This window comes from Aquitalea sp. (assembly GCF_030150775.1).
GTDB classification, from domain to species: Bacteria; Pseudomonadota; Gammaproteobacteria; order Burkholderiales; family Chromobacteriaceae; genus Aquitalea; species Aquitalea denitrificans.
This window is the reverse complement of the sequence record NZ_JASLFG010000011.1, coordinates 1-57,671: the sequence shown is the minus strand read 5'-3', so window position 1 is coordinate 57,671 and position 57,671 is coordinate 1. Positions and strand designations below refer to the sequence as shown.

The window sequence follows — 57,671 nt, the reverse complement described above, 5'->3', positions numbered from 1 at the left end:
GACATGCGCACCACGCTCTCGAAGGCCTTGAAATCAAAGCTGGGCTTGGCACCAAACGGCTGACGCACGTATTTGGTGAGATTGACCGAACCCAGGTCGCAGCAGCCGTAATCCGGCAGCGGTTGTTCGCCGCAGGGGTTGGTGGATTCAATCACCTCGCAATAGGACAGGTTGTTGTCCTGGTTGATCTTGGACATGAACAGCACGCCCGGCTCGGCGTGGTCATAGGTGGATGCCATGATCTGTTGCCACAGATCGCGCGCCGGGATGGTGCGGTATACCCACAGGCCGTCGGCACGCTGGTAGTGGCCGGGGAAGGCGTCGGTGGCCGGCTCCACACTGTGGGTCAGTTCCCACTCGGCATCAGCTTCCACCGCACGCATGAAGTCATCGGACACACCAACCGAAATATTGAAGTTGCGCAGGTCGCCCTTGTCCTTGGCGTGGATGAAGTCTTCCACGTCCGGATGGCTGACATCCAGCACACCCATTTGCGCACCACGGCGGGCACCGGCCGATTCCACTGTTTCGCAGCTGCGGTCGAACACCCGCATATACGATACCGGCCCGGAAGCGCGGCTATTGGTGCCTTTTACCCGTGCGCCCTTGGGACGGATACGCGAGAAGTTGTAGCCCACGCCACCGCCACGACGCATGGTTTCGGCGGCTTGCAACAGGGCTTCGTAAATGCCGGCCTTGCCGTTGGAAGGTTCGGAGACGGAGTCGCCCACCGGCTGGACAAAGCAGTTGATCAAGGTGGCGCGCAACTCGGTGCCCGCAGCGGAATTGATGCGACCGCCGGGAATGAAACCATTGTCCAATGCCTGAAAGAACAGCGGCTCGAAACGGGCCGGGTCCTGCTCCAGTGCCGCCAGCGCGCGCGCAACACGCTGTCTGACTTCACTGACGCTCTGTTCATTACCTTTGGCATACTTTTCCAGCAATACCTCGCGCGAGATATCCTGCTCCAGCATGACGGCACTGTTTTCACGCTTCATTCCGGCCCCTCGATTTCCTGAAATTTTTGAGAATTTTCCTGACTTCTGCAGCCTTGCCATTTCGGCAATCCATGCACTCTACGCCTGTTCGCCAGGCAATGCACACCTTGACACGCTCTGGTGAGCGTGTATCAAGCAAGCCGGCCAAGCCACAACATCTGGCAAAAGAAAACGGCGTATTACACTATATGTAGTTACGCCGTTTATTGATGGACATCAAGCCATTTCAGGAACTATTTGCTGGATAGCTTGATCCCCAGTGCCACACCGTCCCGTTCGGCGCGGGTTTTAACCGGCTCGCCCACAGTGAGGCGATCGGCCAGAGTGTTGTCAATTCGCATCATCACCTTGCGGGCATTTTCCGCCCGCTGCCGCGCCAGCAGGTGCAAGGCGGCATCGTCCACTTTCTGGGCAGCAATCAGCTCACCACGCAGCAGCTTGGCCAACGCGGCACCGGATGGTCCACTCGGATTCAGGGTACGGGACATCAGCTTGAGTCGGCCCAGATCATGCGCATAAACCGTCTTGATGGCATCCAGCATGGCCGGGTCTGCCATATCCGGCACCGGCAGCGGTTCACCTGGCAGCAGACTGCGTCCGGCTGCTTGCAGAATGGCGCTGTCGATACGCGCCCGTGCCAGCTCCTTGCTGTCCACATCCGGATCGTAGCTGCCGGCTATCTGCAGCTGCATCTTGGGCCGCTTGGCCATGACGCCGGCCACCTTTTCCAGCTTCTCGCGCTCCGGTGGTGCCACGCTGGCTTCGCCCGGAATGAAGTACACGCTGTCAAAGCCTTCGCCGCCCAGCAGGGCACCCAGCGCCCGGAACGGCGCAGTTACCACCTTGGTCACCACATTCACCAGCGCCTTCCACACAATCTGGCCATAGCTGAACTGCGGGTCGTCCAGGCTGCCGGATACCGGCAGGTCCAGGTCAATCTTGCCGTCGCTATCCTCCAGCAAGGCCACCGCCAGTCGCAGCGGCAGGTGGGTTCCCTTGTAGTCCGGTACCTCGTCGCCCAGCTGGATGGTGTTGATCACCACCCGGTTCTGCCCCTTCATCTGGCGATGTTCCAGCAGGTAATGCAGATCTACCGTCAAGCGCCCATCGTTAATGCGCCAGCCGGCAAAGGTGGTGGCATAGGGGTTGAGGTTGTTGAGCGGAATATTACGGAATGACATGGTGATGTCGGTATTGTCGGTTACCGCCATCGGTGCCAGCGCACCACGAACCCGCACATCGCCGTACTGATCCACATCACCATCCAGTGTCACGGTGCCGGTACGCCCCGGACGGGTGGACAGGCCCTGAATCGAACCGCGCAGATGGTGCATCTGGGTGGCAAAGTTGGGGTTCATGCTCTGGTCGGCAAACTGTACCCTGCTGCGGTTCAGGTGGATGCTGCGGATATCCACCGGCGGTATGGCCGCGGCAGTGGCTGTTTTGGCCGGCGCTGCCGGCGGTGTAGCCGCCGCAGGCTTGGCGGCAAAAATGCGCTGCCAGTTGAGCTGACGCTTGGCATCCAGAATCAGCCGCGCTGACAAGGCTTCCAGCCGGATATCCTGCACCGCCACGCTGAGCGGCACTGCCGGGGTGCTCTGGGCCTTGATGCCATTCACCTTCAGATTGTCCCAGCCCAGCAGCGGCAGCTTTTCGCCCGGCTCCATGATGGCCAGTTTGCTGATACCGGCAGTGCCGGCCACTTTCCAGCCCTTACTGGCCGATTCCACATCCAGCGCCGCATTCAGTTGGCCGCCGCGCATGTGCAGCGGGGTGGTAGACAGGCCGTAAGGCGCAAACGGTACCAGCGGCAGGCCATCGGCCTTGATCTGTCCCTTCAGCGCCGCCGTAGCCGGGTCCAGCTGCAGCGCGGCCTGCAACTGGCCGTTCTCCAGCTTGCCATCCAGCGTGACGGCCAATTGTTGCGCATCGAGACTCTCCACCCGGGCATTGAGCGCCCGCAAGCTGGCCGTTACCGGACGCGACAGGGTGTAATCGTTCCAGCTGATTTCACCATCACTCAGGGTGAGTGTGGGGTAATGCAGCTGCCAGCCCGGCTTGTCCTGCTGCGCGGCTGGTTTGGCGGCTGCAGCCGCCGTCTTGCCACGGGCAAACAGCTGGGCCAGATTCAACTGCCCTTGCTTGTTGCGCTCCACCGCCACCCGCAAGCCTTGCAGTTCCACGGCACCAGGTTCAAGCAATTGTCCCTGCTGCACGATGCGCGAGGGCTGCACACTAAGCTTGGCCAGCGTGATTTTCTCTGACTGCGTGGCATTGCCCAGCTTGATGTCAGCCAGTTCGCCAGCCAGCTTGTCCACCGCAAAACCACGTTTCGGGTCGAGTTCAAAGCGGGCATGCAATAGCGGCAGGCGTGCCGCCACTTGCAGCGGGGTGGCAAAACCGGCATCGCCAAAGCGGTATTGCCAGTTGGCCAGCTTGATGTCTTCCACCTTCACCTGCCATGGCGAAGGGGCTGCTTTGCTGTTTTCGGTCGATGCCGCACCGGCTGCCTTGCTGGCAGGCAGGGCTGCCAGCCAGTCCAGACTACCGTCTGCCATGCGCTGTGCTTCCAGGCTGCCGCCATCCAGCGCGATCTGTTGCAGGCTCAACTGACTATGTTGCAGGTCAAAACGCCCCCCTTTCAGCTGCAAGGAAGGCAGGACAAAGCGATGCTGCGTACCGGGAGCCTGCATCTGCAAGCCCTTGAGCTCGGCACTGAAAGGGCTGATCTGCAACTGCGGCTGCTTGCCTTTCAGGTCGAACTGGTAGCTGGCCTGTGCCGACAGCGTGCCTTGCGGCTTGGCAATATTGAAATGCGGTTTAACGTATTCCCAGATGCTGGCCAGGGTAAAACCACGAATGCTGGCGGTGCCACTCGATTGCAAGGGCTGCAATTGCAGGCTGCCTTTCCAGTCCAGTTGCGTACCGTCGCCCAGGGCCGCATGCAGGCGATAGCCACCGGCTTCGGGCAAGGTGGTGAGATCGGTCAGCGCCAGATTCAGCGGCGAAACCTTGAAGCTGTCAGTACCGGCCAGTTGGTCCTGGAACATGACCTGGCCATTGCGGATGTTCAATGCCTGGAGCAGGAATTTGGTCGGCGAACCATCGTCTTTTTTAGGCTGGGCCGGGCCGCTGGCATCACTGATGAAGCGCGCCCAGTTCCACTGGCCTTGGGCGTTACGCTGTACCCATACCTTCGGGACATCAACGCTGAATTCCGACAATTGCCAACGCCCCAGCAGCAAGGCTGAGGGGTCCAGATTCACATACACCCGATCCGCGGCAAACAGCGGCGCACCCTGGCCTTCGGTCAGCTGTAACTGACGCACTTCCACGGCCATGCGCCAGGGATTGATGGATACCTCTCCCAACGTCAGCTTGCGGCCGATACCGGCTGCCCATTTAGCCGCCTGGCTCTGGACAATGCCCGGCGCGATACCAGCCAGAAACCCCCACAGCAACAGCAGGATGGCGGCAATGCCGGCCAGCCAGCGCCGCCAGCGTGCAGGTCGGCGAGAGGAAGTAGGTTTCCCGGTACTCTGATCAGTTGCGCTCATGACAATCTTCTTTTTGACAGCAGTTTTTCATTTTAACTGCTTTATCAAACAGTGTTAGTTACATGTTGTTAGCAATGTTGTCATCGTCGCCAGCAGCCATCATCTGCCGGAAGCCAACCCGGCAAGCAGCATGGCCGCGTGCTATGCTGCGCCAGCCTCCCTTAACCCTGCATGCCATGCCACATTCCAAACCGTTAAGCTGGGATATTTTCTGCACCGTCATCGACAACTACGGTGATATCGGCGTCGCCTGGCGACTGGCGCGCCGGCTGACGCACGATTTTGACCACGCGGTGCGCCTGTGGGTGGATGATCTGGCCAGCTTTGCCCGTATTGCCCCCGTGCTTGACCCATCCTGTCCCAGACAGGAGCTGGATGGCATCACCATCTGCCAGTGGCAGCCGGATGCCACCTTTACCGACTACAATCCCGCGCAGGTAGTCATTGAGGCCTTTGGTTGCCGCCTGCCTGATGCGGTAGCGCTGGCAATGGCCAAAGCAGCGGTCACACCGGTATGGATCAATCTGGAATACCTGTCGGCCGAAGACTGGGTGGAAGGATGTCACGGCATGGCCTCGCCCCACCCGCGCCTGCCCCTGACCAAATACTTTTTCTTTCCCGGCTTCACCGAGCACACCGGCGGCCTGCTGTGCGAGGACGGGCTGATCACCACCCGGCAGCGCTGGCAGCAGGACAGCCTGGCACAGCGCGCCTTCTGGCAGATGTTCGATATACCGGAGAAACAGCCGGAAGAATGGCGCGTCAGCCTGTTTGCCTACGAAAATCCCGCCGCGCGCGAACTGCTGGATTACTGGACGCACAGTTCCATGCCGGTGCACTGCATGGTGCCGGAAGGCAAGGTGCTGGCCGATGTGGAGGCGGTGATGGGCCAGCGGCTACAGGCCGGCCAGCATATCAGCCGTGGTGCACTGACCGTGCATGTGTTGCCGATGACCGATCAGGACAGTTACGACCTCACCCTGTGGTCGTGCGATATCAACTTTGTACGCGGCGAAGACAGTTTCGTGCGTGCGCAATGGGCAGGCAGGCCTTTCATCTGGCACATCTACCCGCAGGACGACGCAGCGCACATGGTGAAGCTTGATGCCTTTTTGTCACACTACTGTCGAGGTATTGACGCAGCAACCGCCAGCACGCTAAAGGCAGCCAGCCATGCCTGGAACCATGGCCAGGGTATGCTGCCCGCCTGGCAGGCATTGGAAAAGTATCTGCCGCAGTGGCACCAGCTCAGCCGCAGCTGGCCGGACAAACTGCTGCACGCGGGAGACTTGGGGATGCGGCTGGTGCAATTCATACAAAACCGGCTAAAATAGCCCGTTTTTCGGAAACCGTTTTCCGAGTTCAATCAAGAGTTTGGGACTTTACACGTAATGAAAACCGCACAAGAACTCCGCGCTGGCAACGTATTCATGGTAGGCAACGACCCGATGGTCGTGCAAAAAGCTGAATTCAGCAAATCCGGCCGTAACGCTTCCGTCGTGAAGATGAAGATGAAGAACCTGCTGAGCGGCGCCGGCTCCGAAGCCGTTTACCGCGCTGACGACAAGTTCGATGTCGTGGTTCTGGACCGCAAGGATTGTACCTACTCCTACTTTGCTGACCCGATGTATGTGTTCATGGACAGCGAATTCAACCAGTACGAAGTAGAAGCCGACAACCTGGGCGACACCATCAACTACATCGTTGACGGCATGGAAGACGTTTGCCAGGTTACCTTCTACGATGGCAAGGCCATCTCCGTTGAACTGCCGACCACCGTGGTTCGCGAAGTGGAATACACCGAGCCGGCCGTACGTGGCGATACCTCGGGCAAGGTTCTGAAGCCGGCCAAGCTGGTTGGTACCACCTTCGAAGTACAGGTTCCGGCCTTCGTGGTTACCGGCGAAAAGATCGAAATCGACAGCCGCACCGGCGAATTCAAGAAGCGCGCCTGATCGCCTTCCTGATGCTGTAGAAAAAGCGACCCACGGGTCGCTTTTGTTTTGCCTGTCATTCGGACAAGTGCTGCGTTATCGTGCTGTTTTCCGGAGGGGATCATGGACCGACTCGAACAGCTTGCGCTGCAAGCCAGCTACAACCAATGGATGAATGACAAGCTTTACCAGACAGCAGCCCGCTTGCCAGAAGCCGCGCTGCAGCGTGGAATGGGAGCCTTCTTTGGCTCGGTATTCGGTACGCTCAATCACATTGTGGTGGGCGATACCCTGTGGCTGCAGCGCTATCGTCAGCACCCGGCTGGCTTTCCGGCCTTGCACGCATTACAGGACATCACGCAGCCGGCTTCGCTTAACGGCTTGCTGTTTGATAATCTGGCTGCGCTCAACACGCGCCGCCAGCTGCTGGACCAGGTCATCATCCAGCTGTGTGCCCAGCTACAGGACCGCGATCTTGATCAGCCGCTGGCCTATCACAACACCCGCGGCGTGGCGCAATGCAAGAACTTCCACGCCCTGCTGCTGCACCTGTTCAATCACCAGACCCACCATCGCGGTCAGGCTACGACCCTGCTATCGCAGCTGGGCGAGGATGTGGGTATCACCGACCTGATTGCACTGATCGACGACATTCCGCCAGCCTGACACAGCAAAGGCCAGACAAAGTCTGGCCGTAGACGGAGCATGCTGGCTCAGATCACCACGCCTGGCGGCGGCTGGTCGTGCGTCTGGCCCGCACTCTGGTGCGGCAGTTCCAGATAACTCTTGGATTGCATCTCGGTCAGGCGGCTGGCGGTACGGAAAAACTCGCTGGCCTGCACGCCGTCGGTATAGATGTCATCGATTTCCACGACAGCAGAGGCAATCAGCTTGACGCGGTTGTCGTAAAACACATCCACCAGCCAGGTAAAGCGGCGGGCAATGGAGGCATCCTTGGCCGCCAGTTTAGGGATGCCGCTGATGAACACGGTATGGAATTCGGTGGCAATTTCCAGATAGTCAGTCTGCGCCCGCGGGCCATCGCAAATGGCGAAAAAATCGAACCAGATGATGCCCGGTGCCAGTTTCTTTACCGGAATCTGCCGCCCCAGCACTTCGATTTCCTGCTTGGCAATCAACTCTTCGCTGCTCAGGCGGGTAAACATACCTTCCATGCGCGCCTGGGCAGCAGTGTCGTCCGGCACCATGAACAAGGGCTCGCGCGTCAGTTCGCGCAGGCGGTAATCATTGCCGCCATCCACGTTCAGCACATCCAGCTCACGCTTGATCAGTTCGATGGTGGGCAGGAAGTTCTGCCGTTGCAGGCCATTGGGATACAGACCGTCAGGCGGATAGTTGGAGGTGGTAACCAACACCACGCCACGCTCGAACAAGGCACTGAGCAATCGACCCAGCATCATGGCATCGGCAATGTCGCTGACATGGAATTCGTCAAAGCACAGCAGGCGGGTTTCACGGGCAATCTTGTCGGCATAGGCCAGCAAAGGGTCTTTGCTACCGGCCAGTTGGCGTAGCTCGCGGTGCACCTCAGCCATGAAATTGTGGAAATGGATACGGCGCTTGCGGCGGTACGGCACGCAGGCATAGAAGGCGTCCATCAGGAAGCTCTTGCCACGACCGACACCACCCCAGAAATACAAGCCGCGCGGCACATCCGGACTGCGCAGGCTGCGTCCCAGAAAGCGGTTGCGTTTATCCTTGAACTCCAGCAGCTGATGCCACAATGCGTCCAGGTGTTCGATCGCGGCAGCCTGGGCCGCGTCATGAATGAAACCGGGCTTTTCACTGGCGGCCTGATACCAAGCTTTGGGACTGGTCAGGGCGTTGTCATCCGGGGAAAAGGTATGCTGGGACATGATATGTGCTGTTCTGTTGTTGGTTTTGGCGCAGGCTGGCACCGGCGCAATGAAGCCATACCGCGAACCCTGCCCGACCGGCGATTAATAGCGCATGATAACCCGAATCGACACGTTGCCGGTCAAGTGAAAAACAGGGCCGGACATGCAACTGCAATCCCTCATACCTGACAATTAGACCAGTCACCACGATCTGGCTGTGAGCAGCCTCGCCAGACATCCTTTACGGGCTGTCGCCCGTAGCCATGGCGGCATGCAATCCAGCAACGTAGACACCCTTACAGGTACGGCCATGAATATCGAACAGATTCGTCGGCAAGCCTTTGCCATGCCACTTACCAGCCCGGCCTTTCCACCCGGCCCCTACCGCTTTTACCAGCGGGAATTCTTCATCATCAGTTATCGCACCGACCCGGACAAACTGCGTGCAGTGATTCCTGAGCCACTGCAAATGACCGAGCCGGTGGTCAATTTCGAATTCATCCGCATGCCGGATTCCACCGGTTTTGGCGACTACACCGAAAGCGGCCAGGTGATTCCGGTTTCCTATCAGGGCAAGCCGGGCAACTACACCCATGCCATGTACCTGAACGACCATCCGCCAACCGCCGGCGGCCGCGAGTTGTGGGGTTTTCCCAAAAAGATGGCCAGCCCCCGTCTGCAAGTGCATACCGACACCCTGGTGGGCGAGCTGAACTACGGCCCGGTACGCGTGGCCACCGGCACCATGGGTTACAAACACCGGGAACTGGACGGGCAGGCCATTGCCGAAAGCCTGCGTACCACCCCGAACTACCTGCTGAAAATCATCCCCCATGTTGATGGAACGGCGCGCATCTGCGAGCTGGTGAGCTTTCCCATGCTGGATGTCACCGTACATGGAGCCTGGAGCGGCCCGGCCGCGCTGTCATTGTTTGCCCATGCGCTGGCTCCGGTAGCCGAGCTGCCGGTGCTGGAAGTATTGGGTGCCAAACATTATGTTGCCGATCTGACCCTGGGTCTGGGCAAGGTCGAGTTTGATTATCTGGTCTGAAACAGGAGAAGCCTCATGAAGCTGCAAGGAAAAGTTGCCCTGATTACCGGTGCCGCCAGCGGCATTGGCCGTGCCATTGCCGAAACCTATGCCCGAGAAGGGGCAGCAGTAGCCATCGCCGACATCAATCTGGCAGCGGCCCAAGCCACGGCCAGCGCAATCGAAGCCGCCGGTGGCAAGGCCATGGGTGTGGCGATGGATGTCACCAACGAGGAAGCCGTCATCGCCGGCACCCAGGCAGTAGTGGACGCCTTTGGCCAGCTGGATATTCTCATTTCCAATGCCGGCATCCAGATCATCAGCCCGCTGGTGGATTTCAGCTTTGCCGACTGGAAAAAAATGCAGGCCATCCATGTCGATGGTGCCTTCCTCACCACGCGCGCCGCCCTGCCCCATATGTACAAGGACAAGCGCGGTGGTACCGTCATCTACATGGGTTCGGTACATTCGCATGAGGGATCAAAGCTGAAATCCGCCTATGTCGCCGCCAAGCACGCGCTGCTAGGGCTGAGTAAGGTACTGGCCAAGGAAGGGGCAGAATACAATGTGCGCTCGCACGTCATCTGCCCCGGCTTTGTCCGTACCCCTCTGGTGGAAAAACAGATCCCGGAACAAGCCAAAACGTTGGGTATCAGCGAAGACGAAGTCATCAAGCATGTAATGCTGGGCGACACGGTGGATGGCGTATTCACCACGGTGGACGATATTGCCCAGACCGCACTGTATCTGGCCGCCTTCCCCAGCGCGGCACTGACCGGGCAGTCCTTTGTGGTCAGCCACGGCTGGTATATGCAATAAGCGCACACCAAGCAATGAGCGGAGCCCCTGCTTTTTGGTTGCAGGCGGTTCCCCTCTATACGGCAAACCAGCAACAGCCGCACACCGATGTGCAGACGGAGTATTGCATGAGCGTTGGCTACGATCCTCAACACCGCCTTTACCACAGCCCCAGCTTGCCCAAAGGCCATCAATACCATGTTGTCGCCCTGCTGCTGCAAGGCGGCGGCGCACTGGGCTCCTACCAGCCCGGAGTGTATCAGGGCTTAGCCGAGGCCGAGCTGCACCCCAACTGGGTAGCCGGCATTTCCATTGGGGCACTGAACGCCGCCATCATTGCCGGCAATCCGCCGGGCAAACGGGTAGACCAGCTGCGCCGCTTCTGGGAAACCATCTGCCAGCCACCCATTCTGCCCGCCACACCGCTGGCCATGCTGGACCCCGAGCACTGGCCGGCCAGCATGCAACATCTGCTGGCCGGCTGGGAAGCCTGGCGCTCGATGCTGGAGGGACAAAACGGCTTTTATCGACCACGCCTGCCCTGGGCCTTGCAACATACCAGCAGTCCGGCAGACATCAGTTTTTACGACACCAGCCCACTCAAGCAGACGCTGGAACAGCTGGCCGATTTCGACCGGATCAACGACAGCCGGCAGATGCGGGTATCGGTTGGGGCAGTCAATGTCCGTAGCGGCAACTTCGTCTATTTCGACAATACCCGGCAACAGCTGCGACCGGAGCATTTCATGGCCTCCGGTGCCCTGCCTCCCGGCTTTCCGGCAGTGGAAATCGACGGCGAGTTCTACTGGGATGGCGGCGTGGTATCCAATACACCGCTAAGCCAGCTAATCAGCAAGGAAAACCGCCACAACACCCTGGCCTTCCAGGTGGACCTGTGGAGTGCCCGCGGCAACTTGCCCGGCAATATGAAGGAAGTGGCCATGCGGCAAAAGGATATCCAGTATTCCAGCCGCACCCGCATGGTGACCGATGTCCTGCGCCAGGAACTGCAATACCGTGAACTGCTGTCCGAGCTGATGGCACTGGTTCCCGAAAGCGAGCATGGCTCGGCAGCCTTTCTGGCCGCCCGGCATGCCGCCAACTGCCAGCGCCTGAACGTGGTGCATCTGATCTATCAGGACAAGGTTTACGATGACCACTACAAGGACTACCAGTTTGGCCTGCAGACCATGCGCCAGCACTGGCATAGCGGTTATCAAGACATTCGCAACAGTCTGCGCCGCCCCGGCTGGCTGAACATGCCCAGCGCCGAGCAGCCCTTTGTCAGCCACGATATTCACCGCTGAACCACCGTACAGACAGCAAAAAGCCGTTTCCCGATAGAAACGGCTTTTGTATTGAACAGTTCGTCTTACAGGGGAAACAGGCCAGTCGACAGATAGCGATCGCCACGGTCGCAGACGATGGACACAATCACCGCGTTCTCCAGCTGCTGGTTCAGCCGCAGCGCCACCGCCAGTGCGCCACCCGAGGACGGCCCGGCCAGAATGCCTTCTTCGCGTGCCAGTCGGCGTGCCGTGTCTTCCGCTTCTTGCTGGGATACATGAATCAGTTGGTCAATACGGCTGAAATCGCAGATCTTGGGCAGGTACTCATCTTCCCATTTGCGGATGCCGGGAATCTGGCTGCCGGTTTCCGGCTGCACACCGATGATCTGGATGGCCGGGTTCTTTTCCTTGAGAAAGCGGCTATTGCCCATGATGGTGCCGGTAGTGCCCATGCTGGAAACAAAGTGGGTAATTCCGCCCTGGGTATCAGCCCAGATTTCCGGGCCGGTGCTTTCGTAATGCGCCAGCGGATTATCCGGATTGGCAAACTGGTCGAGGATGACGCCCAGCCCGGCTTGCTGCATGCGATGCGCCTCGTCAATGGCGCCCGGCATGGAGGCGGACTTCGGCGTCAGGATGACCTCGGCACCGTAGGCGCGCATGGTCTGCACCCGCTCGGCACTGGAGCCTTCCGGCATCAGCAGAATCATCTTGTAGCCCATCATCGCCGCTGCCATGGCCAGCGCGATACCGGTGTTGCCACTGGTGGGTTCGATCAGGGTATCACCCGGTTTGATATCGCCGCGCGCCTCGGCCCGGCGGATCATCGACAGCGCAGGCCTGTCCTTGACCGATCCGGCTGGGTTATTGCCCTCCAGCTTGAGCAACACGATATTGCTGCTGTCGCCCGGCATGCGCTTGAGCCGTACCAGGGGGGTGTGGCCGACGAAATCTTCCAGATACTTGTACACGGTGAAGTCTCCTTGCGAGAGCGCCATTATACGACCTGGCGCTATCTTCCAGTCGAACCGTTATTTCTAATCAAATAACCAATTCCGGCCTGCCCGCCCAGATCATGAAAAAACCGCCAGCGCGCGGCATGGCGGTTTTGCCGGGATGAACAAGCCTTAGCGGCTGATCAGCCAGTCCACGTAGCGATCCACACCCTGCTCCACCGTCAGCATCGGTGCGCTGTAACCGGCATCGCGCAGCTTGCCGATGTCTGCCTGGGTAAAACTTTGGTACTTGCCCTTCAGTGCTTCCGGGAATTCGATGTATTCGATGATGCCCTGGGCCACCAGTTCGTCCAGGCTCAGCGCCGGCTTGCCTTCGTGCCGACGGCAGGCATTGACGGTGGACACGGCAACGTCATTGAAGGGTTGGGCGCGACCGGAACCCAGGTTGAAGATGCCGCTCTTGCCCGGATTGTCCAGGAAGTACAGATTGACCTTGACCACGTCCTCCACCGAGACAAAGTCCCGGCTTTGCATGCCATTGCCCCAGCCATCATTGCTGCCGAACAGCTTGACCTTGCCGTGTTCGCGGTACTGGTTGAAGTTGTGGAAGGCCACCGAGGCCATGCGGCCCTTGTGCTGCTCTTGCGGGCCGTAGACATTGAAATAGCGGAATCCCACCGCCTGGGCGGACAGGCCCTCTTGCATGCGCTGGCGCAATACCTGGTCGAACAGGAATTTGGAATAGCCGTAGACATTGAGCGGGCCTTCGTACTGGCGCTCTTCCTTGAAGATGGTGCCCTTGCCATAGGTGGCAGCGCTGGAGGCAAACAGGAACTGGATTTCCTCGTGCTGACAGTAATCAAACAGCGCCAGCGTGTACTGATAGTTGTTATCCATCATGTACTTGCCGTCATGGTTCATGGTGTCCGAGCAGGCGCCCTGATGCAGGATGGCACTGATCTCACCCTCGTATTCGCCTTCCAGCAGCAGATTGAGGAAATCATGCTTGTCCAGATAATGGGCAATTTCGCAGTCCACCAGATTGCGGAACTTGTCGCCGGAGGTGAGATTGTCCACTGCAATAATGTCGGTAATGCCGCGCTGGTTCAGCGCCTTGACGATATTGGAACCGATAAAGCCGGCGGCGCCGGTAACCACGATGGTCATGATTCATCCTTTTGTGTTCCACCGGTGCAGGCATGCAGCCTCAGCCCCGGTAGCATATAACGGTCCAGGCCAGATTAGCTGGCAAATAGTTCCTGCTGTGTGCAAACGGCGGTGCCCAGCTTGCCCACCACGATGCCGGCAGCGGCATTGGCCAGGCTCATGGCTGTCGGCAGGGGCAGACCGGCAGCCATGGCCAGGCCCAGGGTGCCGATGACCGTATCGCCGGCACCAGAGACATCGAATACTTCGCGGGCGAAGGTAGGCTGGTGCAGCGCGCCATCGGGGCGGAACAAGGTCATGCCCTCCTCGCTGCGGGTCACCAACAGTGCATCCAGCTGCAACTGGCTGCGCAGAGCCTGCGCCTTGGCAATCAGCTGCTCTTCATTCTGCCAGCTGCCTGCCACTTCCTTGAATTCGCTGCGATTGGGCGTCAGCAGGGTGGCACCGGCATACTTGGCGTAGTCGTCGCCCTTGGGGTCGATCAGCACCGGTTTGCCGGCTGCGCGGGCCAACTCGATCATGCGCGCCACATGGGTAAGGCCGCCCTTGCCGTAATCGGACAGGATCACCACATCGTGGCTAGCCAGCACCGATTGGTATTGTTCCAACTTGTCAGCCAGGATTTCATGGCTGGGCGCATCTTCAAAATCCAGCCGGATCAACTGCTGCTGGCGCGCCACCACCCGCAGCTTGATGGTGGTGGAGATGGCAGCATCCCGTTTGAACAAGGTGGTGATGCCATCGTCCTTCATCAGCCGTTCCAGCGCAGTGGCAGCCTCGTCATCGCCCACCACCGACAAAATGGAAGCCTGGCCGCCCAGGCTGGCAATATTGCGCGCTACATTGGCGGCACCGCCGGCGCGCTCTTCCATGCGGCCAATACGCGCCACCGGCACCGGCGCTTCCGGCGAAATGCGTGAGACATCGCCAAACCAGTAACGGTCCAGCATCACATCCCCCACCACCAATACGCGGGCACCAGCAAGCTCGGCAGCCAGCTTGCTGCGATCCAGTCCAAGTTGTTGCAACAGATTCATGCTCTTCAGCGTCCTATCGCCTGATAGTCGAAGCCCAGCTCACGCAGCCAGGCGGGGTCGTACATATTGCGGCCATCAATAATCACCGGCTGCTTGAGGCTGGCCTTGATGGCGTCGAAGTCCGGCGCGCGGAACATCTTCCATTCGGTGACGATCAGCAGAGCGTCCGCCCCCTGCAGCGCAGCCATCATGTCGTCGGCAAAACGCAGGCCGGGCGTATCGCCCATCACGCGTCTGGCTTCCTCTGCGGCAACCGGGTCATAGGCGGCCACGGTTGCGCCACGGCGGGCCAGTTCGGCAACAATCACACGGCTGGAAGCCTCGCGCATATCATCGGTATTCGGCTTGAATGCCAAACCCCAGATGGCAAAGTGACGGCCACTCAGATCGTCGCCAAAGCGCTTGACCAGCTTGTCCACCAAGCGGCGCTTTTGCGCCTCGTTAGCTTCTTCCACCGCAGTCAGCACCCGCATGGCATGGCCTTGCTCACGACCACTGGCCACCAGCGCCTTAACGTCCTTGGGGAAGCAGGAGCCGCCGTAACCGGCACCAGGGTAGAGGAAGTGATAGCCGATGCGTGGATCGGAACCGATGCCACGGCGTACCAGTTCGATATCTGCGCCCAGGTCTTCCGCCAGATTGGCCAGCTCGTTCATGAAGGAAATACGGGTGGCCAGCATGGCGTTGGCAGCATATTTGGTCAGCTCGGCAGAGCGCACGTCCATGAACAGGATACGGTCGTGATTACGCTGGAACGGCGCATACAAGCGGCGCATCAGCTCGATGGCACGTTCGTCTTCAGCGCCCACCACGATGCGGTCGGGCTTCATGAAGTCCTCGATGGCCGCACCTTCCTTGAGGAATTCGGGATTGGACACCACGCTGAAGGCGATGTCGGCACCGCGCTCGGCAAGAGTGGCCGCAATCTGTGCCTTTACCTTGTCGGCAGTACCCACCGGCACAGTGGACTTGTCCACCACTACCTTGGGCTCCGTCATATACAGACCGATATTGCGGGCAGCTGCCAGCACGTATTGCAAATCGGCGGAACCATCTTCATCCGGCGGTGTACCCACCGCGATGAACTGAATTTCGCCAAACTCGACTGCCGCGCCAATATCAGTAGTGAAAGACAGGCGGCCAGCGGCAACATTGCGCCGCACCATGTCATCCAGACCGGGTTCGTAAATCGGAATGCCGCCTTGCTGCAGGGTAGCGATCTTGGCCGGGTCCACATCCAGACACAGCACATGATTGCCGACTTCAGCCAGGCAAGTTCCCGTTACCAGGCCGACATAACCGGAACCAACAACCGTGATCTTCATGACAGGGAAGCCCGGTAGCTGGCGATATCGCCGTTGATCTTGCAAAGCACATCCAGCGGCGCATCGGCACGGGTGATCGGGCGGCCGATTACCAGATAATCAGCCCCCGCCTGCAGCGCAGCCACCGGCGTCATCACCCGGCGCTGGTCGTCTGCAGCACTGTCGGCCAGGCGGATGCCCGGGGTGATCAGCTTGAAGTCCTGACCCAGTGCCGACTTGAGCATTGGAGCCTCTTGTGCGGAACACACCACACCATCCAGACCACAATCCCGGGTCAGGGTAGCCAGGCGCAGCACATGCTCCTGCGGAGAAGCAGTAATACCGATATCCACCAGATCAGCGGCTTCCATGCTGGTCAGCACGGTAACAGCAATCAGCAGCGGGCGCTGGCTGTATTGCGCCAGGCCTTCGCGCGCGGCTTCCATCATGCGGCGACCGCCGGAAGCGTGCACATTCACCATCCAGACACCGGCATCGGCTGCCACTTTGCAAGCCTGTGCCACGGTATTGGGAATGTCGTGGAATTTCAAATCAAGGAATACCTGAAAACCACGGGCTGCCAGGCTTTCCACCAGGCTGCGACCGCTGGCGGTAAACAGCTCCTTGCCCACCTTGAGCCGGCACTGTTGCGGATCAAGCCGGGCGGCAAATTCGAGAGCCGACGGCGCATCGGCAAAATCCAGTGCCACGACGACAGGAGATGCCGGCTCTTGGTACTGACCGGCGGCAATTAGCGGATTCATGTCTTCTCCTGAATACAATCAATGAGTTTCCGAGCGGTTGGGCGTAAAGCTTTCCCACTCGCCGCAGGCGGGGCAATGCCAGAAGAAAGCCCGCGAGCGGAAATTGCAACACTTGCAGCGGTGCACGGTCAGGCGCGCTGCATGCTTCTGGATCAGCGCACGGGCCACTTCGGCATCCATGCGCCCTTCCGGCGACAATTCGTCCATCTGCGCTTCGATCAGCCGGTACACCCCCATCAGGCTGGGCCGGGCATGCACGGCTTGACGCGCCACATCCAGCGCCCGCTCTTCGCCTTCATAGGCCGACAGCTTCTGGTACAGCAGATCGGTCAGCTCCAGCTGCGGGAAGGTTTTCTGGTAGCCCTGCAGCAAGGCAATGCCTTCCTGCGGCTTGTCCAGCTTTTCGTAGGCATCGAACAGGCGCTCGGCCGCCATCGACAAGTATTCGTAATTCTGTTTCTCAATGTTTTGCCATGCCGCAATGGCGGCTTCGATTTTGCCTTCGGCAAATTCGATATCACCCAGAATCAGGCTGGCGCGCACACATTTGCGATTAACCTGCATCGCCTCGGCCACCAGAGTGCGGGCGGCCGGGTAATTCGACCGGTACAGTTCGCCCTGTGCCAGCTCGCAGTAGAACTGCGCCACTTCATGCTGGAAGGAATGGGCATCACTGCGCAATTCCCTGGCAGTTTCAATGGCCTTTTGCCAGTCTCTATCCTGCTGGTAGATATCCAGCAACTGCCGGCGGGCGGCCAGTGTCATGTTGCCACTCAACAGTTTCAGCAGGATTTCCTCGGCCCGGTCCACCAGACCGGCCTTGCGAAAGTCCTGCGCCAGTTCGTTGCGCACGATATCGCGCTGCTCGGCCGGCAGGTCGGACGATTCAAGCATGCGCTGATGCAGGCGGATGGCACGATCGTTCTCACCGCGCTTGCGATACAGCTTACCCAGCGTCAGTTGCAGTTCGGGTGCGGAACCCTGTTGGCGCGAAACCTCAGCCAGCGCCTGGGCGGCGATGTCGGTCTTGTCGTCCACCAAGGCATCCAGACCACGGAAAAACCCGGTCGGTACCGACTTGGCCTGTTTCAGCACCGTGCGCATGTCTACCCGCGCAGCCAGCCAGCCCAGACCAAAAAAAGCCGGAAGCAGCAGTAGCCACCACAAATCCAGTTCCAAAGAAAACTTCCTTCAAGGAGAGTAAGAATCCGTACCGCAACGCAGGCGGCATCAGGAGAAAGCTGAGTCAGTCGGCCAGTGCATCGCTGGGATCGACGGCAACCTTGCTGCTGGGCGGACGGCTGCGCAATTCTTTCTTGAGCTGGGACAGCTCTTTGCGCATGCGCAGGTAATAGGAGAATGTGGCCAACAAACCAACAGCAGCACCAGCAACAAAGAACACCAGCAGGAAGACAATTAGCGGTGCCGACCAGGATTGGCCGAAGAACAGTTTGAATTCGACCATGTGGCTGTTTTGCACGGTAACGGCAATCAGGAAAACCAGCAGGGCCAATTCGATGATACGCACGATGTAGCGCATGCTTTTTACTCGGAGAGGGTAACCGGAGTGCAAGTTTAAACGATAGTCTGCTGCAACCCAAGCAAGAGCAGGGTCAAACAAAGAAAAAGCGCCGCAAAAGCGGCGCTTTGTTTTGGCTTGCGAGACCAGCGGTCACGCCAATCAGGCTTGGGTCTGTTCCAGCAGGGACAGATCCACCCGTTCGCGCAACTCCTTGCCGGCCTTGAAATGCGGCACATATTTCTCAGGAACCGAGACACTGCTACCTGATTTCGGATTCCGGCCCACGCGGGGCGGACGGTAGTTCAGGTCGAAGCTACCGAAGCCGCGGATTTCAATGCGGCTACCCTGTGCCAGGTTGCTGGCCATCGCATCCAGAATGGTTTTGACGGCCAGCTCAGCATCTTTGTAGACCAACTGAGAATTGCGCTCGGCAAGACGTTCTGCCAGCCGCGCGATCAGCTCAGACTTGGTCATGATGCAATTACTCGTTGGAGCCGGACAGCTTGGCCTTCAACAGGGCACCCAGGTTGGTCGTACCGGCAGAAGCGCTGTCAACCGACAGGTTCTTCATGGCGGTGCTGTCTTCCTGAGCATCCTTGGCCTTGATGGACAGGCTGATATTGCGGGACTTGCGATCCACGGCAATGATCACGGCTTCCACTTCTTCGCCATCCTTCAGCAGGGTACGGGCATCTTCCACGCGGTCGCGGGACAGCTCGGAAGCACGCAGGTAACCTTCAACGTCCATGTCCAGGGACACAACAGCGCCCTTGGCATCAACAGCCTTCACGGTACCCTTGACCAGAGCGCCCTTGTCGTTCATGGCAACGTAGTTGTTGAACGGATCACCTTCCAGTTGCTTGATGCCCAGGGAGATGCGTTCTTTTTCCACGTCGATGGACAGAACAACGGCTTCAACCTCGTCACCCTTCTTGAACTTGCGCACGGCATCTTCGCCGGTTTCGTTCCAGGACAGGTCGGACAGGTGAACCAGACCGTCGATACCGCCCGGCAGACCAACGAACACACCGAAGTCGGTGATGGACTTGATCGCGCCCTTCAGCTTGTCGCCCTTGTGGAAGTTGTCAGCAAACTCGTTCCACGGGTTGGCCAGGCACTGCTTCATGCCCAGGGAGATACGACGACGGTCTTCGTCGATTTCCAGGATCATGACTTCAACTTCGTCACCAACCTGAACTACCTTGGACGGGTGTACGTTCTTGTTGGTCCAGTCCATTTCGGACACGTGCACCAGGCCTTCGATACCTTGTTCGATTTCAACGAAGGCACCGTAGTCGGTCAGGTTGGTTACCTTGCCGAACAGACGGGTGCTGGCCGGGTAGCGACGGGACAGACCAACCCACGGATCTTCGCCCAGTTGCTTCAGACCCAGGGATACACGGTTCTTCTCTTGGTCGAACTTCAGGACCTTGGCTTCTACTTCGTCGCCAACAGCCAGAACTTCGGACGGATGCTTCACACGACGCCATGCCAGGTCGGTGATGTGCAGCAGGCCGTCAATGCCGCCCAGGTCAACAAACGCACCGTAGTCGGTGATGTTCTTGACGATACCCTTGATAACGGCGCCCTCTTTCAGGGTTTCCAGCAGAGCCTTGCGCTCTTCGCCCAGGGTTTCTTCCAGAACGGAACGACGCGAAACAACCACGTTGTTACGCTTGCGATCCAGTTTGATAACCTTGAATTCGATGTTCTTGTTTTCGTACGGAGTGGTGTCTTTAACCGGACGTACGTCAACCAGGGAACCCGGCAGGAAGGCACGGATGCCGTTGACCATAACGGTCAGGCCACCCTTGACCTTGCCGCTGATCAGGCCGGACAGGATCTTGCCGGTTTCCAGCGCTTCTTCCAGCTCAACCCATGCAGCCAGACGCTTGGCTTTTTCACGGGACAGCTTGGTTTCGCCAAAACCGTTTTCCAGCGCGTCGATGGCAACAGTCACGAAGTCGCCGATGGCAACTTCAACAACGCCTTCGTCGTTCTTGAATTCTTCGGCCGGAATCAGGGATTCGGACTTCAGGCCGGCATTTACAGTTACGAAGTTGGAATCAACTGCAACGACTTCAGCAGTGATCACCTCGCCCACGCGCATGTCGTGAAGGGTCAGGCTTTCTTCGAACAGCTGGGCAAAGTTTTCCATGGAGAGGGTAGTCATCAAGCTTACTCTCGGTGCACACCTTGCGGTGTGCGGGGTTAGGGTTGAACACAGGGTGCCTCTTGCAGTGCAGCAAGAATTACCCCTTTAAAAAATCATACGCCGGAGGCCTGGTACTGCCCGAAGCAGCGGAGGACCGTTTCGACCGCCTGGTCGATGGTCAGCTCCGTGGTATCGAGCAGAAAGGCGTCCGGCTCTTGGCGCAGCGGCGCTACTGGCCGGGCCGCGTCACGCGTATCCCGATCAATAATGTCCTGCTTAATCTGCGGGAGGTTAGCAGATTCTCCCTTGCCGATCAACTGCTTATAGCGGCGAGATGCACGCTCTTCGGCACTGGCGGTCAGAAAAATCTTCACGGCCGCTTGCGGAAACACCACCGAACCCATGTCCCGGCCATCGGTCACCAGGCCCGGAGCCACGCCAAAATCACGCTGGCGCTGCAACAACGCAGCCCGTACCGCCGGTAGAGCGGCCACTTTCGATGCCCCGTTACCGATTTCTTCGGCACGGATATCCATGCTGACGTCGTTGCCATCCAGCAACACCGCCCCCTGTTCAAACGCGGCGGGCAAACGGATGGCAAGTTCAGCCAGCGCAGGCTCGTTTTCCCAAGCCACCCCCAGCCTGCGTGCATGCAGGGCCAGCAGGCGGTAGAGCGAACCGGAATCAAGATAATGAAAGCCCAGACGCTGGGCAACAATGGCGGCGACAGTTCCCTTGCCGGAGGCAGAAGGACCATCGATGGTAATGACAGGAACAGACATGGGCTTGATTTGCATCCAGTTGCAGGCAGTGATGCGCAGCACATCACCAAAATGTCGATTTTAGCGCAGCCCCCTGCCATCAGGAACGGCTCTGGCCGGATTTTCTGCACTGAGGCGGTGACAAATGCTGCCAATCGGCAAGATTGTAGTTTGCACGTTACCCCGACGCCCTTTACAGTGACAGACCACAACGCACAACACCTGTCCGCAGGCACTGTGCGTGATGACAAGACCCGGACAACCTGAACAAGACACTACAGAGACTCGACGCCACGCCATGGAACAGCTCCGCCTCACTCCGACTCCGCACCTTGCCGGCACCATCAAACTGCCCGGCTCCAAAAGCATTTCCAATCGCACCTTGCTGCTGGCGGCACTGTCCAGCGGCAGCACGCTGGTACGCGACCTGCTGGATTCGGACGACATCCGCCATATGCAGGCAGCGCTTGGACTGCTGGGCGTGCAGGTAGAGCAGATCGGCAACAGCCGTGATTTCCGGGTGCAGGGTGTGGGTGGCGAGTTTCCGGTCAAGAGCGCCGACCTGTTCCTGGGTAATGCCGGCACCGCCTTCCGTCCGCTGACCGCCGCACTGGCGCTGATGCAGGGTAATTATCATTTGTCCGGCGTGGCACGCATGCACGAACGCCCGATCGGCGACCTGGTGGATGCACTGCGCATTGCCGGTGCCGACATCAGCTACCAGGGCAACCCCGGCTATCCACCACTGGCGATCAGCCCGGCCAGCCTGCGCGCTGGCGAAGTGATTCCGGTCAAGGGCAATGTTTCCAGCCAGTTCCTGACTGCCCTGCTGATGGCGCTGCCGCTGACCGGAGAAACCGCCACCATCGAAGTGGTCGGCGAGCTGATCTCCAAGCCCTATATCGAAATCACCCTCAACCTGATGTCCCGCTTTGGCGTACGGGTAGAACGCCAGGGCTGGCAGCGCTTCGTCATTCCGGGCGGCCAACACTATATTTCTCCGGGCGAGGTGCATGTAGAGGGCGATGCCTCCAGCGCATCATACTTCTTGGCCGCAGGTGCACTGGCCGGTGGCCCGGTACGGGTAGAAGGCGTGGGTAACAACAGTATTCAGGGTGATGTGAAGTTTGCCGACACCCTGCGCCAGATGGGCGTTTCCATCACCATGGGCGACAACTGGATTGAAGCGGCTGCCAACGGCAAGCTCAAGGCCATTGATGTCGACCTCAACCACATTCCCGATGCCGCCATGACCATTGCCGTGGCTGCGCTGGCCGCTGATGGCACCACCACGCTGCGCAATATCGAAAGCTGGCGCGTGAAGGAAACCGACCGCCTGTCCGCCATGGCCACCGAGCTGCGCAAGCTGGGTGCCACCGTGGAAGAAGGCCAGGACTACATCCGCATCACCCCGCCCGCCCACCTGATAGCTGATGCACAGATCGATACCTACGACGACCACCGCATGGCCATGTGCTTCTCGCTGGTTTCCTTACTGGGCGCTCCGGTCATCATCAACGACCCCAAATGCGTGGCCAAGACCTTCCCGGACTACTTCGAGGTCCTGGCCACCCTGCACGGCTGACAACACCCACACCAGCACCACGCCCGTTCTGCGGGCTTTTTTATTGCCAATAATCATCAAAAAACACAATATATAGATATCAACACAAATAAAGATACAACAAGATGAGCAATCTCTACGCCATTCGCCGCGAATTCATGCAGCAGTTCGACCTACCGGCCCCCAGTCAGCCCGGCCTGCATTGCAACACGCTGGCAATGTGGGAAAACATGCTGCACGAAGAAATGGCCGAGTTCCTGCATGCGCTGCAAGAATTCAAACAAATGGGCGCATGCAGTAGGGATGAGCAACAACGCCGCATGGCCGAACTTACCGCAGAGGGTGTGGATGTACTGAACGTGCTGACCGGCTTGCTGTTGTCGCAAGGCATGCCAGTGGAAGCCATGACCGAGGCCATTCATCAGGCCAATCTGCGCAAGCAGATTGATGGCAAGGTGGTGCGCCGTGCCGATGGCAAGATTCTGAAACCCGAAGGCTGGCAAGCCGCAGACAAATGCGCGGTAATCCGCCAGGCCCAGTCATTACATCGCCCTACTGCTGACGATGATTAAGTCTGATTTAATAAATACGGCGTAACCTGCACATTGATTGATTCGGGCATGCCCACAGAACAAAGGAAGCATCATGCTGAAAAATTCACAACACAGTTATGGCCGTCTGGCACGTGCCCTGCACTGGCTGAGTGCACTGGCAGTGATTGCCGCACTGGTTTTCATCGAATTCAAGGATATTGCGCCCAAAGGCAGCCCGCTGCGTGACTTCCTGAAGTCCGGCCATTTCCAGGCGGGGATTATCGTCTTGTTACTGGTACTACCGCGCTTGCTATGGCGGCTAGCCAACCGTGTTCCGGACATCACGCCAACGCCGCCAGCCATCACCATGCTACTGGCTCACGCGGCACACTGGTTGCTGTATGCACTGATGCTGATTTTGCCGATTCTCGGCATCGCCATCGTACAAGGGGCGGGAAAAGACGTGGTATTCCTGGGAAATACGCTTCCGGTACTCTTCTCCATCAGCAAAGACACGGCACACAATTTGAAAGAAGTACATGAAACGCTGGGGAATGTGCTGTTATGGGTAGCCATTTTCCATGCTGCAGCGGCAGTCTGGCACCACCGTTTTGTCAAGGACGACACCCTCACCCGCCTGACCGGGCCGATTCGCCCCTGATATCCACGCAAACACCCCGCCTTGGCGGGGTGTTTGCATTCCTGCCCTGCATCAGCGCAAATCCCTTTGCCACAGCGCCATCACCATGGCCAGTCCGGACAGCAAGGCCAGGGCCAGCAAGGCGTGGTCGCAGGCAATCAATACCGCCTGCTGCGTCACCTGGGCCGACAAACGCGCAAGATCAGGCAGGTCCAGCCCCATTCCCCAGTGCCTCAGGCTGAGGGCGTCCAGACGATCCAGCAGGCTCATGCGGGCCACTGCCTCTCCCGCTTGCAACTGCAAGGCAGCCAAACCGGTTCCCATGGCCATGGCCAGTTCACGCAGGATGTTTTTCAGCTGATAGGCATGGGCAAAATCCTCTGCCTGCACCTCGGCATAGGTCATGGCCGCAATCTGCAATACCGACAGCACCGGCACTAGGCCGTGCAGCAGGATGGCCGGCAGTACGCTGGCCAGTGCAGCGCCAGGCATGGCCACGTGTGACAGCCACACACTACAGAGCAATAGCAGGCCAAAACCCAGTGCCAGCACATGATGACGCCGTGTCAGCCAGCGACTGGCATACAAATAGGACAAGGCCATCACCACCGTCACCAGGCTGCCCATGCTCATGGCCCAGCCGGTGGTAACAAAGTCAAAGCCCAGCCCGTGTTGCAGCATGGCAGACAGCAGGTAAGGCCAAATCCCGTTGCACAGGTAGTAAAGCGCATAAAAAGCCAGCCCCATCAGATAGCGGCGGCGTAATACCGCATGCAGCCGCAACCAGGGGTCCGGGTGGGTATGGAGGCGCCGCCAGGCCAGCAACAGCAAGGCCACACCAGCCAGCAAGGCCAGCCACATTCCGGGCCGGGCAGAAAATCGCAGAAAACGCAGATCCTCCAGCGTATGCAAGACCAGCAACGCGCCCAACCCCAATGCCGCCACCGCCAGCCAGTCCAGTTCTCCAGCCTGGGTACGCGTAGGCATACCGGCATTGCGTGGATAGCTGATATTGACCAGCACCAGCAACAGCGGGACAAAGCCGGCCTGCAGCCAGAAGATGGCCTGCCAGCCCCAGTCTTCGACCAGCAGAGCGGACAGCCAGGGAGCAATGCCGGACAGTCCGAACAGCCCAAGCAAAAAACCATACATCAGCGGCTTGCGCTCTCTGGGCTGAGCCACCAGCTGCAACAGAATGCGCGAGGCGGTAAACAGCCCGCCGCCGCCCACGCCCTGAAACAGCCGCGCCAGCGCCAGACTGGTGATGCCCTCAGCCAGGGCACAGCCCACACTGCCAGCCATGAACAACAGCAAGGCCCACTGGGTATAGCGGCGATAGCTGATCAGGGTGGCAAAGCGCCCCAGTAGCAGGTTGACCAGCACCGCGCCCACGGCAAAGCTGGTCAGCGCCCACAGATATTCCTGCGGAGCCGCCGCCACCCCGCCCTGGATCGCCCCGCCCGCCACCCCCATCATGCCGACGGCCACAAAATCCGCCCCAGTCACCAGACCCAGGGTGAGGCCAAACAGCCGAACCTGCCAAGGGCGACATTCGGGATGGGCTTGCAGCAAAACGGGGTAATCAGGCATCAAACAGAAAGCTCGGGAAAAGGTATGGTGTCGCAGTCACTATAGTGACCATGCTATGTTGAATAAACTGCCATTTTTGAAATGATTATTCAATGTCACGTACAAACGACTGGAATGACTGGCATCTGTTTGGCTGTGTAGCGCAACTGGGTAGTTTCAGCCGGGCGGCCGAACGGTTACAACTGCCCAAATCGACAGTCAGCACCGCAATCTCCCGGTTGGAGCAAAGACTGGGTTTGCGCTTGCTGGAACGCAGCACGCGCCGCCTGCGCCTGACCGAAGCCGGCTTTCAGTTGCTGACAGAAATCGGACCGCTGTTTTCACGACTGGAAGACATCGCCGACCACCTACAAGGCCATGCCGAAGCGCCGCTAAGCGGCACATTGCGCATTGCATCTCCCTATGAATTTGCCAGCCTGCACCTGAGCCCGGTGCTGTGCGACATCATGCAGGCCCACCCGGCACTACATATCGAAGTGGATGTAGTCAGCAGCCTGATCGACCCGCTCAGCAGTGGCTACGACCTGAGTTTTGTGATGACCAGTCAGCCGCTGCCGGATTCCGGCCAATTGGGCAAGCGTCTGTACACCTTGCAGCAGGGCCTGTTTGCTGCGCCAGCCCTGTTGCAGCAACGCGGCAGACCACAACACCCGGCAGAACTTGCCGACTGGCCGCTATTAGGGGCCGCTACCGCCCTGCCCTGGCAATTCCGGCATGCTGATGGCCGACACTACCAGTTGACGCAGCCGCTGTTGCTGCAAAGCGCCAATGCGGGTCTGCGGCTGCAGGCCGCCATTGCCGGGCGCGGGGTCTGCCTGGTGTCCTGCAATTTTGCGGCGGCAGCCCTGGCGACTGGTCAGTTGGCACGCATTCTGCCGGACTGGTCGCTCCCGCCCTTGAAAACCTATGCGCTCATCCCCAACCGTAGCCTGCTGCCCACCAAGACCCGCTTGCTACTGGATGGACTGGAGCAGCGCTTTGCCAGCCTGGAAGCGCTCTGAACTCTCATGCAAGCAGCAAGAAAATGGGCGCTCCCTGGCGCCCATTGCACTACTAGCTTGCCGACATGGTTGGCAACACTACTTGTCCTGCGGCAGTCGCATGGTTGAGCCGCGTTCAATCAAGCGCCCGGACAGCACCACCTTGCGCGCACTACGGGCCGGGTCTTCCAGCCGCTCCAGCAGCATCTTCATGGCGGTGCGGCCAATGTCGTACACCGGCTGTTCGATCACCGTCAGGCCGGGTCCGGCCAGCTCGGTCCAGTTGTCATTGTCAAAACCGGCCAGCGCCAGCTGCTGCGGAATGGCAATACCGGCCTTACGCGCACCGCGCAACATGCCCAGCAACACCAGGCCATTACTGGCAATCAACGCCTGTGGCGGCGAAGACTCACGCAACCAGTCACTCATCGCCTGCTCCGCTGCTTCCGGCGTGGGAGCGATAAAGCGTGCTTCAGCCTGCAATCCATGCTGCTGCATGGCAGCCAGCACACCGGCATGGCGCTCGGTCCCGGTGGTACTGGTGTTGCCAAACAGGCCACCAATGCGGCGATAGCCCTGTTGCAGCAAATGCTCCACCAACTGGCTGGCTGCTTCAGCATTGTCCAGCACCACGGCATCAGCCTGCCCCGGCGGCGCAGCACGATCGATCAGCACCACCGGGAAGCCCAGTTGCTGCGGGTCCAGCTTCTGCGCCGTGGCACGGGTAGGGGCGAAGATGACCCCGGTGACCCGCTCCTCCTGCATCAGGCGCAGGTACATGGCTTCTTTTTGCGGATTTTCGTCGGTATTGCACAAGATAACGCGCATGCCCACCGCGTAAGCAGCATCCTCCACCGCCCGGCTGACCGCGGTAAAGAAGGGATTGCGGATATCAGACACAATCAGGCCAATGGTATGACTATGCTGAGAGCGCAGCCGACGTGCCGACAGATTGGGCAGATAGCCGGTGGCGGCCACGGCAGCCTCCACTTTCTTGCGCAGCTCATCGCTGACCGGGCCATCGCCCAGCGCCCGTGACACTGTCGCCACCGACACCCCGGCAGCCCGGGCTACATCCTTGATGCGTACCGTCATTTTGCAATCGTTTTCAGTCAGGTTGTCGTGATCCTGCATCAAGTAAAAATGCTTTGCAAGCCTTTAATTACAAGGATCATTAAAGATTGAAGTCGTGTTTGATCAAGATGATCTACGATCAATATTGACAGGTGTTGTGTAATCGATTTCAATGCCAGCAACGCAACGCCAGACAATAGCCAGCACAGCCCATTTTTGGGTGCAATGCAGCAAAATAACAGTACCAGGAGACCACTCCCGATGTCGCACGATCTGATCCATCCGGAACTGATTTGCCTTGCCACCGCTCCGGCCAGCAAGGAAGATGCCATCCGCCAGGCCGGCCAGCTGCTGGCCAACGCTGGCTGTATTGACGCCGCCTATATCGACAGCCTGCTGGCACGCGAAGCCGTGGCCAACACCTTTCTGGGTCATGGCGTCTCCATTCCGCATGGCATGGTGGAAGACCGCCACCTGATCAAGCGCACCGGCATTGCCATTCTGCAGATTCCGCAGGGTCTGGAATGGAATCCTGGCCAGACCACCCATTTGCTGTTTGCCATTGCTGCGCAATCGGACGAACACATCCAGCTGCTGCGTCGGCTCACCCGCTTGCTGCAAGACGAACCCCTCCTGCAGCAGCTGTTTGCCACCAGCAATCCGCAAGACCTGATTGCCGCCCTGTCCGACACCGCTGCCGCACCGGCTGCGCCGCAGCAGCCGGCGGGCGATCTGGCCGAACAGTTTGAATGGCAGGTGGACTACCCCAATGGCCTGCATGCCCGCCCGGCCACCGCCTGGGTGGAAACCGCCCGCCAGTACGCGGCACAGGTACAAGTGCGTCACGGCCACCATGTGGCTGACGCCAAGAACATGATTTCCCTGCTGCAACTGGGCCTGCAACGCGGCGACCGGCTGGTGGTATCCGCCGAAGGCAGCGATGCCGCCGCCCTGCTGCAAGCCCTGCAAGGGGTGATGACCCGCCTGACTGCGCAGGAACAAACCGACGCCGCACTGGCCGCGCAAAAAGCCCAGGCCCAGCGTAGCGAAAACAACTGGCAGCCGCCGGGCCACCCGCTGGAAGTGGCCGGTATCAGTGCCAGCCCCGGTCTGGCCATCGGTCAGGTCCATGTGCTGACCCACGGCCTGCCCGCCATTCCCGACCACCCGCTGGCACTGGCTGAAGCTGGTGACAAACTGCATGCCGCGCTGGCCGATACCCGCGCCGAACTGGCCAAGCTGGCCGAAGACACCGCCCAGCGCCTGGGTAATGCCGAAGCCGCCATTTTCAAGGCCCAGGCCGAACTGCTGAGCGATACCGACCTGATCACCCTGTCCTGCCAGCTGATGGTGGAAGGCCACGGCGTGGCCTGGTCCTGGCATCAGGCCGTGGAGCGCCTGGCCGACCGTCTGGCCGCGCTGGGCAACCAGTTGCTGGCCGCCCGTGCCGCCGACCTGCGTGATGTCGGCCGCCGCGTGCTGGGCAAGATCGACCCCAGCCTGCAAGCAACCACCCTGTCCGACCTGCCGGACAACTGCATTCTGCTGGCCAGCGATTTGTCGCCATCCGACACCGCCGGGCTGGATACCAACAAGGTAATTGGCCTCGCCACTGCCCAGGGCGGCCCGACTTCGCACACAGCCATTCTGGCGCGCACCCTCGGCCTGCCGGCACTGGTAGCCGGTGGCCCCGGCCTGCTTGGCGTAGCCAATGGTACGGCCGCGATTCTGGATGGCCAGGCTGGCCGCCTCTACCTGAACCCGGGCGAAGCCGACCTGAAATCCGCCCGCGACTGGATGGCGCAACAGCAGCTGCGCAAGGAACGCGAAGAAGCCGAACGCAGCCTGCCGGCCCAGACCCGTGACGGCCACAGCGTGGAAGTGGCCGCCAACGTCAACCGCCCGGACCAGGTGGCCGCCGCCATTGCCGCCGGTGCCGAAGGTGTGGGCCTGATGCGTACCGAATTCCTGTTCCTGGAACGTGACGACAGCCCGGACGAAGAAGAACAGTTCGCCACTTACCAGGCCATGCTGCAGGCACTGGAAGGCCGCCCGCTGATCGTGCGCACGCTGGATATCGGCGGCGACAAGCAAGTGCCTTACCTCAACCTGCCGCACGAGGAAAACCCCTTCCTCGGCATGCGTGGTGCCCGTCTGCTGCTGCGCCGCCGCGACCTGCTGGAACCGCAGCTGCGTGCGCTGTACCGCGCCGCCCGTGGTGGCCAGCCGCTGTCCATCATGTTCCCGATGATTACCTCGCTGAAAGAAATCACCCGCCTGAAGGGCCTGTGTGAAGGCATTCGCCGCGAGCTGAACGCCCCGGTGGTGCCGATCGGCATCATGGTGGAAGTGCCCGCCGCCGCCACGCTGGCCGACAAGCTGGCCGAGCATGTGGACTTCTTCTCCATCGGCACCAACGACCTCACCCAGTACGCACTGGCCATCGACCGTCAGCATCCGGAGTTGGCCGCCGAAGCCGACAGCCTGCACCCGGCAGTACTGCGCCTGATTCACCAGACGGTGCAGGGTGCCGCCCAGCATGGCCGCTGGGTAGGCGTGTGCGGTGGCATTGCCGGCGACCCCTTCGGTGCCGCCCTGCTCACCGGTCTGGGTGTCAACGAACTGTCGATGAGCCCACGTGACATCGCCAGCGTCAAGGCCCGCCTGCGTGGCAGCGACTTTGCCAAACTGGCCGAGCTGGCACAGCAAGCGCTGGATTGCGACAGCGCCGAAGAAGTGCGCGCCCTGCAGAGCCTGCTGTCATGAACGGCCCGCTGATCACCATCACCCTGAACCCGGCCATCGACCAGACGGTGTGTGTGCAGGATTTCCAGCCCGGCAGCGTCAATCTGGCGCTGTCCAGCACCAGCAATGCCGGCGGCAAGGGCGTGAACGTGGCCAGCTGCCTGGCCGACTGGGGCTTGCCGGTGCTGGCCACCGGCCTGTTGGGACGCAATAACAGCGATGCATTTGAAGCACTGTTCAAGGACAAGGGCATTGCAGACCGCTTCATCCGCGTGCCGGGTGACACCCGCGTCAACATCAAGCTGTCCGATCAGGCCAATGCCAGCACCACCGACATCAACCTGCCGGGCCTGACCGTAGGCGAAGTGCAATGGGAACGCCTGCTGACCCTGCTGGCGGCAGACGTCAATCCGGGCAGCCAGATTGTGCTGGCCGGCAGCCTGCCACAGGGGCTGGTGCCGGAACAGCTCCCCCTGCTGATCGGCAAACTGCGCCAATGGGGTGCCCATGTGCTGCTGGACAGCAGCGGTGCCGCGCTGGCCTGCGCACTGGCCGCTCCACGCGCCAGCCTGCCGGACTGCATCAAGCCCAATCGCCACGAACTGGAGCAATGGGCTGGCCATGCCCTGCCCACCCTGCCAGACGTACTAGCCTGCGCGCGCCAACTGCAACAGGCCGGTGTGGCCGAGGTGGTGGTATCGCTGGGCGAGGAAGGCGCGCTGTTTGTGCTGGACGACGGCCCGGCCCTGCTGGCCCGCCTGCCGGTGCAGAACCCGCTGAGCACCGTGGGTGCCGGTGATGCACTGGTGGCCGGCCTCAGCGCCGCGCGCCACCAGCGCCTGGCCGGTGAAGACCGCGCCCGGCTGGCCGTGGCCTTTGCCACCGCCAAGCTGGCCCGCATCGGCCCCCACCTGCCGGAACGCAGCCAGGTGGAACAACTGGCACGGCAAGTGGAAGTGCAGCACTTGTCCTAAACCATCATGCTGCGGGCGGGCAACGCTCACCCACCCTCGCCACGCGGCAGATCATCAGCAAAGCAACAACAACAGGCAGATAAAACTAGGAGAAAGACAATGGCAAACCTGCTGGCAGTGATTGCAGCTCCCGATCGCAGCACCCAGTCCATGCTGGCTGGCGAAGCGCTGCGCCAGGCGGCTACCCGGCTGAAACACAAGATCGATGTAGAAATCCACACCGCACAAGGCGTGCAACAGCCGCTGAGCGCCAGCGCCATTGCCGACGCCGACGCCGTGCTGCTGATTGGCGAAGCCGCGGCACAGGATGTGCGCTTTGCCAACAGCCACACCCTGCCCAGCTCGCTGGAAGCCGTACTGGCCGATGCCGAAGGCCAGCTCAAGGCCAGCCTGAGCGCCCGGACTGCCAGCAGCGCGCTGCGCATTGTCGGCATCACATCTTGCCCCACCGGCATTGCCCACACCTTCATGGCCGCCGAAGGCCTGAGCCAGGCCGCACAGAAACTGGGCCACAGCATCCGCGTGGAAACCCAGGGTTCGGTGGGCGCGCAGGACACGCTGACGGCGGATGAAATCCGTCTGGCCGATGTGGTGATCATTGCCGCCGACACCCAGGTGGACCTGTCGCGCTTTGTCGGCAAGCATCTGTTCTCCAGCGGCACCAAACCGGCCATCAACGATGGTGAAAACCTGGTGCGCCGCGCCATTGCCGAAGCCCAGCCGCATGGTGCCAGCCAGGCTGCCAGCAGCCAGACGGCCGCCAGCACCGCTTCCGCAAGCAGCGCCCAGAGCGAGCAGCGCAGCGGCGCTTACAAACACCTGATGACCGGTGTGTCCTTCATGCTGCCCTTTGTCACCGCCGGCGGCATCATGATTGCGCTGGCTTTTGCACTGGGCGGCATTTACGCCTTTGACGACGCGCACAAGGGCACGCTGGCCTGGGCCTTGTTCCAGATTGGTGCCAAATCCGCCTTTGCGCTGATGGTGCCGATTCTGGCCGGTTACATCTCCTACTCCATCGCCAACCGTCCCGGTATTGCCCCCGGCATGGTGGGTGGCATGCTGGCCGCCAGCCTGGGCTCCGGCTTTCTGGGTGGTATTGCCGCCGGTTTCATCGCCGGTTACGGCACGGATTTCCTCAACAAGAAAATCCAGCTGGGCCGCAATCTGGATGGCCTGAAACCGGTGCTGATCTTGCCGGTACTGGGTTCCCTGCTGGTGGGCCTGCTGATGATCTACGTCATCGGCACGCCGGTAGCCGCCTTGCTGGCCATGCTGACCGAAGCGCTCAAGAGCATGCAGGGCAGCAGCGCCTTGCTGCTGGGTGCCATTCTGGGCGCGATGATGGCCTTTGACATGGGCGGCCCGGTGAACAAGGCAGCCTATGCCTTTGCCACCGGCCTGATTGCCAGCCAGGTGTACACCCCGATGGCCGCGGTGATGGCCGCCGGCATGACCCCGCCGCTGGGCATCGCCCTGGCCACCAAGCTGTTTGCCGACCGCTTTACCGCCGACGAGCGCGAAGCCGGCAAGGCTGCTGGCGTGCTGGGTATTTCCTTCATCAGTGAAGGTGCCATTCCGTTTGCCGCCCGCGACCCGCTGCGCGTGATCCCGTCGCTGATGGTGGGTTCGGCCGTGACCGGTGCCATCTCCATGGCCATGGGCGTGGAACTGAAAGTACCGCACGGTGGCGTGTTCGTACTGCCCATCCCCAATGCAGTGACCAATCTGGGTGCCTACCTGGTGGCACTGGTGGTAGGTACGGTGCTGACCGCCGTGATGCTGCGCGTGCTGAAAAAACCGCTGGCACAATAAGCCATGAGCCGACCGGCAGCACGGACCTGCCGGCCGCTGAACGATTTCTCTCTCTCTCGGGCCAACTCCTTTGCGGGTTGGCATTTTTTTGTCCTGCGTTTTGAAAATCCCGCCATAAAACCCGACGTTTCCAGAGTGCAATGACCATAGCCACGCCAGGCTGCACTGCTATGGTAAGGCCCAGTCACTGGCTCTGGAGAACCGCACCATGTCTGCCCCTGCCCTGTCCGCCGCAGATGTCAAACTGGGCCTGCGTGAAAAAGTAGGCTATGGACTGGGAGACATGGCGTCCAATCTGTCGTTTGGTGCCGTCTCGCTGTTCCTGCTGTTTTTCTACACCAATATCTTTGGCCTGAGCGCCGGCGAAGCCAGCCTGATCTTCCTGATCGCCCGCATCATCGATGCGCTGTTCAATATTCTGCTGGGCTACGCCATTGACAAGACGCACAGCCGCCATGGCAAGCTGCGGCCCTATCTCTTGTACGGCGCGCTGCCGCTGGGGGTCCTGACCGTGCTGTGCTTCAGCACCCCTGACACCAGCTACAAGTTTACCTATGCGCTGGTCAGCTACACCGTGTACTGCCTGGCCTATACCACGGTGAACACGCCCTATTCAGCCATGAACAATATGCTGACCCAGCACGCCATGTCGCGCGCCTCACTGTCGGTGTACCGCATGTTGTTTGCCACGCTGGGCTACTTTGTGGTGTCGGTGTATGCCGACCAATTGATTCGCCGCTTTGCTGATCCGCGCACCGGCTACCAGCTCACCATCGCGCTGTTTGCCGGGCTGGCCACCCTGCTGTTCTACGCCTGCTTTGCCATGACCAGGGAACGCATCCGGCAGGACAAGGACACAGCCCCCAGCCTGCGCCAGATGGTGCAGGCCATTACCGCCAACCGGCCCCTGTTCCAGCTGTCGATGTTTACCGTGTTTACCTATATCGCCTACAGCGTGTGGATGGCCGCCGCCATTTACTACATCAACTACGTACTGCGCGATGAAGCCTATACCGCCAGCTTCTTCGCCATCCAGACCGTGGCCAATCTGGTCGGCACCATTGCCTCGGAACAGCTGATTGCCCGCTTCGGCAAAAAGAGACTGACCCTGCTCACCCTGAGTGCCGGCGCGTTGGCGCTGGCCTATCAATACTGGCTGGCGGGCGACAGCCGGCTGGCCATCATGGTTTGCGTCTGTCTGTACAGCGCGGCCATGGGCAGCATCTTTGTCTGCATGTACGCCATGCTGGCCGACACGGTGGAATACGCCGAGTGGCAGCAGCATGTGCGTACCGAGGGCGCCATCTATGGCTATTTCAACTTCATCACCAAAGTGGCCATGGCCATTGCCGGTGGTCTGGCCGGGCTGATCCTGCAATATGCCGGCTACGATGCCGCCCATATCACGCCACGCGCACAAGACTGGATCGCCCTGATGATGACGCTGATTCCCGCCGCCATGTTCGTGCTGGCGCTGCTGTTCGTGCTGCGCTACCAGCTGGATGAAGACAGCTATCTGCGCATGGTGGGCCAGATCGAAGCACGCAAGCAGCCCGCCGCCGCTCAGCCACAGGAGTCCTGAAATGACAGCCAATCACCAAGAACTGATCGCCCGCATGCGCCCACAAGACAAGGTCAAGCTGCTCAGCGGCCAGGGCCTGTGGCGCACGGCCAGCCTGCCCGAATTCGGCATTCGCGACTTTGTCATGACCGATGGCACCTATGGCGTGCGCTACAGCAGTGCGCAGATCGACCAGCAGGAAAGCTGGAATATCAGCGACTTCCTGTCAGTGGTACAGCAAGATGCGGGCCAGCAGGCGACCGATAGCGACAAGGGCGGCTCGGAAGTGCTGTTTGGCCACTCGCGCCCGGCCACCTGCTTTCCCAATGGCTCCAGCCTGGCCTGCAGTTGGGATGTGGTGCTGGTGGAACAGATGGGACGGGCGCTGGCGATTGAATGCCAGTCCATGGGTGTGGGCCTGCTGCTGGGGCCGGGCATCAATATCCGTCGCACCCCGCTGGCCGGACGCGGTTACGAGTATTACTCGGAAGATCCGCTGCTCAGCGGCGATCTGGCCGCCGCGCTGATCAACGGCCTGCAACAGCAAGGCGTGGGAGCCAGCCTCAAGCACTTTGCCTGCAACAACTCGGAATACATGCGTACCGAGATGGACTCCATCGTCGACGAGCGCGCGCTGCGCGAAATCTACCTGTACGGTTTCCAGCGCGCCATTGCCAAGGCACAGCCGTGGACGGTGATGTCCTCCTATAACCGGCTCAACGGCGAACAGACCTCGCAGCACCACTGGCTGCTCACCCAGGTACTGCGCAAGGAATGGGGCTACCAGGGGCTGGTGATGTCCGACTGGTACGGCATCAAGGACCGCCCGGCCTCGCTGTTGGCCGGTAATGAACTGGCCATGCCGGAAAACGCGCTGGACAATGCCGAACTACTGGCCGCCATCGAACAAGGCCGTATTCCCGCTACGGTGCTGGACCAGGCCTGTCTGCACATGCTGCAACTGATAGCCAAGGTGCAGGCTGGCCGCCAGCCCGGCACCGTAGCTGACTTTGCCAGCCACCATCAGCTTGCGCGACGCATTGCCGCCGAATCACTGGTATTACTGAAGAACGACCAAGACTTGCTGCCACTGGATGGCCAGCAACTGCGCCGACTGGCGGTGATTGGCAAACCGGCACAACAGCCGGTGATACAGGGCTCGGGCTGCGCCACCACCCAGCCCTGGCAGCAGGACTGTCCGCTGGATGAAATCCGGTCGCAGGCGGGAAGCAGCGTGCAGATCGACTATGCCGTCGGTGCGCCGGACGACCAACACGACGACGCAGCCGCACTGCAACACGCCTGCGCCATGGCCGCCGCCGCCGAGGTGGCCGTAGTGTTTGTCAGTACCCCCATCGGCATGGACGGTGAAAATGGCGACCGCCAGCATCTGGGCCTGCTCCCCAGCCACGACCGCCTGATCAGCCGGCTGGCCGCGGTGCAGCCCAAGCTGGTGGTGGTGCTGTGCAATGGCGATGCCGTGCTGATGCCCTGGCTGCCCCAGGTGCCTGCCGTGCTGGAGTGTTTCTTCGCAGGTCAGGGCATGGGCCATGCAGTGGCCGCCACGCTGTTTGGTGTCAACAATCCCAGTGGCAAGCTCACCACTACCCTGCCCAACAGTCTGGAAGAGACACCAGCCTATCTGCACTACCCCGGCGAAAATGGCCGTCACCATTACAGCGAGGGGCTGTATGTCGGTTATCGCTATTACGACAAGCGCCAATTGCAGCCGCTGTTTCCCTTTGGTTTTGGTCTGAGCTATACCCGTTTCGACTACCGCGAACTGCAGCTCTCCAGCCAGGACATGACGGAACACGACACCCTCACGGTGAGCATCGAGATCCACAACAGCGGTGCGCGGGATGGCAAGGAGATCGTGCAGCTATACATCGCACCACCGCCCTCGCCCTTGGCACGCCCGCCACAAGCCCTGCGCGGCTTCGTCAAACTGGACATCCCGGCCGGAAGCAGCCGCCACGCCCACTTCACCCTGCAACGCGAAGATTTTGCCTATTACGACCCGGCGCACCCAGCCTGGGTGGTGGACAGCGGCCCGCATGAGATCCGCATCGCAGCCTCCAGCCGCGACATCCGCCTGCAGGCCACGGTAGCGGTTACCGCGCAGCCACCCTACCCCAGGCTCAAGGCTGACTCCTCGCTGGTGCAGCTCACCCGTCACCCACCCATGCTGCAGGCCGTGGCCGAACTGGTGGCCAGCAAGTGTGCACTCAGCGTGGATGATGCCCGTGCCAAGCTGATCCAGATGGCTCCCAACATGTTCGGCGGCTTGTTCATCACCCTCACCGCCATGCTGGAACTGGATATCAGCCGCGCTGAGCTGCAGCTGATCCTAGACCGATTCAACAGCATGCCCAGTTGCAACCAGGCAAGAGACGTCGCGGTTTTTTCATCACAACGTCAAGACCCTGTCACATGACAAGACGACAATCCGTCCCAAGCCGGCCACTTGCGCTGGGTTGTCTCTTGTTCAGTTGTTTCTTCTCGGCTTTACTCTCGCGCCAACCCTTTACCGGGTTGGCACTTTTTTGGGTGCACCACCTGCCACTGGCTACGGCCAGCACCTGCAAAACCCAGACTGGTAAATAAAGGCAAAGACCAAGCACGAATACTTGCCTGCACGCGATGTCATCTGCATCGTGTTGTGCTTTCCACACCCTAGCCGTAGCCGCATGATTACCTCCACGACTCCGCTGCCGGTGTCCTACCCGCCGTTGACACCGACACCACAGCCAGCCAGCAACACACCACCCGGCCCTTCCCCCCAGCCCGCCATGCCCACGCAGCCTGCACCAGGACAGCCAGGCAGTGGCATCAACACCTATGCCTGATCAGCGCGCGGTATTGCCACCGTCCACCGCCAGCGTGGTGCCGGTGACAAAACTGGCATCGTCGGACAACAAAAAACGCACCGCCCGGGCTATTTCATCCGGCCGCGCATAGCGCCCCAGCGGCACGCCACCGGCGACGGTGAGCGAGGGGGTATCCGGCCCGGCGGCAGCACGTTCGGCGGCCCAACGTTCCACTTCGGTATCGCCAGGACACACGGCGTTGATGCGGATGCGATCGCGGGCATGGTCCAGCGCCATCGCCCGCGTCATTTGCACCACCGCGCCCTTGCTGGCGCAGTAGGCCACGGCTGCCTCGCCCGCCACCAGCCCCCAGTCCGATGCATTGTTGACAATGGCTCCGCCACCCTGCGCCCGCATGGCGGGAATCACCGCCTTGCACATGCGCCACACCGCGGTCACGTTCAGGGCCAGCACCGTGGCCCAGTCCTGTTCGCTGGTCGACTCCGCAGTCCCGCCCAGCACCACGCCGGCATTATTGAACAGGCCGTCAATGCGGCCGTGGCGGGCCAGCATGGCGGCCACGGTCTGCGTGGTGGCAGTAGCATCCAGCTGATCCAGCGGCCAGTACTCGGCCTGCCCACCCGCAGCTTGCAGAGCCTGCTGCAAGGCCATGCCCTCCGCCTGCCGTCGCCCGGTAAACAACACCTGCACCCCATCCTGTGCCAGTAGCTGCACCGTTGCCTTGCCAATGCCGGAGGTACCACCGGTTACCAGTATCACGCGCTGCGCTTTGTCCATCCTGCTGCTCCTGCTTGCTGATCTGTCCTGTTCACAGCCATCGTCTTGTCGCCGGTTTGGCGCTAGACTGCCGGCTGCACTGTTAGCCTGCATTTACCCATGAAATCGAAATCCTCTTCCGGCGGCCTGGTTTATTCCTCCGAGCATGGCCGCATGTGCCCGGACTGCCGTCAGCCGCTTGATGCCTGCATCTGCCAGCAAGCCACCATGCCCAGCGGCGATGGCATTGTGCGTGTCAGCCGTGAAAACAAGGGCCGTGGCGGCAAGACCGTCACCGTGGTGAAAGGTGTGTTGCGCGACAATGCAGGCTTGACCGTACTGGGCAAGCAGTTGAAAGCCGCCTGTGGCACGGGCGGCACCGTCAAGGATGGCACTATTGAAATCCAGGGCGACCATGTCGCAACCGTCATCAGCAGCTTGCAAAAGCTCGGTTTCACGGTAAAGCGCGCGGGCGGCTGAGTACAATCAGCCAGGCACGGTCCCATGCATTTCCCAGCCCCCATTCCCAAGCGGGCAGCGTGATACATTGCTGGCAGTATTGAAAAAATACAACAATAATTTTCCAAAAATGAAAATTTGACTTAATTTTTTCACGACAAGATAGCCCGCTCCCGTATGCTGGCTGGCATGACACATGCACCGATACCACCGCAATCTGACAGCAGCCAGCCCGACCCTGCCTGGCTGGGTGAGCAAATCCGCCAGCTACGCAAGCTACGCAAACTGTCCCTGCAGCAATTAAGCGAAGCCACTGGCCGCTCGATTGGCTTTCTCTCCCAGCTGGAGCGCGGCAAAAGCCAGCCCAGCGTATCCGACCTCAACAAACTGGCTACCGCCTTGGCCGTGCCCTATGGCGTGTTCTTCAGCCAGGCCCCGGCCCATGAGCGTGGCCTGGTGGTGCGCCAGGCACACCGCCCGGTGTTGCACTACGCCGAAGGCGTCAGCGACGCCCTGCTCTCGCCCGGCTTTGCCGGTGGTTTGCAACTGATGCTCACCCGCTTTGCCCCAGGAGCAAGTTCCGGCCCGCAAACCCTCAGCCACGGCGGCGATCAGGGCGGCATGGTGCTATGCGGTCAACTGGAGCTGTGGGTGGACGAACAATGCCATCTGCTGGCCGCTGGCGACAGTTTCAGCTTCAACAGCAGTCGGCCACACCGTTATTGCAACCCCGGCAATGAGGAAGCCCAGGTGGTATGGGCATATACCGTCAGCGCCTGAAGCGCCGCCGTCAATGAATTAAAGGAGAATCCATGTTTGAATCCGCCCGCCACTATCCACCCAGCTGGTATGCCGCCACCAGCACGGCCCAGCAAATCGAGCGCCCGGCGCTGACCCAGGATATGGATGTGGATGTGCTGGTGGTGGGCGCTGGCTTTACCGGTCTGTATACCGCACACAATCTGGCCGATGCCGGTGTCAACGTAGCCGTGATCGAAGCCAGCCGGGTGGGCTGGGCGGCAAGCGGACGCAATGGCGGACAGATCATTCTGGGATTCTCCTGCGACATGCCCCCCATCGAAGCGGCACTGGGGTTGGAAGCTGCCCAGGAAATCTGGCAACTACTGCGCAGTGCGGCAGCCGATATCCGCCACAAGATTGCCCAGCATCACATCGACTGCGAGCTGGCAGAGGGCCATCTGTGGACATCCGTGCTGTGGCAGCGCATCAGGTTGTTGTCTGAGTGGCAGGAGCATGCCGCCCGCCATTACGACTATCAGGCGCTGGAGTTCGTCCCGCGCAAGGACCTGCCGCAGCATGTCGGCTCGGAACGCTATGTGGCGGGCCTGATCGACCGCGAAGGCGGCCATTTTCACCCGCTCAAATACATTCTGGGTCTGGCCCGTGCCGCTGAAGAAAAGGGGGTGGCCATCTTCGAACAGACACGCGCCCTGTCCTATGCCAGCACGGCGAATGGCTGCGTGGTCCAGACAGCACAGGGCAAGATCCGCTGCCGCAAGCTGGTGCTGGCCACCAATGCCTATGTCGACCAGCTGGATCCGGCGCTGGAGCGCAAGATCATGCCGGTAGGCACCTATATGATTGCCACCGAAGCGCTGCCGGAAGACGTGGCCCGTCAGCTGCTGCCCAGCAATATGGCGGTGTCGGACAACCAGTTCATTCTGGATTACTTCCGCCTAAGTGCCGACCGCAGCCTGCTGTTCGGCGGCAAGTGCACCTATTCCGGCCGCACGCCCGCCAATCTCACCGCCAGCATGCGCGCCGACCTGCTGCGCGTGTTTCCGCAGCTGGCCCCCTATCGCATCACCCACACCTGGGGCGGCCATATCGACATCACCGTCCCGCGCACACCGGATTTCGGCTGCCGTGGCGACGTGTACTGGGCGCAAGGTTTTTCCGGCCACGGCGTGGTGCCTACCTGTGCCGCAGGCCGGGTACTGGCCAATGCCATTCTGGGCGACAGCCACCTGCTGCAGCAGTTCATGCGCCTGTCCAACCCCGACTTCCCCGGCGGCAAGCTGCTGCGCGTACCCTTGCAGGCTGCCGGCATGTTGTATTACCGCCTGCGCGACTACGCCATCCCCGGCCTGAGCTACTAAGAAGCTGTTCATAGTCCGCTGGGCTTTGGTGATACTGCGTTAACAGCGCCGGTGGAATACTCATTGACTCACTGTATCCGCTTCCTTAGTCGCTTTTGCCTTGTCTCACTCTAGCTCACAAGACTTTGAACAAGCTCTTGGCCGCTCCAAGCCAGGCATGAGCACAGCCCTGCCCTGAAACAGGACAGGGCTGTCACACCCAGGCCAACCCGCGTCCCCGCAAGCTAGCCAAGTCTATTGGCGAGGCTAACTACAAAGCAGCCCTGCGGTTATCAAACATCCCTGCCTGCCACGCCCCCGCCTCACCAGCCACACCCGTTCCTCCTGATGGCAAGCCGTATTAATCCGAGCCAAGCCAACAATTCCCCAGTCATCGTCCCGGTTTTTGCCTCAATCCATTCAGCATTTTCAGATAAAGACAAATGGCTATTGCTTGGAAAAATTTTATGCAATAGGGTTTTGTAAATAAAAAATTATTCCTTATCAATGACTTACAAACAGCTTGGCATACCACGGTTTAAGCGGAATGTCCTGAACCTTGCTGTACATCACTGGAGAAATACCCCATGGCTGAGAGTTTTCAGAAAGAAGTCCCCCCCGCCCGCGTCAATATCACACTGGACCTGCACACCGGCGGTGCCCAGAAAAAAATGGAACTTCCGCTGAAGCTGCTGGTACTTGGCGACTTCAGCCAGCGCGACGATGGCACCGCGCTAACCGACAAAACCAAACACTCCATCAACAAAAACAACTTTGATGCGGTCTTGGCAGATTACCAGCCTGCCTTGCAGCTCAGTGTGGACAACACCCTGGCCGCCGATGGTTCCGAGCTGCCAGTCAAGCTGAGTTTCACCGCGATGAAGGATTTTCACCCCGAGCAGGTAGTACGGCAGATCCCCGAGCTGCGTGCCCTGCTGGCCATGCGCAATCTGCTGCGCGACCTCAAATCCAATCTGCTAGACAACGCCGCTTTCCGTCGTGAACTGGAAACAATCCTCAAGGACGAAAAGCTGTCGCGCAGCCTGCGCGCAGAGTTGGAACACATCGCCCCGCTGGACACCCCGCAAGTCTGACTACCAAGGAAAACATCATGGAAATTAGCCCTCAGGAAAACAGCAGCACCGTACTGGAACATGACACGGTACAGGACAGCGGCGTGTATACCGCATTGTGCACGCGCATCAAGCTCAGTCCGGTCAGCCATGCCCCGGCTTTTGAAGTGTTCCAGAACCAGGATGCCCTATCCGAATCTTCCATCGACGAACGGATTGCCGTCGCAGTCAATGTATTCCTGAAGATGGTGCAGGAATCAGCCATGAAAGTGGAGCGGCTGGACAAAAGCCTGCTGGACTATCATATCGACCGCATCGATGCCCAGATCAGCCGCCAACTGGATGCCGTGCTGCATCACCCGGATTTCCAGCGCACCGAGTCGGCCTGGCGCGGACTGAAATTCCTGGTAGACCGTACCGATTTTCGCAAGAACGTCAAAATTGAAATCCTGGACGTTTCCAAAGACGCCTTGCGCCAGGATTTTGAAGACAGCCCGGAAGTCATCCAGAGCGGCCTGTATCGCCACACCTATATTCAGGAATACGATACCCCGGGCGGCGAACCCATCGGTGCCATCATTGCCGATTACGAATTCGATCGTGGTCCGCAGGACATCGCACTGCTGCGCAATGTATCCAAAGTATCGGCTGCGGCACACATGCCTTTCATTGCTTCGGTAGGTGCCGCCTTCTTCGGCAAGGACAGCATGGAGGAAGTGGCAGCCATCCAGGACGTGGCCAATTACTTTGACCGTGCCGAATACATCAAGTGGAAAAGCTTCCGCGATACCGACGATGCCCGCTATGTCGGCCTTACCCTGCCACGCTTTCTGGCCCGCTTGCCTTACGGCCAGGACACCGTTCCGGTGCGCAGCTTCAATTACAGCGAAAAGGTAAAAGGCCCCGACCACCAGCGCTATCTGTGGGCCAATGCAGCTTTTGCCTTTGCTGCCAATATGGTGCGCAGCTTTATCCACAATGGCTGGTGCGTGCAGATTCGCGGCCCGCAAGCCGGTGGCCTGGTGGAAGATCTGCCCATCCACCTGTACGACCTGGGTACCGGCAACCAGATCAAAATCCCCACCGAAGTGCTGATTCCGGAAACGCGCGAGTTCGAATTCGCCAATCTCGGTTTTTCGCCACTGTCCTTTTACAAGAACCGTGACTACGCCTGCTTCTTCTCCGCCAACTCGGCACAAAAGCCGGTGCTGTATGAGACACGGGAAGCCACTGCCAATAGCCGTATCAATGCCCGCCTGCCCTACATCTTCCTGCTGTCGCGCATCGCCCACTACCTGAAGCTCATCCAGCGCGAAAACATCGGCACCACCAAGGACAGACGCGTACTGGAGCTGGAGCTCAACAGCTGGGTCAAGAACCTGGTCACCGAAATGACGGATCCGGGCGATGAACTGCAAGCCTCCCACCCGCTACGGGAGGCCAGAGTCGTCGTGGAGGACATCGAGGACAACCCGGGCTTCTTCAAGATCAAGCTGTTCATCGTGCCGCACTTCCAGGTCGAAGGCATGGATATCAGTCTGTCGCTGGTATCGCAAATGCCCAAGGCCAAGAGCTGAGGCTGAGCGGTTTGCCCATCAGCCCCCGGATGGGCAAACCGCTGGCACAGCACCTCAGGCATTCACGCATAGACCACTACAGGAACTCCACGGCCCATGAAACCGGACTGGCTCAATCGATTGATCGGACAGGAAAACACCAGCCTGGCAGAACAGCCCTTTGCTGAACTGCTACAAGCCTGCGGGCCTGAGCATCCTTGCGGAGAGGATGTCGGCAGCAATGAGCTGTTTTTGCAGGTCAAGGAAAACCTGGCCTTGCTCTCCGGCCTCGATAGCGTCGCCCTGGAGCAGGACTGCCTTGCCTTGCTGCAGCAAGGCAAGGATTTACGCCCGGCGGTGTATCTGGTGTATGCCTGGGTCCGCCAGCAAGGCTGGCAGGGCTTGCTGCAGGGGCTGCAATTCCTGGCAGCACTCATCCGGCAGTATGACAACAAGCTCTATCCCCGCCGCAGCGAAACCCGTCACGCCACTCTTGCCTGGCTCAGTAGCAGCAAGGTACTGGACTGGCTGGATGCCCAAGGTAGTCCCCCTTTGTCGCTCAAGCCAGCACTGCGTCAGCAACTGCAGGCAGTGCTGGAGGCATGGGCAGGGCATGACGCCCGACTGGAAACAGCCTGGTCTGCCTTGCAGACCCGACTCCAGCAGGAGGACGTGCAGGACAGTGTCACCCGAGACGCGGTCATGCCAGATGGCAACCTCCATCACGACCCGCATCAGGATCAATCGATTCATTCCAGCCAGATGCTGATGGATAGCTTGCGAGCCATGTGCAGCTATCTGCAACAACAACCACATGGTGCCTTTGCGGCCTTTCGTCTGGCCCGGGTGGTGCGCTGGGATAGCGTACGCCAGCCCCCACCGCACAACGGTCAGCTGCTGACAAGGCTGGCCGGACCACGCCCGGAATTACGGCAACAACTCAAGCGCCTGCTGCTGCAAAAACAATGGCACGGCTTGCTGGAAAAAACCGATGCGGCCTTTCTGGAATCAGCCAATCACTTCTGGCTGGACTTGCAGTATATGGCCTGGCAAGCACTCGGCCAGCTGGGACAGGACTATCAGCAGTGGCGTGATATTGCATTGAGCGATATTGCCCTGATGCGGCACCGCCTGCCGGATATCGAGCAGCTGCGCTTTGCCGATGGCAGCTCTTTTGCCGACGACACCACATTGGAATGGCTGGCCAGCCATGCAGTAGTGCATGACATCAGCGCCGGAGAGGCCATTACGCCGACCTATGCCAGCGCAGGCGGTGACCCATCCTTGCAAGACATCAGCCATGAAGCCCAGTTGCTGGCAGAACAGCAAGGACTGGAAGCCGCACTGGCCTGGCTGCAAAGCCTGCCGCAAGCACGCGGCATGCGTGGTCAGACCGAACGCCTGCTCCTCACCGCCCGCCTGGCCGAAACCAATGGCAGGGCAGACATTGCGCTGGGGATTGCAAGCGGACTGGAAAGCCAGGTGTGCAGCCCTGTCATCTGCCAGTGGGACCCGGAGCTGGCCTTTGAAGTCAAGCTCACCTACCAGCAATTACTGCGCAGCCGCAGCAGGAAAGAAAGCGACAAACAACAGCTGAATCTGCAATTACAGCGTTTACAGCAGGAACTCAGCCTGCTCAACCCCTTGCGTAGCGCGCTGTTACCGAGCTACTGAAGCAGAGCCACTGCCAATGGATGACCAAACTCTGCATTACTTCGAAGCTGAAATGCGCTATCTGCGCGACGCGGGCAAGGAATTCGCCCGCGCCCATCCCGATCGCGCAGCGCAGCTGAACCTTGACCGGGTAGGCGATCTGGACCCCATGGTCGAGCGCCTGCTGGAAGGCTTTGCCTTTCTGATGGGCAAATTGCAGCAAAAACTGGATGACGATCTGCCGGAACTGACCGAAAACCTGGTCAGCCTGCTGTGGCCACATTATTTGCGCATGATACCGTCACTGACCGTCATGTCGTTTCAGCCCGCCAAAGGGGTGCTGCAGCAGGCAGAACATCTGGCCACAGGCACCGCTCTGCAAAGCGATCCGGTCGGTGCGGCAGGCATCCGCTGCCACTATCGCACCACTCGGCCACTGCAACTGCGCCCCCTGCAACTGCAGCTGGCACAGCTGGAAGAGCAGGGCGATGGCCGCCAGTTGATCCGTTTGGGACTCCAGCTGGAAGAGCAGGCCAATCGCGAAAGTCTGGACCTGTCCCGACTGCCCTTGTTTCTCAATGCCGATGCGCCGGTTGCCTTTGCCCTGCTGCACGCGCTGACCCGGCCCGGCGTCCACCTGACACTCAAGCCCAGCGGGCAAGAAACAGTAATTGCGGCTGACCTGAGCCTGCGGCAAACCGGCTTCGACCCGGATGACGCACTGTGGCCCAGACCGGCCACCGCACATGGCGGTTATCCCTTGCTGATGGAATACTTTGCCTTCCGGGAAAAATTCCTCTTTGTCGAACTGCAAGGCATCCACACCAGCCAATTACCGGCAGATGGCCGGTTCGACATCGAAATCTGTCTCACCAGCAGTTTTCCGCCCGGACTTCCCTTCGACCAGTGCGCCTTTCAACTGAATTGCGTTCCGGCCATCAATCTGTTCGAAGTGGAAACCGAGCCGATTCATGTCGATCACCTCTCCACGGAATATCGCGTTATCCCCCGGCTACATGATGCCGCCCATGTCGAAGTTTTCTCCGTGGATAGCGTGCAGGCATTTGACCACCATACCGGTCAACGCCATGCCTATCTGCCATTCAGCAGTTTTCGCCACCGGGGTGGCATGCTGCGCCACGAGGCACCCGAACGCTATTACCACAGCGGCCAACGCCAAAGCGCCAGCGGACGTTACGACACCTGGCTGATGCTGGGCGGGCATGCCTGGCAACAGCAAAACAGCCTGTTCAGCGAAACCCTGTCGCTGCAAGTCACCGGCACCAATGGCATGCTGCCGCGCAAGGCATTGCGCCAGGCGCAGTTGCTTACCCTGCTGCAAGACAATGCCTCGGTGGTGGCAATCTGCAACCTGGTTCCACCCAGCCTGCCCTGCCACCCTCCACGGGAAGACCGTTTCCAGTGGCGGGTACTGTCGCATATGGCCAGCAATTATCTGTCCTTGCTGAATACGGAAACCTTGCGCGGCACCCTGGCCCTGTATGACTGGACCCAGGACGAACTCAACCGCCGTCGCCTGCAGGCTATTGTCGATGTCTCGCATCAGCTGGTCCGCAAAGTGGAGCGCGGCTGCGTCATGAGCGGCGTCGAAATCAGTATCACACTGGACCAGGCCGGCTTTACCGGTGAGGGTGATCTCTACCTGTTTGCCACCCTGCTGGACCACTTTCTCGCCGGCTATGCCGACCTCAACCTGTTTACCCGCTTGCGCGTTCTGCTCCAGCCAACAGGACAGATTTTCTACGGGGAGGACCGTCCATGCAGCCGCCCTCCCCTCTGATGCAGAGCATGCTGGAACAGGCATGCCGCTTCAATTTTTATCGCTTCTGCGAACTGGTGGAACTGGCCCACCCCGATGCCAAGCGGTTTGCCAGCCAGGACAGCATTGCAGCCGACCCCATCCGCTTTCGTTCGCGCCCGGGATTCGGTTTTCCCACGGCGGAGCTGGCGTATCAGCCGGCTGACATTGCCGATACAGCGCTACCGGTTCCCGCGGTGCAAACCCGCTTTCTCGGGCTCACCGGCGTGGATGGCATCCTGCCCTTGCACATCGGCAATGACCTGGTCACCCGCAGGGAGGGACACGAGGTCCTGGCAGACTTTCTTGATCTGTTCCATCACCGCATCGTCACCCGCTATTACGCCATCTGGCGCAAATATCACTATCCCGTCGGCTTCCTGCCCGGCGGGCAGGACCGGATATCCAAAGCCTTGCTCGGCCTGACAGGCCGTGCCATACCCGGCGCTGAGCTTGAACTCAGCCCGGCACGCTGGCTGGCACTACTCGGGCCAATGAGCCAACGCAGCCGTACCGCCGATGGCCTGCGCGCAGCAGTGCTGCATGTGCTGCCGGAGATCAGGCCCGAGATCAGCTGTTTTCACCCGCGCATGGTACTGCTACCCGCCAGTCGGCTAGGCCAAAGCAGCCGGATGGCAGCAGGCAGCCTGGTGCTGGGTCGACGTCTGCTTGATGTACAGCGCACCGTAAAACTGACCTTGCATCTGCAGGACAGCAGTGAGCTCAGCCTGCTGCAGCAAGGTCAGCCAACCCATGCCGAGCTGTGCACCATCCTGCGTGGCTATCTGGGCCTGCGCTGGGACCTGGCCTTGTTTGCCAGCCTGTCCCGCCACTTATGGCCTCCTTCACGGCTATCTCGCCATAGCGCCAGACTCGGTCGCGATGCCCACCTGAAGCCGGCTTCGTTTGCCGTCCAGCCAACAGACCCACTGATTCCGCTAGGCAGGCTACATGCCTAGCCCGATTCCGCTCAAACAGGAGAACGCCCCCATGCGCCACGCCCTGCGCATCATGCTGTTGCTGCTTGTCCTCGGCCTTGCCGGCTGCGGTGCCTGGCAATACGTCAAGGACGGTAGCAAAGCCTTGACCACTGCGGTGTTTTATCCGCGCATCAAGACCGTGAAACTGGATGTGACCGCCAGAACCGCATTGAACCCGGATGAACAGGGGCGCTCATTGTCGGTAGTGGTGCGGGTCTACCAGTTGAGGGATGGCAAGGCATTCCGCGCCGCCAGCTATGAACAGATACTCAGCGACGACAAAAAGATACTGGGTGATGAACTGCTGGCACGCCACGACTTTGTCCTGGCCCCGGACAGCAGCTACAGCCTCAACACCCATCTGGACGAAAACGCCGGTCAGATAGCAATCGTCGCACTGTTCCGCCAGAACGGACCACAAACCATCTGGCGCATCAGCTTGCCCACCAGCGTTCTGGACAATGACATCCCGGCCAAATTGGAAGTGAAGGATAGCCAGATCCTCATCAGCCAGCTGCCTCATCCGCTTCCCCAGGCCGCAGCGGCTGAACCGCAAACACCAGCCAGCCCGCCCCCTCAGCCCGCGAGCGCAGCCGCGGCCAGCAAAGCAAAGGGGAAATGATCATGCGTAACCGGCAAACCGGTCCCTCCCTCTACGAAAAACTGTTGGGCAACTTTCAGGATGGCAGCACGGTATACGACTGGGACGATGCCACCCAGCTACTGCTCAGTGTGATGGACAACATCCGGGTGATTCTCAACAGCCGACAGGGTGCGCTCAAGCATTTACCTGACTACGGCCTGCCTGATCTGTCACTGATCTACCGCCACCTGCCTGCCAGCGCCCATCAATTGCGTCAGAGCATCGCCAGCACGCTACTGAAATACGAACCCCGGCTGGACAGCATCGATATCAGGCTGCTGGAGGCCCGGCACAGCGATGTGCTGGGTTATGAACTGGTCTGTCATCTGAAGCAGGCAGGGCTAGTACGTTTTGGCAGCTACTTCAGCCCGGACCAGGCGGTCCGACTGCGGCTGCTGACGGCCGTAGAGCAGCCATCGGCTGATCCACCCCTATATGTGAGGTCACCGGCTTACCCCACACCACCTTGATTACCGAACCGTTTAGTCATTGCCGATCACCGTAGCGGCCCTGCATTCATGGCCATCATTTTTGAAGGATATTCAGCTTGCGCATTCACAAACCACTCTGGCACGAAGGCATCCTGCTCTTGCCACAGCTGTTTCAACAACAAGAAACCATGCAAGCCGCCCAGCGCCAACAGCTGGCCGAACTGGCCAGCCCCTTTCCCTGGGGGCTGTCAGCCATCCTGCTGGATGAACGCGCGCTGGATCAGGGACAGGTCAGGCTAGATAGCCTGGCGGGCATTTTTCCCGATGGCAGCGCCTTCGACCAGCGACTCAGCGGCCACATGCCATCGCCACGTCATCTGGATGAACTCCCAGCCACACTGGACAGCGTAACCGTATGGCTGGCGCTGCCTGCACTCAACCCCATGGGAAACAATCTGCATCTGGGCAGCGTCGGGCCCGCTGACATACCACGGCGGTATCGGCAGAGCTTTGCCCGCGTGGCCGACCACATGGGTGAACAGGAAGACGAGCTGGCCGTCGAGCAGCTCAACCTGCTGTTGAAGTTTGATGGCGAATCACTGGATGGCATGAGCAAGTTGCCCCTTGCCCGACTACAGCGCAATGCACAAAACCGCTTTGTCAGCGACCCGGACTTCATCCCCCCCCTGCTGTGCTGCCATGCCCTGCCTGCACTGCAAAACCGCCTGCAACAGCTCAGCGAACTATTGCAGGCCAGGCAGGACAGCCTGCAGCAGCAACGCCGCGAACGCACCCAGCAGGCTGCCGACTACCTGCTATCCGACATCAGCCTGCTATGGCTGATGAATACGCTGGGGCAGTGCTGGCCGGAACTGCGCATGCTGTCGCAACTACCAGGCATTCACCCTTATAGCGCCTATCTGTGCCTGTCCCGGCTGGCCGGCATGCTCTGTACCTTTGCCCTGGAACGCCAGTTAAACGATATCCCCGTCTATACCCACCAGCAGCTGGGTACGGTATTCGGTCAGCTCGACAGCCTGATTCGTGATCTGCTGGATACCGTCATCCCCACCCCGGTGGTGCTGCTTCCCTTGCAACGTGACGGCGCCAATTTGTGGATCGCCCATCTGGAAGACCCCCGTTTGCGCGAAGGTGCCGATTTTTACCTCTCGGTGCACGCCGCCATGCCACTGCACCTGCTGCAAGAGCAACTGCCCAAAGTCTCCAAGGCCGGAGCGCCGGAGGATGTCGCCCGCATCATGTCCTCAGCACTGAACGGCATTCCACTGCGCCCCATGCAACGCCTGCCCACCGCCCTGCCCAGCAGGGTGGACAGCCTGTATTTCGCCCTGGATGCCCAGCACCCGGCCTTTGCCGCCATGCTGGCCGCCCAGTCCTGTGCCTTTTACTTCCCTTCTTCGCTGCCAGAACTGCAACTGGCGCTGTATGCGGTGCCCAGACCATGAAACCAGCCGACATCCTCCATAGCGTACGCGGCCACATGCGCGATGTGGCTCTCATCGTCACCCGGCTAAGCGGACAAGCCGACGTGATTGCGCCGGACCATTGGCAAGACCACTGCATGGCAGTACTGGATCAGCTGGACCAGCATCTGACCCAAAGTGGAGCACCAGCCAGCGATAGGACGCAGATGATCTACGCCGCCAGCTGCCTGCTGGACGAAACAGCACTGAGAACGCTGCCCGAAACCCAGCGCCTGCAATGGCAAGCCACCCCCTTGCAGGTACACCGTTTTGGCACCCTGCAAGGAGGCGAACAAGTATATGAACAAATCAGCCAGGCACTCGCCACGCCAGCACCCTCCCTGTGGCTGCTAGCCTGCTGGCAACTGGTGCTGGCACTCGGATTCCAGGGCAAATACCAGCATCAGGACCCAGCCCAACGCACCCAACTGATGCACAAGCTGGATCAGACCATCGGGGCAATCGACACCCCCATGCAAGCCGCTCAGCGCAGACGTCGCAGCCTGCACTGGCGCAGCTTCTCCCCCTGGCTGTGGGCCCTGCTGTCCTGCTCCTTGGCCCTCATTGTCTACTTCCTGCTGCAAAGCTGGCTGCACCACGCAGTCAGCCAGCTGGGCAGCTAAGGAATCAACATGCCGCGCATACTCTGGCACTGGCTGTTTCCACCCATGGTGCTGACACTCGGGCTCCTGCTGATCTGGCGTTCATTAGCACTGACTACACTCAGCGCTGCACTGCTCAGCCTGCCCTGGCTGCTACTCATGCTGGTGTTGTGGCAACACGGATTACGGCGGGCCAACACCAGTACAGACCGCACCATTGATGTCATTTTGCTGGGAGGACCAGCCGCCTCCGACCTCATGCAAGGCCATGCCAGCCGCGAGGGTCTGCACCAGCGCTGGTTATGGCTGGCCGATGCTGAACAGCTGGCCAGCTGGCACGCCGAGCACTACCGCGTCTGCGGCCTGCTGCTGGTCGTCAATGCCGATCAGCCCCTTTCAGCTGCAACAGACCCTGCACTATCAGCCTGGCAACGTGCCTGGCAACATGCCCAGCAGCAACTTGGCCATCCCTTGCCTGCAGCCTTGCTGGTCATCGCGGCATACCCTGCCCAAGCAGGCAGCTTGCAGCCATCAAATCCCGCCATCCCTCCGGCTACAGACTATCCGGCAGCACAACAGGCCATCACCCGACAAGGGCAGGCCATGGAGGCCGAAAGCTGGCACAGCAATATAGAAAACCGCCAGCAGGCATTGCAAAACAGCATCGCACTGCAATGGCTGCAGCAGCATACAGCAGAACAGTTCCTGCCCATCCTGCTTCCACAACAGTCGGCGCGTGGCAGTCCGGCCCTGCATGCCATCGGCTGGATGTGCGCCGGTGATCTGACAGGGGATAACCCTTGGCAGCAGGCCGCCAACCAGGCCAGTCACCTGCGGCTGCACTCGCTGCGGCCGGCCAATCCGCCGCAGGCCTTGCCCCTGCCCGAAGCACTGGTCGCCAGCTTCCCCGCCCGGCTAAGCTGCCCGCCTTCACTGCAACGGCTGGCCTGGCTATTTACCACGGTGGCGCTGTTTTTTACCGCCTTCGCCACCAGCTCCGCCTGGAACAATCACCTGCTGATTCAACAAAGCGAAGCCAGGCTGCGCGCCTTCCAGATGCTCAAGCCGACACAGGAACCGCTACGCGGTCATGCAGCGCAAACACTGCAAGCCTGGCAAGAGCACCTGAATAGTATTGCCACCAACGGCATACCGCTGCGGCTGGATATCGGGCTGTACCAGGGCCATGCCCTGGCCAGCATCAGCAACGAGGCCCTGCGGCGCTACCAGCCCCCTGCTCCCAAACGCGAGGTCGTCCGCCTCGATAGCACGGCCCTGTTCGACAGTGGCAAGGCCGTACTCAAGCCACAAGCCAAACTGGCCTTGCAATCGGTCCTGATCTGGCTACAGGCCAATCCAGGCAAACGGGTATTGATAGACGGCCATACCGACAACACCGGCAATGCCGCCAGCAATCTGCAGCTTTCGCAGGCGCGTGCCGAAGCCGTACGCAGCTGGCTGGTGACCGCCACCACCTTCCCCATTACCCATTTTGCCGTGCAGGGGCTGGGAGACACCCAGCCCCTGGACAGCAATGACGATGCGACCGGTCGCAGCAAAAACCGGCGCGTGGAAATCACCCTGATCGAACCGCCAGGCAATACGCGCTGATATCAGGGTGTCAACGAAACCGCCCCTGCCCAGTGCAGGCGGACGGACAGCACGCCCGGGGCAAGTCCCCGGCAAGGAGAAACAGTATGGCTATACCCGCGTATTTGTGGATCAAGGATGACGGCGGTGCCGATATCAAAGGCTCGGTCACCGTGCAGGGACGTGAAGGATCCGTAGAAATCCTGGAATTCGACCATAGCGTCTACATCCCCACCGACGGCAACACCGGCAAACTCACCGGTACCCGCGTGCACACCCCGCTTACCTTCGTCAAAGAATTCGACGCCTCCTCACCCTATCTGTACAAGGCGGTTACCAGCGGACAAAACCTCAAGGGCATGGAGATCAAGTGGTACCGCATCGACGATGCCGGCGAAGAAAAAGAGTATTTCAACATGAAGCTGGAAAACGTCAAGGTCGTCGCCGTCAAACCCAAAATGCACAACATCAAGGACATCGACAAGGAGCGCTACAACCACCTGGAACAGGTGGACGTGCGCTACGAAAAGATTACCTGGGCCTACAAGGACGGCAACATCATCCACTCCGATAGCTGGGTAGAAAACCGCTAACCACCAACCGCCGGCAGCTGCCCATCCGGCAGGCTGCCGGTGCGGCTATCACCCACTTAAAGGACCCACCATGCCCAACCCCTATCAGCTCGCCTTCCCCGATCGCCTGGGGCTGGACCTGTCCGTGTTCGCCTTTACCCTCGACGAAGCCCTCGACACCCCCTTCCTGCTCGAGGTCTCCGTCACTTCCCCACAAGCAGACCTCCCCCTCGCCAGCCTCATCCACCAGCCCGTCACCTTTACCATCACTCCGCCCCAGGCCAATCCGCTGCCCCTCATCCCCGGCCTGACGCCCCCACCCACCCCTGACCACACCCGACGCTGGCAGGGCCTGGTGCGCGCCGCCAGCCGCCTGCACACCAATCAGCAGGAAACCCGCTACCGCTTTCGCATCGGCCCGCCCCTGGCCGCCCTCGCCGATGGCCGCCACACCCGGCTGTTTCAGCAACAGAGCATTCCCGCCGTCATCGCAGCCGTGCTGCAACAGCATGGCCTGGCCGGCAGCGCCCTGCAGTTTGACCTGACTGCCGACTATCCGCTGTTCGAGCACATTACCCAGTATCGCGAGAGCGATCTGGATTTCATCCAGCGTCTGGCCGCCGATGCCGGGCTGTTCTATCAGGCGATCCCCGCTGACGATGGCCGCGCGCTGCTGGCCTTTGGCGACAATCTGGAGCATTACCAGCGCGGCTTGCTGCCCATGATCCCCCTCAGCCCCGATGCCGGCCTGGAGGGCGTCGGCCGCGAAGTGGTGCGCCGTTTCGACTTGCACCACCAGCCCATGCTGCACAGCGTGCAGCGCCGTGACTTCAACTACCGCAGTGCCAGCACCCCGCTGGCCAGCCGGGTGGACAGCCCCGACGATACCCCGGCGACCCATGGGCTGGATGATGACTGGGGCGAAGGGCAGCGCAATGCCGACGAGGGCCTGCGTCTGGCGCTGCTGCGTCACCAGCTGTCGCTCAGCCGTCAGTGTCGCGGCGAGGGGGCCGGCAATGTACTACGCTGCCGCCCCGGTGCCGTGCTCACCCTCAGCCAGGCCTTTGCCGAGGCCCCCCACGGCTGGCTGCTCACCGCCGTGCGCCATCAGGGCGCGCGCGATCAGGCCTATCACAACCAGTTCAGCGTGATCCCTGCCGACCGCATCTGGCGACCGGCCCTGCGCGACAAGCCACGCATCCACGGCACCCTGCCCGCCATGGTGGTAAGCCCGGCCAACAATAGCTACCGCTATCCCTTTCTGGATGCCGATGGCCGCTACCGGGTGCGCTTTCTGTTTGATCTGGATGCATGGCCCCCCGGCAGCGATTCGCGCCCGGTACGCCTGGCCAAACCCTTTGCCGGCGGCGGCTTTGGCCTGCACCTGCCCCTGCACGCTGGCACCCGCGTCAACATCGCCTTTACCGATGGCGATATCGACCGCCCCTATATCGCGTCGGCCATGCACGACAGCAGCAAGCCGGATCACATCGACAGCGGCTGGCACACCCGCAACGTCATCCTCACCCGCGCCCACAACAAGCTGCGCATGGAGGACTTACAGGGCAAGGAGCACATCAAGCTGGCCACCGAGTACGGCAAGACCCAGCTCAATATCGGCCACCTGGTGGACGCCCAACGCCAGCCGCGCGGGGAAGGGTTTGAGTTGCGCAGCGACCAGTGGGGGGCCATCCGTGCGGGTAAGGGGCTGCTGCTCTCTGCCCATGGGCAGCAGCACGCTCACGGCAAGCAAACCGACCTGACCGAAACCTACCAGACACTGGATGAAGCCAACCAGAATGTCCGCGCCATGAGTAGCGCAGCAAAAATGGCCAATGCGGAAGAACTGGACTGGCAAGCACAACACCAGTTGTTACAGCAGCAAATAAAACAGTTACAGGAAGCCGTGCTGGTAGCCACGTCTCCCGCAGGAATAGCGCTGTCCACTTCTGGCACCATGCACCTGAATACGGGGAAAACCCTGGCCGTCAGCAGTAATGGGAATACCGCGATTACGGTCATGAAAAAACTGACGATCAATGTCAGTGAAATCATCAGCCTGTTTTCCCTGAAAACTGGAATCAAATTATTTGCCAATAAAGGCCCGGTGCAAATTCAGGCGCAGTCCGATGCATTACAACTGGCATCCATGGGAGAACTCAATATCAGCAGTTCCAATGGCAAGGTCGTCATCAATGCCAAAGAAATTATGCTGGCTGCTGGCGGCAGCTGGATCAGCATTGGCAGTGAAGGACTAAAACTGGGAAGTGGTGCAGGGCCGATTACCCACTTTGGTGATTTCAGCGTCCTTGATCCCATTGCAAAATCAATTCCCCTCCCGTCTTTTACCAAGGTCAATTGCAAATCCTGCCTGGAGCGCGCTTTTAGGGAAACCAACCCACTAACAGGAGGCCATGCCTGATGTTAAACATAACAAAAACACAACGACAAACCCCAGCAAAATGGCTGGATGATCTGCTTACCCATGCACAACAAACACAGAATACCCAACTATTCGCCATGATTGACTTGGCTCACGATGAAAATTTCATACTGCAAACAATTCGATACCACACTGCGGCACCAGCCTATCGGCTATTACTGGAAAACACAACACACCAGTCTGCCGCTGAATCTGGACCAGTATTAATTACCATCAACACGGAGCAACAAACACAAGTAAAACTATTACTGGAATTAATGCAGGTTATAGAAAATGAGCCGCGCATCATTTTCTTCATCGCACAAGCACATATCAACCTAGATCAACTCGCACAACGGTTAACACAAGCAACTCAAGTAGAGCTGGAGGATGGCCTATTACCCATGATATTTCGCTTTTACGATCCACGTTGCATACATATAGCGCTTAGCAACTTATCCCCTGCCGAATTCAAATTTCTGTTTGAGCCCATTTACTCTATCCACTGGCAAGACCGGGATGGCGTTTCCAGTCGGATAAACCGCCCGACTGATTTCTCCTCTTTGCCGGACTGGCCACATCAAGTACTACACCTGAGCGATGGTAGCGTACAAGCGTTGAGCGCCTGGCATCAGGCCGAAAAATGGCAACAAACCCATGAATCCACTCCGGATAAGTTTGGCCTGCCAAACAAAGAAGCCATGATGCAACTTCTTTATCAAATGCAATTACTTGCCGATGAGGAAAATCTGCTTTCCGAACCAGAGCGCAATGCCTTTATTGATGAAAAACTGCAAAAACACAGGAAAAACAAACAATCATCTTAAGCGTAGTTAATTCCAGCCATTACCAAATAAACTTCCGCTAAACCACAAAGGAAACACACCATGTCAACCACACTCCGTCACAGCGCAATCGCCATTGTAATGCTAAGCAGCATTCTCTGCACTTCGGCAACAAGTCATGCCGACACATTAAAATCGGAAAAAATATATTTTTCAAATGAAAGCATTGATCAACTAAAAGACTGGATAAACAGTAACAAACCAACCAGCAAGGAAATAAAAATAGGCAATTTCAATATTCCACTCCCACCGGGAGAATGGAAGCCACTGCCTGGCGGACTGGAGACTGAGTCTTTTATCGTCAGTAAAAACCAGATTGGCATTGAACTATACACTGCAACAGATAATCCAGAGCAAATGCCAGACTACATGCTAAGCATTACCGCAAGCCAAAGCATCCCCTTTACCTACCTACCAAACATATGCAACCCAAACAACACAAGCTTTCCTGGCGAAATGACAATTAGCACCAATGCAATAAAAACAACATATCCCAATTTAAATTGCCACACACTAAGAATAAAATTTATACATGAAGCATCAATCCTAACATCATCTCAACTTTACTCTAAAGATAACAACAACATATCAATTAGTTATATAAAATTGATAACCGACAAAAATGGAACCACTGGAAAAATAACCGACAAAGAGAAATCAGAAATAGAAATATTCAAACAAAAATCAAATGATTATTTGGAAATTTTAAACAAAACAATTGGGCCGTTATTTCAGTAAACAGGAGAAAACCATCTAGCACAACTCACAAAATAGTGCCGCTGCGGTAAGAATAACTAACACAAGTACTTCAAGGTTTCTGCCAAACGGTACTATGCCGCAGCCCATTTTTAGCCTCTCTAAAAACCATAAAAAGTAATAGCTCAACTAGTTGGAGCGCAATAGTCATGTTCTACGCCACTGGAAACCTGGAACACGCCCAACTGGCCGCCCCCTGGGATGATCAGCTGGATGCCTTTCCCAGTGCTGCCCAGCAGCTGCGCGATATGCGCCATTGGCGGCGACAGCTCTGGCGGCACGGCATCCGCTGGCTTAAACGCGCGCTGCTCTGCCTGCTGCTACCGTGGCTGGCAGCGTGCTCCAGCCTGGCCGGGCCGGGCGGCGGGCTGATCGGCGTGCCTACCCATCTGTATGACTTCAACCCGCATATCTACACCGTCAAATCCGTCACGTTTGAGTTTCTGGGTGTGGCCGGGGTATCCGGCGGCGAGGAGTGCTGCGCCACGCTGCC

The 57,671-nt window shown here is 59.6% G+C and carries 50 protein-coding genes (1 of these 50 running past the window's edge); 34 read left to right on the top strand and 16 right to left on the bottom strand.

What is annotated here, in order from left to right:
• A protein-coding gene (locus tag QVF59_RS03980; protein WP_287877518.1) for an adenosylcobalamin-dependent ribonucleoside-diphosphate reductase crosses the window boundary here: on the bottom strand, positions 1-998 show its beginning. 1,870 nt of this gene lie to the left of the window's left edge; 998 of the gene's 2,868 nt are visible here — the first part of the coding sequence; its start codon is at positions 996-998; the stop codon falls past the left edge of the window.
• Positions 999-1,231: 233 nt separating this feature from the next.
• Complete coding sequence (locus QVF59_RS03975; RefSeq protein WP_287877517.1) at positions 1,232-4,555, bottom strand: DUF748 domain-containing protein; 3,324 nt, start codon at positions 4,553-4,555, stop codon at positions 1,232-1,234.
• A gap of 176 nt (positions 4,556-4,731) precedes the next feature.
• Between QVF59_RS03975 and earP the strand changes: the two genes are divergently transcribed.
• The 3 genes from earP to QVF59_RS03960 all read left to right on the top strand — a co-directional run bounded on the left by earP (position 4,732) and on the right by QVF59_RS03960 (position 7,155).
• The gene (gene earP / locus QVF59_RS03970) at positions 4,732-5,889 is read left to right on the top strand and encodes an elongation factor P maturation arginine rhamnosyltransferase EarP (RefSeq protein WP_287877516.1); all 1,158 of its coding nucleotides are present in this window, start codon (positions 4,732-4,734) and stop codon (positions 5,887-5,889) included.
• Between the two features lie 57 nt (positions 5,890-5,946).
• On the top strand, positions 5,947-6,510 hold the full coding sequence (efp, locus tag QVF59_RS03965; RefSeq protein WP_159875403.1) for an elongation factor P: 564 nt from the start codon (positions 5,947-5,949) through the stop codon (positions 6,508-6,510).
• A gap of 102 nt (positions 6,511-6,612) precedes the next feature.
• Positions 6,613-7,155, top strand: a complete 543-nt coding sequence (locus QVF59_RS03960; RefSeq protein ID WP_287877514.1) for a DinB family protein — start codon at positions 6,613-6,615, stop codon at positions 7,153-7,155.
• Positions 7,156-7,202: 47 nt separating this feature from the next.
• Here the strand turns inward: QVF59_RS03960 and zapE are convergent, their stop codons facing one another.
• A complete protein-coding gene (gene zapE / locus QVF59_RS03955; RefSeq protein WP_287877512.1) occupies positions 7,203-8,366 on the bottom strand; it encodes a cell division protein ZapE in 1,164 nt (387 codons plus the stop codon).
• 292 nt (positions 8,367-8,658) lie between these two features.
• On the opposite strand from zapE, the gene QVF59_RS03950 reads away from it, so the two are divergent.
• The 3 genes from QVF59_RS03950 (at position 8,659) to QVF59_RS03940 (ending at position 11,483) form a co-directional block, all read left to right on the top strand.
• Positions 8,659-9,399, top strand: a complete 741-nt coding sequence (locus QVF59_RS03950; RefSeq protein ID WP_287877510.1) for an acetoacetate decarboxylase — start codon at positions 8,659-8,661, stop codon at positions 9,397-9,399.
• A 15-nt stretch (positions 9,400-9,414) separates the two neighbouring features.
• A complete protein-coding gene (locus tag QVF59_RS03945) occupies positions 9,415-10,197 on the top strand; it encodes a 3-hydroxybutyrate dehydrogenase (protein WP_287877508.1) in 783 nt (260 codons plus the stop codon).
• A gap of 107 nt (positions 10,198-10,304) precedes the next feature.
• Complete coding sequence (locus tag QVF59_RS03940; RefSeq protein ID WP_287877506.1) at positions 10,305-11,483, top strand: DUF3734 domain-containing protein; 1,179 nt, start codon at positions 10,305-10,307, stop codon at positions 11,481-11,483.
• Positions 11,484-11,548: 65 nt separating this feature from the next.
• Here the strand turns inward: QVF59_RS03940 and cysM are convergent, their stop codons facing one another.
• The 10 genes from cysM to cmk form a co-directional block, all read right to left on the bottom strand.
• Positions 11,549-12,463 carry a cysteine synthase CysM gene (gene cysM / locus QVF59_RS03935; protein ID WP_159875396.1) on the bottom strand — a complete coding sequence of 305 codons (915 nt, stop codon included), beginning with the start codon at positions 12,461-12,463 and terminating at the stop codon, positions 11,549-11,551.
• A 129-nt stretch (positions 12,464-12,592) separates the two neighbouring features.
• Entirely contained in the window at positions 12,593-13,588 is a 996-nt protein-coding gene (gene rfaD / locus QVF59_RS03930; protein ID WP_159875395.1) for an ADP-glyceromanno-heptose 6-epimerase, read from the bottom strand.
• Positions 13,589-13,662: 74 nt separating this feature from the next.
• Positions 13,663-14,625: a D-glycero-beta-D-manno-heptose-7-phosphate kinase gene (gene rfaE1 / locus QVF59_RS03925; protein ID WP_159875394.1), complete on the bottom strand. Its 963-nt coding sequence runs from the start codon at positions 14,623-14,625 to the stop codon at positions 13,663-13,665.
• A 5-nt stretch (positions 14,626-14,630) separates the two neighbouring features.
• On the bottom strand, positions 14,631-15,950 hold the full coding sequence (locus tag QVF59_RS03920; protein ID WP_159875393.1) for a UDP-glucose dehydrogenase family protein: 1,320 nt from the start codon (positions 15,948-15,950) through the stop codon (positions 14,631-14,633).
• Positions 15,947-16,693, bottom strand: a complete 747-nt coding sequence (pyrF, locus tag QVF59_RS03915; protein WP_287877504.1) for an orotidine-5'-phosphate decarboxylase — start codon at positions 16,691-16,693, stop codon at positions 15,947-15,949. Before pyrF ends, QVF59_RS03920 begins: the two co-directional genes overlap by 4 nt.
• 18 nt (positions 16,694-16,711) lie before the next feature.
• Positions 16,712-17,872: a lipopolysaccharide assembly protein LapB gene (lapB, locus tag QVF59_RS03910; RefSeq protein WP_159875391.1), complete on the bottom strand. Its 1,161-nt coding sequence runs from the start codon at positions 17,870-17,872 to the stop codon at positions 16,712-16,714.
• 67 nt (positions 17,873-17,939) lie between these two features.
• Positions 17,940-18,233 (bottom strand): LapA family protein, encoded by a 294-nt coding sequence (locus QVF59_RS03905; RefSeq protein ID WP_159875390.1) that lies wholly within the window; start codon positions 18,231-18,233, stop codon positions 17,940-17,942.
• 141 nt (positions 18,234-18,374) lie between these two features.
• Positions 18,375-18,689, bottom strand: a complete 315-nt coding sequence (locus tag QVF59_RS03900; protein ID WP_045846200.1) for an integration host factor subunit beta — start codon at positions 18,687-18,689, stop codon at positions 18,375-18,377.
• A 7-nt stretch (positions 18,690-18,696) separates the two neighbouring features.
• Positions 18,697-20,388: a 30S ribosomal protein S1 gene (rpsA, locus tag QVF59_RS03895; protein ID WP_240902601.1), complete on the bottom strand. Its 1,692-nt coding sequence runs from the start codon at positions 20,386-20,388 to the stop codon at positions 18,697-18,699.
• A gap of 95 nt (positions 20,389-20,483) precedes the next feature.
• Complete coding sequence (gene cmk / locus QVF59_RS03890) at positions 20,484-21,152, bottom strand: (d)CMP kinase (protein ID WP_287877498.1); 669 nt, start codon at positions 21,150-21,152, stop codon at positions 20,484-20,486.
• Positions 21,153-21,429: 277 nt separating this feature from the next.
• On the opposite strand from cmk, the gene aroA reads away from it, so the two are divergent.
• The 3 genes from aroA (at position 21,430) to QVF59_RS03875 (ending at position 23,889) form a co-directional block, all read left to right on the top strand.
• A complete protein-coding gene (aroA, locus tag QVF59_RS03885; protein WP_287877496.1) occupies positions 21,430-22,716 on the top strand; it encodes a 3-phosphoshikimate 1-carboxyvinyltransferase in 1,287 nt (428 codons plus the stop codon).
• Positions 22,717-22,820: 104 nt separating this feature from the next.
• On the top strand, positions 22,821-23,267 hold the full coding sequence (locus QVF59_RS03880; RefSeq protein ID WP_287877494.1) for a pyrophosphohydrolase domain-containing protein: 447 nt from the start codon (positions 22,821-22,823) through the stop codon (positions 23,265-23,267).
• Between the two features lie 73 nt (positions 23,268-23,340).
• Positions 23,341-23,889, top strand: a complete 549-nt coding sequence (locus tag QVF59_RS03875) for a cytochrome b (RefSeq protein ID WP_287877492.1) — start codon at positions 23,341-23,343, stop codon at positions 23,887-23,889.
• Between the two features lie 51 nt (positions 23,890-23,940).
• On the opposite strand, the gene QVF59_RS03870 is transcribed toward QVF59_RS03875, so the two are convergent.
• Entirely contained in the window at positions 23,941-25,458 is a 1,518-nt protein-coding gene (locus QVF59_RS03870; RefSeq protein ID WP_287877491.1) for an MFS transporter, read from the bottom strand.
• A gap of 92 nt (positions 25,459-25,550) precedes the next feature.
• Between QVF59_RS03870 and QVF59_RS03865 the strand changes: the two genes are divergently transcribed.
• A complete protein-coding gene (locus tag QVF59_RS03865; protein ID WP_287877490.1) occupies positions 25,551-26,459 on the top strand; it encodes a LysR family transcriptional regulator in 909 nt (302 codons plus the stop codon).
• Positions 26,460-26,537: 78 nt separating this feature from the next.
• On the opposite strand, the gene QVF59_RS03860 is transcribed toward QVF59_RS03865, so the two are convergent.
• On the bottom strand, positions 26,538-27,572 hold the full coding sequence (locus tag QVF59_RS03860) for a LacI family DNA-binding transcriptional regulator (protein WP_287877489.1): 1,035 nt from the start codon (positions 27,570-27,572) through the stop codon (positions 26,538-26,540).
• A 201-nt stretch (positions 27,573-27,773) separates the two neighbouring features.
• Here QVF59_RS03860 and ptsP point away from each other — a divergent pair, with 201 nt between their 5' ends.
• The 6 genes from ptsP (at position 27,774) to QVF59_RS03830 (ending at position 37,456) form a co-directional block, all read left to right on the top strand.
• Entirely contained in the window at positions 27,774-30,278 is a 2,505-nt protein-coding gene (gene ptsP / locus QVF59_RS03855; RefSeq protein ID WP_287877487.1) for a phosphoenolpyruvate--protein phosphotransferase, read from the top strand.
• Positions 30,275-31,231 carry a 1-phosphofructokinase gene (gene pfkB, locus QVF59_RS03850; RefSeq protein WP_287877485.1) on the top strand — a complete coding sequence of 319 codons (957 nt, stop codon included), beginning with the start codon at positions 30,275-30,277 and terminating at the stop codon, positions 31,229-31,231. The genes ptsP and pfkB overlap by 4 nt, the downstream gene beginning before the upstream one ends.
• 99 nt (positions 31,232-31,330) lie before the next feature.
• Entirely contained in the window at positions 31,331-33,046 is a 1,716-nt protein-coding gene (locus tag QVF59_RS03845) for a fructose-specific PTS transporter subunit EIIC (RefSeq protein ID WP_287877484.1), read from the top strand.
• 208 nt (positions 33,047-33,254) lie between these two features.
• A complete protein-coding gene (locus QVF59_RS03840; RefSeq protein ID WP_287877482.1) occupies positions 33,255-34,628 on the top strand; it encodes an MFS transporter in 1,374 nt (457 codons plus the stop codon).
• 1 nt (position 34,629) lies between these two features.
• Entirely contained in the window at positions 34,630-37,044 is a 2,415-nt protein-coding gene (locus QVF59_RS03835; protein WP_287877480.1) for a beta-glucosidase family protein, read from the top strand.
• A gap of 193 nt (positions 37,045-37,237) precedes the next feature.
• The gene (locus tag QVF59_RS03830; RefSeq protein ID WP_287877479.1) at positions 37,238-37,456 is read left to right on the top strand and encodes a hypothetical protein; all 219 of its coding nucleotides are present in this window, start codon (positions 37,238-37,240) and stop codon (positions 37,454-37,456) included.
• On the opposite strand, the gene QVF59_RS03825 is transcribed toward QVF59_RS03830, so the two are convergent.
• Positions 37,457-38,215: an SDR family NAD(P)-dependent oxidoreductase gene (locus tag QVF59_RS03825; RefSeq protein ID WP_159875377.1), complete on the bottom strand. Its 759-nt coding sequence runs from the start codon at positions 38,213-38,215 to the stop codon at positions 37,457-37,459.
• A gap of 99 nt (positions 38,216-38,314) precedes the next feature.
• On the opposite strand from QVF59_RS03825, the gene QVF59_RS03820 reads away from it, so the two are divergent.
• The 18 genes from QVF59_RS03820 to QVF59_RS03735 all read left to right on the top strand — a co-directional run.
• Positions 38,315-38,674, top strand: coding sequence for a translation initiation factor Sui1 (locus QVF59_RS03820; RefSeq protein WP_159875376.1), 360 nt, complete (start codon positions 38,315-38,317; stop codon positions 38,672-38,674).
• 168 nt (positions 38,675-38,842) lie between these two features.
• The gene (locus QVF59_RS03815) at positions 38,843-39,433 is read left to right on the top strand and encodes a helix-turn-helix domain-containing protein (RefSeq protein ID WP_287877477.1); all 591 of its coding nucleotides are present in this window, start codon (positions 38,843-38,845) and stop codon (positions 39,431-39,433) included.
• A gap of 32 nt (positions 39,434-39,465) precedes the next feature.
• Positions 39,466-40,773, top strand: coding sequence for an NAD(P)/FAD-dependent oxidoreductase (locus QVF59_RS03810; protein ID WP_287877475.1), 1,308 nt, complete (start codon positions 39,466-39,468; stop codon positions 40,771-40,773).
• 566 nt (positions 40,774-41,339) lie between these two features.
• Positions 41,340-41,846: a type VI secretion system contractile sheath small subunit gene (gene tssB, locus QVF59_RS03805; RefSeq protein ID WP_159875373.1), complete on the top strand. Its 507-nt coding sequence runs from the start codon at positions 41,340-41,342 to the stop codon at positions 41,844-41,846.
• 17 nt (positions 41,847-41,863) lie between these two features.
• Positions 41,864-43,402 (top strand): type VI secretion system contractile sheath large subunit, encoded by a 1,539-nt coding sequence (gene tssC / locus QVF59_RS03800; protein WP_159875372.1) that lies wholly within the window; start codon positions 41,864-41,866, stop codon positions 43,400-43,402.
• A gap of 96 nt (positions 43,403-43,498) precedes the next feature.
• A complete protein-coding gene (gene tssA / locus QVF59_RS03795; RefSeq protein ID WP_287877474.1) occupies positions 43,499-45,055 on the top strand; it encodes a type VI secretion system protein TssA in 1,557 nt (518 codons plus the stop codon).
• Between the two features lie 16 nt (positions 45,056-45,071).
• Positions 45,072-46,835, top strand: coding sequence for a type VI secretion system baseplate subunit TssF (gene tssF, locus QVF59_RS03790; protein WP_287877473.1), 1,764 nt, complete (start codon positions 45,072-45,074; stop codon positions 46,833-46,835).
• On the top strand, positions 46,814-47,812 hold the full coding sequence (gene tssG / locus QVF59_RS03785; RefSeq protein ID WP_159875370.1) for a type VI secretion system baseplate subunit TssG: 999 nt from the start codon (positions 46,814-46,816) through the stop codon (positions 47,810-47,812). Before tssF ends, tssG begins: the two co-directional genes overlap by 22 nt.
• On the top strand, positions 47,805-48,455 hold the full coding sequence (gene tssJ / locus QVF59_RS03780; protein WP_159875369.1) for a type VI secretion system lipoprotein TssJ: 651 nt from the start codon (positions 47,805-47,807) through the stop codon (positions 48,453-48,455). The genes tssG and tssJ overlap by 8 nt, the downstream gene beginning before the upstream one ends.
• Positions 48,456-48,457: 2 nt before the next feature.
• Positions 48,458-48,946 carry a type VI secretion system baseplate subunit TssE gene (gene tssE, locus QVF59_RS03775; RefSeq protein WP_287877472.1) on the top strand — a complete coding sequence of 163 codons (489 nt, stop codon included), beginning with the start codon at positions 48,458-48,460 and terminating at the stop codon, positions 48,944-48,946.
• Between the two features lie 77 nt (positions 48,947-49,023).
• Positions 49,024-50,373 carry a type VI secretion system baseplate subunit TssK gene (tssK, locus tag QVF59_RS03770; RefSeq protein WP_287877471.1) on the top strand — a complete coding sequence of 450 codons (1,350 nt, stop codon included), beginning with the start codon at positions 49,024-49,026 and terminating at the stop codon, positions 50,371-50,373.
• Complete coding sequence (locus QVF59_RS03765) at positions 50,370-51,014, top strand: DotU family type IV/VI secretion system protein (protein WP_159875366.1); 645 nt, start codon at positions 50,370-50,372, stop codon at positions 51,012-51,014. Before tssK ends, QVF59_RS03765 begins: the two co-directional genes overlap by 4 nt.
• Positions 51,015-51,023: 9 nt before the next feature.
• Positions 51,024-52,604 carry an OmpA family protein gene (locus QVF59_RS03760; RefSeq protein WP_287877470.1) on the top strand — a complete coding sequence of 527 codons (1,581 nt, stop codon included), beginning with the start codon at positions 51,024-51,026 and terminating at the stop codon, positions 52,602-52,604.
• 86 nt (positions 52,605-52,690) lie between these two features.
• The gene (locus QVF59_RS03755) at positions 52,691-53,176 is read left to right on the top strand and encodes an Hcp family type VI secretion system effector (RefSeq protein ID WP_159875364.1); all 486 of its coding nucleotides are present in this window, start codon (positions 52,691-52,693) and stop codon (positions 53,174-53,176) included.
• A 70-nt stretch (positions 53,177-53,246) separates the two neighbouring features.
• Complete coding sequence (locus tag QVF59_RS03750; RefSeq protein WP_287877469.1) at positions 53,247-55,577, top strand: type VI secretion system Vgr family protein; 2,331 nt, start codon at positions 53,247-53,249, stop codon at positions 55,575-55,577.
• The gene (tla1, locus tag QVF59_RS03745; RefSeq protein ID WP_287877468.1) at positions 55,577-56,404 is read left to right on the top strand and encodes a toxin Tle1 chaperone Tla1; all 828 of its coding nucleotides are present in this window, start codon (positions 55,577-55,579) and stop codon (positions 56,402-56,404) included. The genes QVF59_RS03750 and tla1 overlap by 1 nt, the downstream gene beginning before the upstream one ends.
• 60 nt (positions 56,405-56,464) lie before the next feature.
• Positions 56,465-57,160: a hypothetical protein gene (locus tag QVF59_RS03740; protein WP_287877467.1), complete on the top strand. Its 696-nt coding sequence runs from the start codon at positions 56,465-56,467 to the stop codon at positions 57,158-57,160.
• Between the two features lie 167 nt (positions 57,161-57,327).
• Positions 57,328-57,671: hypothetical protein (locus tag QVF59_RS03735; protein WP_287877465.1), on the top strand; the 344-nt coding region annotated here is incomplete at its 3' end.

Bases quoted from the DNA above. Each gene is read 5' to 3' on its own strand.
- tssF (WP_287877473.1), top strand. From the start codon at position 45,072: ATGGATGACCAAACTCTGCATTACTTCGAAGCTGAAATGCGCTATCTG.
- QVF59_RS03960 (WP_287877514.1), top strand. From the start codon at position 6,613: ATGGACCGACTCGAACAGCTTGCGCTGCAAGCCAGCTACAACCAATGG.
- QVF59_RS03755 (WP_159875364.1), top strand. From the start codon at position 52,691: ATGGCTATACCCGCGTATTTGTGGATCAAGGATGACGGCGGTGCCGAT.
- QVF59_RS03835 (WP_287877480.1), top strand. From the start codon at position 34,630: ATGACAGCCAATCACCAAGAACTGATCGCCCGCATGCGCCCACAAGAC.
- tssB (WP_159875373.1), top strand. From the start codon at position 41,340: ATGGCTGAGAGTTTTCAGAAAGAAGTCCCCCCCGCCCGCGTCAATATC.
- QVF59_RS03865 (WP_287877490.1), top strand. From the start codon at position 25,551: ATGTCACGTACAAACGACTGGAATGACTGGCATCTGTTTGGCTGTGTA.
- rfaE1 (WP_159875394.1), bottom strand. From the start codon at position 14,625: ATGAATCTGTTGCAACAACTTGGACTGGATCGCAGCAAGCTGGCTGCC.
- tssA (WP_287877474.1), top strand. From the start codon at position 43,499: ATGAAACCGGACTGGCTCAATCGATTGATCGGACAGGAAAACACCAGC.
- tssG (WP_159875370.1), top strand. From the start codon at position 46,814: ATGCAGCCGCCCTCCCCTCTGATGCAGAGCATGCTGGAACAGGCATGC.
- QVF59_RS03845 (WP_287877484.1), top strand. From the start codon at position 31,331: ATGGCAAACCTGCTGGCAGTGATTGCAGCTCCCGATCGCAGCACCCAG.
- QVF59_RS03870 (WP_287877491.1), bottom strand. From the start codon at position 25,458: ATGCCTGATTACCCCGTTTTGCTGCAAGCCCATCCCGAATGTCGCCCT.
- earP (WP_287877516.1), top strand. From the start codon at position 4,732: ATGCCACATTCCAAACCGTTAAGCTGGGATATTTTCTGCACCGTCATC.
- QVF59_RS03940 (WP_287877506.1), top strand. From the start codon at position 10,305: ATGAGCGTTGGCTACGATCCTCAACACCGCCTTTACCACAGCCCCAGC.
- tssC (WP_159875372.1), top strand. From the start codon at position 41,864: ATGGAAATTAGCCCTCAGGAAAACAGCAGCACCGTACTGGAACATGAC.
- rpsA (WP_240902601.1), bottom strand. From the start codon at position 20,388: ATGACTACCCTCTCCATGGAAAACTTTGCCCAGCTGTTCGAAGAAAGC.
- QVF59_RS03820 (WP_159875376.1), top strand. From the start codon at position 38,315: ATGAAATCGAAATCCTCTTCCGGCGGCCTGGTTTATTCCTCCGAGCAT.
- aroA (WP_287877496.1), top strand. From the start codon at position 21,430: ATGGAACAGCTCCGCCTCACTCCGACTCCGCACCTTGCCGGCACCATC.
- QVF59_RS03905 (WP_159875390.1), bottom strand. From the start codon at position 18,233: ATGCGCTACATCGTGCGTATCATCGAATTGGCCCTGCTGGTTTTCCTG.
- QVF59_RS03950 (WP_287877510.1), top strand. From the start codon at position 8,659: ATGAATATCGAACAGATTCGTCGGCAAGCCTTTGCCATGCCACTTACC.
- efp (WP_159875403.1), top strand. From the start codon at position 5,947: ATGAAAACCGCACAAGAACTCCGCGCTGGCAACGTATTCATGGTAGGC.
- QVF59_RS03875 (WP_287877492.1), top strand. From the start codon at position 23,341: ATGCTGAAAAATTCACAACACAGTTATGGCCGTCTGGCACGTGCCCTG.
- tssJ (WP_159875369.1), top strand. From the start codon at position 47,805: ATGCCTAGCCCGATTCCGCTCAAACAGGAGAACGCCCCCATGCGCCAC.
- QVF59_RS03750 (WP_287877469.1), top strand. From the start codon at position 53,247: ATGCCCAACCCCTATCAGCTCGCCTTCCCCGATCGCCTGGGGCTGGAC.
- QVF59_RS03760 (WP_287877470.1), top strand. From the start codon at position 51,024: ATGCCGCGCATACTCTGGCACTGGCTGTTTCCACCCATGGTGCTGACA.
- QVF59_RS03810 (WP_287877475.1), top strand. From the start codon at position 39,466: ATGTTTGAATCCGCCCGCCACTATCCACCCAGCTGGTATGCCGCCACC.
- tla1 (WP_287877468.1), top strand. From the start codon at position 55,577: ATGTTAAACATAACAAAAACACAACGACAAACCCCAGCAAAATGGCTG.
- rfaD (WP_159875395.1), bottom strand. From the start codon at position 13,588: ATGACCATCGTGGTTACCGGCGCCGCCGGCTTTATCGGTTCCAATATC.
- QVF59_RS03740 (WP_287877467.1), top strand. From the start codon at position 56,465: ATGTCAACCACACTCCGTCACAGCGCAATCGCCATTGTAATGCTAAGC.
- QVF59_RS03765 (WP_159875366.1), top strand. From the start codon at position 50,370: ATGAAACCAGCCGACATCCTCCATAGCGTACGCGGCCACATGCGCGAT.
- QVF59_RS03975 (WP_287877517.1), bottom strand. From the start codon at position 4,555: ATGAGCGCAACTGATCAGAGTACCGGGAAACCTACTTCCTCTCGCCGA.
- pyrF (WP_287877504.1), bottom strand. From the start codon at position 16,693: ATGAATCCGCTAATTGCCGCCGGTCAGTACCAAGAGCCGGCATCTCCT.
- QVF59_RS03920 (WP_159875393.1), bottom strand. From the start codon at position 15,950: ATGAAGATCACGGTTGTTGGTTCCGGTTATGTCGGCCTGGTAACGGGA.
- QVF59_RS03880 (WP_287877494.1), top strand. From the start codon at position 22,821: ATGAGCAATCTCTACGCCATTCGCCGCGAATTCATGCAGCAGTTCGAC.
- QVF59_RS03815 (WP_287877477.1), top strand. From the start codon at position 38,843: ATGACACATGCACCGATACCACCGCAATCTGACAGCAGCCAGCCCGAC.
- QVF59_RS03900 (WP_045846200.1), bottom strand. From the start codon at position 18,689: ATGACCAAGTCTGAGCTGATCGCGCGGCTGGCAGAACGTCTTGCCGAG.
- cmk (WP_287877498.1), bottom strand. From the start codon at position 21,152: ATGTCTGTTCCTGTCATTACCATCGATGGTCCTTCTGCCTCCGGCAAG.
- ptsP (WP_287877487.1), top strand. From the start codon at position 27,774: ATGTCGCACGATCTGATCCATCCGGAACTGATTTGCCTTGCCACCGCT.
- cysM (WP_159875396.1), bottom strand. From the start codon at position 12,463: ATGGCGCTCTCGCAAGGAGACTTCACCGTGTACAAGTATCTGGAAGAT.
- QVF59_RS03825 (WP_159875377.1), bottom strand. From the start codon at position 38,215: ATGGACAAAGCGCAGCGCGTGATACTGGTAACCGGTGGTACCTCCGGC.
- QVF59_RS03945 (WP_287877508.1), top strand. From the start codon at position 9,415: ATGAAGCTGCAAGGAAAAGTTGCCCTGATTACCGGTGCCGCCAGCGGC.
- QVF59_RS03860 (WP_287877489.1), bottom strand. From the start codon at position 27,572: ATGCAGGATCACGACAACCTGACTGAAAACGATTGCAAAATGACGGTA.
- zapE (WP_287877512.1), bottom strand. From the start codon at position 8,366: ATGTCCCAGCATACCTTTTCCCCGGATGACAACGCCCTGACCAGTCCC.
- tssE (WP_287877472.1), top strand. From the start codon at position 48,458: ATGCGTAACCGGCAAACCGGTCCCTCCCTCTACGAAAAACTGTTGGGC.
- pfkB (WP_287877485.1), top strand. From the start codon at position 30,275: ATGAACGGCCCGCTGATCACCATCACCCTGAACCCGGCCATCGACCAG.
- QVF59_RS03840 (WP_287877482.1), top strand. From the start codon at position 33,255: ATGTCTGCCCCTGCCCTGTCCGCCGCAGATGTCAAACTGGGCCTGCGT.